General features: G+C 50.0%; 50 protein-coding genes (1 of these 50 running past the window's edge). 5 read left to right on the forward strand and 45 right to left on the reverse strand.

Annotation, left to right across the window (positions count from 1 at the left end):
* Positions 1 to 274: 274 nt before the first annotated feature.
* Genes addA through ACFYU8_RS19915 form a run of 4 tightly spaced genes read right to left on the reverse strand, consistent with a single transcriptional unit; the run spans position 275 to position 12,478 of the window.
* On the reverse strand, positions 275 to 4,108 hold the full coding sequence (addA, locus tag ACFYU8_RS19900; RefSeq protein ID WP_390303142.1) for a helicase-exonuclease AddAB subunit AddA: 3,834 nt from the start codon (positions 4,106 to 4,108) through the stop codon (positions 275 to 277).
* Positions 4,077 to 7,574: a helicase-exonuclease AddAB subunit AddB gene (gene addB / locus ACFYU8_RS19905; RefSeq protein WP_390303139.1), complete on the reverse strand. Its 3,498-nt coding sequence runs from the start codon at positions 7,572 to 7,574 to the stop codon at positions 4,077 to 4,079. The genes addA and addB overlap by 32 nt, the downstream gene beginning before the upstream one ends.
* Before the next feature lie 15 nt (positions 7,575 to 7,589).
* Positions 7,590 to 11,240 (reverse strand): AAA family ATPase, encoded by a 3,651-nt coding sequence (locus ACFYU8_RS19910; RefSeq protein WP_390303136.1) that lies wholly within the window; start codon positions 11,238 to 11,240, stop codon positions 7,590 to 7,592.
* Complete coding sequence (locus ACFYU8_RS19915) at positions 11,237 to 12,478, reverse strand: exonuclease SbcCD subunit D (RefSeq protein ID WP_390303133.1); 1,242 nt, start codon at positions 12,476 to 12,478, stop codon at positions 11,237 to 11,239. The genes ACFYU8_RS19910 and ACFYU8_RS19915 overlap by 4 nt, the downstream gene beginning before the upstream one ends.
* A 172-nt stretch (positions 12,479 to 12,650) precedes the next feature.
* On the opposite strand from ACFYU8_RS19915, the gene ACFYU8_RS19920 reads away from it, so the two are divergent.
* A complete protein-coding gene (locus ACFYU8_RS19920) occupies positions 12,651 to 13,415 on the forward strand; it encodes a hypothetical protein (protein ID WP_390303130.1) in 765 nt (254 codons plus the stop codon).
* 305 nt (positions 13,416 to 13,720) lie between these two features.
* Here the strand turns inward: ACFYU8_RS19920 and ACFYU8_RS19925 are convergent, their stop codons facing one another.
* From ACFYU8_RS19925 to coxB, 32 genes are all read right to left on the reverse strand, one after another.
* A complete protein-coding gene (locus tag ACFYU8_RS19925) occupies positions 13,721 to 14,635 on the reverse strand; it encodes a COX15/CtaA family protein (RefSeq protein ID WP_390303127.1) in 915 nt (304 codons plus the stop codon).
* Positions 14,636 to 14,757: 122 nt separating this feature from the next.
* Entirely contained in the window at positions 14,758 to 15,693 is a 936-nt protein-coding gene (cyoE, locus tag ACFYU8_RS19930; protein WP_390303124.1) for a heme o synthase, read from the reverse strand.
* A gap of 96 nt (positions 15,694 to 15,789) precedes the next feature.
* Entirely contained in the window at positions 15,790 to 16,248 is a 459-nt protein-coding gene (locus ACFYU8_RS19935; protein WP_390303121.1) for a DUF420 domain-containing protein, read from the reverse strand.
* A 43-nt stretch (positions 16,249 to 16,291) separates the two neighbouring features.
* Positions 16,292 to 17,164, reverse strand: coding sequence for a cytochrome c oxidase assembly protein (locus tag ACFYU8_RS19940; RefSeq protein WP_390303118.1), 873 nt, complete (start codon positions 17,162 to 17,164; stop codon positions 16,292 to 16,294).
* Between the two features lie 554 nt (positions 17,165 to 17,718).
* Entirely contained in the window at positions 17,719 to 19,161 is a 1,443-nt protein-coding gene (locus tag ACFYU8_RS19945; protein WP_390303115.1) for an NAD-dependent succinate-semialdehyde dehydrogenase, read from the reverse strand.
* A 24-nt stretch (positions 19,162 to 19,185) separates the two neighbouring features.
* Positions 19,186 to 19,689 (reverse strand): 1,2-phenylacetyl-CoA epoxidase subunit PaaD, encoded by a 504-nt coding sequence (paaD, locus tag ACFYU8_RS19950; protein WP_390303112.1) that lies wholly within the window; start codon positions 19,687 to 19,689, stop codon positions 19,186 to 19,188.
* A gap of 16 nt (positions 19,690 to 19,705) precedes the next feature.
* The gene (paaC, locus tag ACFYU8_RS19955; protein WP_390303109.1) at positions 19,706 to 20,539 is read right to left on the reverse strand and encodes a 1,2-phenylacetyl-CoA epoxidase subunit PaaC; all 834 of its coding nucleotides are present in this window, start codon (positions 20,537 to 20,539) and stop codon (positions 19,706 to 19,708) included.
* Between the two features lie 17 nt (positions 20,540 to 20,556).
* Positions 20,557 to 20,889: a 1,2-phenylacetyl-CoA epoxidase subunit PaaB gene (gene paaB / locus ACFYU8_RS19960; protein WP_390303106.1), complete on the reverse strand. Its 333-nt coding sequence runs from the start codon at positions 20,887 to 20,889 to the stop codon at positions 20,557 to 20,559.
* A 10-nt stretch (positions 20,890 to 20,899) separates the two neighbouring features.
* A complete protein-coding gene (gene paaA / locus ACFYU8_RS19965; protein WP_390303103.1) occupies positions 20,900 to 21,868 on the reverse strand; it encodes a 1,2-phenylacetyl-CoA epoxidase subunit PaaA in 969 nt (322 codons plus the stop codon).
* Positions 21,869 to 21,983: 115 nt separating this feature from the next.
* Positions 21,984 to 22,811 (reverse strand): methyl-accepting chemotaxis protein, encoded by an 828-nt coding sequence (locus ACFYU8_RS19970; protein ID WP_390303100.1) that lies wholly within the window; start codon positions 22,809 to 22,811, stop codon positions 21,984 to 21,986.
* An 88-nt stretch (positions 22,812 to 22,899) separates the two neighbouring features.
* The gene (locus ACFYU8_RS19975) at positions 22,900 to 24,087 is read right to left on the reverse strand and encodes an ABC transporter substrate-binding protein (protein WP_390303097.1); all 1,188 of its coding nucleotides are present in this window, start codon (positions 24,085 to 24,087) and stop codon (positions 22,900 to 22,902) included.
* A gap of 51 nt (positions 24,088 to 24,138) precedes the next feature.
* Positions 24,139 to 24,882, reverse strand: a complete 744-nt coding sequence (locus tag ACFYU8_RS19980) for an ABC transporter ATP-binding protein (protein ID WP_390303094.1) — start codon at positions 24,880 to 24,882, stop codon at positions 24,139 to 24,141.
* Positions 24,883 to 24,904: 22 nt separating this feature from the next.
* Positions 24,905 to 25,666, reverse strand: a complete 762-nt coding sequence (locus ACFYU8_RS19985; RefSeq protein ID WP_390303091.1) for an ABC transporter ATP-binding protein — start codon at positions 25,664 to 25,666, stop codon at positions 24,905 to 24,907.
* Positions 25,663 to 26,694 (reverse strand): branched-chain amino acid ABC transporter permease, encoded by a 1,032-nt coding sequence (locus ACFYU8_RS19990; protein ID WP_390303088.1) that lies wholly within the window; start codon positions 26,692 to 26,694, stop codon positions 25,663 to 25,665. Before ACFYU8_RS19990 ends, ACFYU8_RS19985 begins: the two co-directional genes overlap by 4 nt.
* The gene (locus ACFYU8_RS19995) at positions 26,691 to 27,569 is read right to left on the reverse strand and encodes a branched-chain amino acid ABC transporter permease (protein ID WP_390303084.1); all 879 of its coding nucleotides are present in this window, start codon (positions 27,567 to 27,569) and stop codon (positions 26,691 to 26,693) included. The genes ACFYU8_RS19990 and ACFYU8_RS19995 overlap by 4 nt, the downstream gene beginning before the upstream one ends.
* Positions 27,570 to 27,703: 134 nt before the next feature.
* Positions 27,704 to 28,531 carry a phenylacetic acid degradation operon negative regulatory protein PaaX gene (paaX, locus tag ACFYU8_RS20000; protein WP_390303081.1) on the reverse strand — a complete coding sequence of 276 codons (828 nt, stop codon included), beginning with the start codon at positions 28,529 to 28,531 and terminating at the stop codon, positions 27,704 to 27,706.
* A 169-nt stretch (positions 28,532 to 28,700) separates the two neighbouring features.
* Entirely contained in the window at positions 28,701 to 29,126 is a 426-nt protein-coding gene (locus ACFYU8_RS20005; RefSeq protein ID WP_390303078.1) for a thioesterase family protein, read from the reverse strand.
* Positions 29,127 to 29,153: 27 nt separating this feature from the next.
* Positions 29,154 to 30,353, reverse strand: a complete 1,200-nt coding sequence (locus tag ACFYU8_RS20010; protein ID WP_390303075.1) for a thiolase family protein — start codon at positions 30,351 to 30,353, stop codon at positions 29,154 to 29,156.
* A gap of 32 nt (positions 30,354 to 30,385) precedes the next feature.
* Entirely contained in the window at positions 30,386 to 31,585 is a 1,200-nt protein-coding gene (locus tag ACFYU8_RS20015; RefSeq protein WP_390303072.1) for a thiolase family protein, read from the reverse strand.
* Positions 31,582 to 32,337, reverse strand: a complete 756-nt coding sequence (locus tag ACFYU8_RS20020; protein WP_390303069.1) for a 3-hydroxyacyl-CoA dehydrogenase family protein — start codon at positions 32,335 to 32,337, stop codon at positions 31,582 to 31,584. Before ACFYU8_RS20020 ends, ACFYU8_RS20015 begins: the two co-directional genes overlap by 4 nt.
* Complete coding sequence (locus tag ACFYU8_RS20025) at positions 32,321 to 33,178, reverse strand: 3-hydroxyacyl-CoA dehydrogenase family protein (protein ID WP_390303066.1); 858 nt, start codon at positions 33,176 to 33,178, stop codon at positions 32,321 to 32,323. The genes ACFYU8_RS20020 and ACFYU8_RS20025 overlap by 17 nt, the downstream gene beginning before the upstream one ends.
* A gap of 22 nt (positions 33,179 to 33,200) precedes the next feature.
* Entirely contained in the window at positions 33,201 to 33,980 is a 780-nt protein-coding gene (locus tag ACFYU8_RS20030) for an enoyl-CoA hydratase-related protein (protein WP_390303063.1), read from the reverse strand.
* A 9-nt stretch (positions 33,981 to 33,989) separates the two neighbouring features.
* Positions 33,990 to 34,763, reverse strand: coding sequence for an enoyl-CoA hydratase-related protein (locus tag ACFYU8_RS20035; RefSeq protein WP_390303060.1), 774 nt, complete (start codon positions 34,761 to 34,763; stop codon positions 33,990 to 33,992).
* 32 nt (positions 34,764 to 34,795) lie between these two features.
* Positions 34,796 to 36,124: a phenylacetate--CoA ligase PaaK gene (paaK, locus tag ACFYU8_RS20040; protein WP_390303057.1), complete on the reverse strand. Its 1,329-nt coding sequence runs from the start codon at positions 36,122 to 36,124 to the stop codon at positions 34,796 to 34,798.
* 56 nt (positions 36,125 to 36,180) lie between these two features.
* The gene (locus ACFYU8_RS20045) at positions 36,181 to 36,963 is read right to left on the reverse strand and encodes an enoyl-CoA hydratase-related protein (RefSeq protein WP_390303054.1); all 783 of its coding nucleotides are present in this window, start codon (positions 36,961 to 36,963) and stop codon (positions 36,181 to 36,183) included.
* Between the two features lie 2 nt (positions 36,964 to 36,965).
* Positions 36,966 to 37,367, reverse strand: coding sequence for a PaaI family thioesterase (locus tag ACFYU8_RS20050; protein WP_390303051.1), 402 nt, complete (start codon positions 37,365 to 37,367; stop codon positions 36,966 to 36,968).
* A 93-nt stretch (positions 37,368 to 37,460) separates the two neighbouring features.
* Positions 37,461 to 37,922, reverse strand: a complete 462-nt coding sequence (locus ACFYU8_RS20055) for a PaaI family thioesterase (protein ID WP_390303048.1) — start codon at positions 37,920 to 37,922, stop codon at positions 37,461 to 37,463.
* A 2-nt stretch (positions 37,923 to 37,924) separates the two neighbouring features.
* The gene (locus tag ACFYU8_RS20060) at positions 37,925 to 38,224 is read right to left on the reverse strand and encodes an EthD family reductase (RefSeq protein WP_390303160.1); all 300 of its coding nucleotides are present in this window, start codon (positions 38,222 to 38,224) and stop codon (positions 37,925 to 37,927) included.
* 573 nt (positions 38,225 to 38,797) lie between these two features.
* Positions 38,798 to 39,115, reverse strand: a complete 318-nt coding sequence (locus tag ACFYU8_RS20065) for a cytochrome C oxidase subunit IV family protein (RefSeq protein WP_390303045.1) — start codon at positions 39,113 to 39,115, stop codon at positions 38,798 to 38,800.
* Positions 39,116 to 39,118: 3 nt separating this feature from the next.
* Positions 39,119 to 39,742 (reverse strand): cytochrome c oxidase subunit 3, encoded by a 624-nt coding sequence (locus ACFYU8_RS20070; protein ID WP_390303042.1) that lies wholly within the window; start codon positions 39,740 to 39,742, stop codon positions 39,119 to 39,121.
* Positions 39,742 to 41,586 (reverse strand): cytochrome c oxidase subunit I, encoded by a 1,845-nt coding sequence (ctaD, locus tag ACFYU8_RS20075; protein WP_390303039.1) that lies wholly within the window; start codon positions 41,584 to 41,586, stop codon positions 39,742 to 39,744. The genes ACFYU8_RS20070 and ctaD overlap by 1 nt, the downstream gene beginning before the upstream one ends.
* Positions 41,587 to 41,662: 76 nt before the next feature.
* The gene (gene coxB, locus ACFYU8_RS20080) at positions 41,663 to 42,691 is read right to left on the reverse strand and encodes a cytochrome c oxidase subunit II (RefSeq protein ID WP_390303036.1); all 1,029 of its coding nucleotides are present in this window, start codon (positions 42,689 to 42,691) and stop codon (positions 41,663 to 41,665) included.
* Between the two features lie 337 nt (positions 42,692 to 43,028).
* Here coxB and ACFYU8_RS20085 point away from each other — a divergent pair, with 337 nt between their 5' ends.
* A complete protein-coding gene (locus ACFYU8_RS20085) occupies positions 43,029 to 43,865 on the forward strand; it encodes an oxidoreductase (protein WP_390303033.1) in 837 nt (278 codons plus the stop codon).
* Between the two features lie 53 nt (positions 43,866 to 43,918).
* On the opposite strand, the gene ACFYU8_RS20090 is transcribed toward ACFYU8_RS20085, so the two are convergent.
* The 6 genes from ACFYU8_RS20090 to ACFYU8_RS20115 form a co-directional block, all read right to left on the reverse strand.
* Complete coding sequence (locus tag ACFYU8_RS20090) at positions 43,919 to 44,269, reverse strand: DUF2512 family protein (protein ID WP_017251586.1); 351 nt, start codon at positions 44,267 to 44,269, stop codon at positions 43,919 to 43,921.
* Positions 44,270 to 44,316: 47 nt separating this feature from the next.
* Positions 44,317 to 44,544, reverse strand: coding sequence for a hypothetical protein (locus ACFYU8_RS20095; RefSeq protein WP_390303030.1), 228 nt, complete (start codon positions 44,542 to 44,544; stop codon positions 44,317 to 44,319).
* 28 nt (positions 44,545 to 44,572) lie between these two features.
* Positions 44,573 to 45,754: a Ger(x)C family spore germination protein gene (locus ACFYU8_RS20100; RefSeq protein ID WP_390303027.1), complete on the reverse strand. Its 1,182-nt coding sequence runs from the start codon at positions 45,752 to 45,754 to the stop codon at positions 44,573 to 44,575.
* 35 nt (positions 45,755 to 45,789) lie between these two features.
* Complete coding sequence (locus ACFYU8_RS20105) at positions 45,790 to 47,298, reverse strand: spore germination protein (protein WP_390303024.1); 1,509 nt, start codon at positions 47,296 to 47,298, stop codon at positions 45,790 to 45,792.
* Positions 47,299 to 47,442: 144 nt separating this feature from the next.
* A complete protein-coding gene (locus ACFYU8_RS20110; protein WP_390303021.1) occupies positions 47,443 to 48,087 on the reverse strand; it encodes a SurA N-terminal domain-containing protein in 645 nt (214 codons plus the stop codon).
* Positions 48,088 to 48,196: 109 nt separating this feature from the next.
* Positions 48,197 to 48,616: a hypothetical protein gene (locus ACFYU8_RS20115; protein WP_390303018.1), complete on the reverse strand. Its 420-nt coding sequence runs from the start codon at positions 48,614 to 48,616 to the stop codon at positions 48,197 to 48,199.
* Between the two features lie 215 nt (positions 48,617 to 48,831).
* Here ACFYU8_RS20115 and ACFYU8_RS20120 point away from each other — a divergent pair, with 215 nt between their 5' ends.
* Both ACFYU8_RS20120 and ACFYU8_RS20125 read left to right on the forward strand, forming a co-directional pair.
* The gene (locus ACFYU8_RS20120; RefSeq protein WP_390303015.1) at positions 48,832 to 49,575 is read left to right on the forward strand and encodes an ABC transporter ATP-binding protein; all 744 of its coding nucleotides are present in this window, start codon (positions 48,832 to 48,834) and stop codon (positions 49,573 to 49,575) included.
* A complete protein-coding gene (locus tag ACFYU8_RS20125; RefSeq protein WP_390303013.1) occupies positions 49,572 to 50,711 on the forward strand; it encodes an ABC transporter permease in 1,140 nt (379 codons plus the stop codon). Before ACFYU8_RS20120 ends, ACFYU8_RS20125 begins: the two co-directional genes overlap by 4 nt.
* 315 nt (positions 50,712 to 51,026) lie before the next feature.
* Here ACFYU8_RS20125 and ACFYU8_RS20130 read toward each other — a convergent pair whose 3' ends face one another.
* Both ACFYU8_RS20130 and ACFYU8_RS20135 read right to left on the reverse strand, forming a co-directional pair.
* Entirely contained in the window at positions 51,027 to 52,751 is a 1,725-nt protein-coding gene (locus ACFYU8_RS20130; protein WP_390303010.1) for a methyl-accepting chemotaxis protein, read from the reverse strand.
* A gap of 209 nt (positions 52,752 to 52,960) precedes the next feature.
* Positions 52,961 to 53,725 (reverse strand): class I SAM-dependent methyltransferase, encoded by a 765-nt coding sequence (locus ACFYU8_RS20135; protein ID WP_390303007.1) that lies wholly within the window; start codon positions 53,723 to 53,725, stop codon positions 52,961 to 52,963.
* Positions 53,726 to 53,961: 236 nt separating this feature from the next.
* Between ACFYU8_RS20135 and ACFYU8_RS20140 the strand changes: the two genes are divergently transcribed.
* A complete protein-coding gene (locus ACFYU8_RS20140; RefSeq protein WP_390303004.1) occupies positions 53,962 to 56,094 on the forward strand; it encodes a multicopper oxidase family protein in 2,133 nt (710 codons plus the stop codon).
* A 56-nt stretch (positions 56,095 to 56,150) separates the two neighbouring features.
* Here the strand turns inward: ACFYU8_RS20140 and ACFYU8_RS20145 are convergent, their stop codons facing one another.
* Positions 56,151 to 57,671 carry the 3' portion of a VWA domain-containing protein gene (locus ACFYU8_RS20145; RefSeq protein ID WP_390303001.1) on the reverse strand. It continues 1,329 nt past the right edge of the window, so the window shows 1,521 of its 2,850 coding nt (coding positions 1,330–2,850); its start codon lies beyond the right edge, outside the window; the stop codon is at positions 56,151 to 56,153.

Consider the following 57,671-nt stretch of genomic DNA (forward strand, 5'->3'; position numbering starts at 1 on the left):
GCGCTCTGTACATTGGCGTACTTGCCCTTAGTGTAGCCAGAGTAACCTACGAAGTTACGAATAGGGGCTGTCCTCGTTCATGATAACTTATGGAAACCTTCATCGAAACTTCTACGTTTGAAGCGCTCCCGCCATTCATTTCCAAGCGGACAGTGAATCCCCTCTTGCGGGGCGTAGGCCGAAGCGTAGACTGGAAATGCGCTTCTTCCTCCACCACAGCAGCTGTAATAAACAAAAAGACCGCCAGAGCTATTAACCCTGACGGTCCAGCATACTAATCCATGCTTTCATCCGTAAACGAAAGAGAGAATCCACCTGAGAGTAAATAAAGATAGCTAGACACGTTCCCTTTTGGCTTGATGATTTGCTTGATCGCCCGGACGTATAGCCTGATCTGGCCTTCGTATCGTCTCTTCATCTCTTCGATGGCTTCGGCAGTCGCCTCTTTTGCCATCCAATCTGTCTTGAAATCGATCAGGACGAGGCTTCCATCCTGCTCCTCCAACAGGCAATCAATGACCCCTTGGACGACAACCTGCTCATCGCTCTCTTCCCCTAACTCCGCTTCTACTTCATAAGCAGGAAGCACGAGGGTAAATGGCAGCTCACGATGCACGACCGCCGCCGACTTCATTCGCTGCCCCAAAGGATCAGCGAAGAATCGGGCGATCTGGGGAACATCTACTGCTTGTACCTGCTCGTCAGTCAAAAAGTGGCGCGCCGCAAGTGCCGTCACCTGCTCCAAAATATCCGCTTCATCCAGCGGACGCTTCAAATCGAGATGCTGGAACACTAAGTGCGTGATTGTCCCTTTTTCTGCTGCTGTCAGTCGATTGGATTTTTGCTCAGACAAAAACTTTGGCTTTTCCGTAATGGACGGCAGCGTGAGTGGCTGTCCGCCTTTGCTGACTTTGGCATGTCGCTTTAATTCGCTGACACTCCATTTCGCAGCTACACGTGGCGCGATTGGATGCGGGTCCTGCCATCCTAATCTCTTGTCGACAATCTCTCGCAAAGTGTCATCTGATGGATGTTCCTCGATCGCCTCTCGTCTGGTCATGCGCTCCCATAGAGACGCCTCGTCGTTGGTTAACTCTCCTTGGGCACGGAGCTCATCAGCCTGATAGAAGTGAAACGACCAAACCGAATCATCCTGCACACTTTTGACTCTCACGACTTCTCCTGAGCCTTGTTGCTCTGGATATGCCCGCAGCAATCCCGCAACAGGATGTCTCAGCATCGCACGCCCCACCCAGTCCAGGTATCCCTTTGCCTGAATCAAGTCTTCGTCACTGAGCCGCTCGCTGTCATCCTGCCTGCCCCAGTCCGTCACACTTTTTGCCAGATCCTTGGATGAACCGACGAGAATGAGCTTCTCGCGTGCACGCGTCAAAGCCACATAGAGCACACGCATTTCCTCTGCCAGCATATCCCGACGTAGCTTTTGCCGGATGCCCAGCGCAGCCAGACTCGGATAGCGCAGCAGCATGGAGGGCTCAACTGCCATAGGGCCAAAGCCCAGATCTTTATGCAGCAAAAACTGGCTTTTCAAATCCATCGTATTAAACTGCTTGCCCATACCCGCCACAAAAACAACAGGGAACTCCAGTCCCTTACTTTTGTGGATCGTCATGATGCGTACGACATCCTCGTTTTCTCCGATGGTTCGTGCTTCGCCCATGTCATTGCCCGCTTCTTGCAGGCGGTCGACAAAGCGCAAAAAGCGAAACAAACCACGATAGGAGCCAGCTTCGTATTGTCTCGCACGATCATAGAGTGCACGCAAATTGGCCTGTCGCTGCTGACCGTTTTCCAGAGCGGCCACATAATCGAGATAGCCTGTCTCCCGGTACAACATCGTCAGCAGTTCCGATAATGCACCTCTGCGGGCCTGAGTCCGCCATAGATCCAATCGGACAAAAAACTGTCGCAGCCTCTTCTCCCACGACTCTTGGGCTGGGCGTTCTTCTGCATATTGAAGTACGGCTTGGTGAAACGGCCCTGTCGCGTAGTGAATGCGGATTTGAGCCAGTTGCTCCTCCCGCAAGCCAACGATGGGAGACCGCAATACAGCTGCCAATGGAATGTCTTGGAGCGGGTTGTCGATGACGCGCAACAAGGAGAGCATCGTTTCTACCTCTGTCGCCGCAAAGTAACCTGCAGTCTGCTCCGCATACACAGGAATTCCTGCCGCGTGCAGCTCCTCTTGCATCGTCTGCCCCCAGCCTGAGGTCGCCCGTAGCAAAATAACGATATCGCGATAGGCCAGCGGGCGCATTCCCCCAGCCTTTTTATCGAAAACGAGCAGTGGCTCTTCTCCCTCGCCCGGCTCCATCCAACGACGAATACGGCTGGCGATTAGTCGTGCTTCGAGCTGTGCGACACTCGCTTCCTCTGCAGACTCTCCTGCTGCCTCGGGAATACCTGCTTCGGCCTCATCTGTCGCCTCTGCAACTACCGCCTGTCCTTCTTCTGCTATCGCTGTATTCCTGTCGATCAGATGCATCTCTGCCTGCAAACGGTTCGGCTGTGCTTCTGGATAAGACGCACGATTGATCAGCTCCGCCGAAGGATCATAACCGATCTCACCTACCCCGTGAGACATGATCTGACGAAACAAAAAGTTAACGGCATCTACGACTTCCCTTCTACTGCGGAAGTTCGCAGCCAGATCGATGCGCCGACCGATACATTCTTCGTCAGCATTACCATCTTTTTGATAGGTCACATATTTTTCGAGAAACAGCTTCGGCTCTGCCAAGCGGAACCGATAAATACTCTGCTTCACATCACCCACCATGAAGCGATTCGCTGGCAGACTATTCATCCCGTCACGGGAAACCATTTGCAAGATTGTCTCCTGCACGAGGTTGATATCCTGATATTCGTCTACCAGCACTTCAGCGAACTGTTCACGCAATTGGGTCGAGATAGACGAAGGAACAGTCTCCCCGGACTCATTCGTTTCGATTAGAACGCGCAGAGCAAGGTGCTCCAAGTCGCCAAAGTCAACCAAGCCACGCGAGCGTTTCTCCAATTGAAATGCATCCGAAAAGGATGTAACGAGCCTTGCCAAAGTCTGCATGTGAGGAGCAATCCGTTGCAAATCCGCGACGTACTGTTCGGATGTCATAGAAAAGTATTGCTCGATTTGCTCTGCCAGTTCCTTCTTCACGCTATTTCGCAGATCTTGCACCTGCTCCTTCACGAGAGGATCTGTGCCTTTTACTGGAGGCAGCTTGGCAAATACAACCCCACGAACAGCTTCGGCAGTCGCTTCCCAGCCATCTCTGCAAGCCGCTCCGGCACGCTGCAGGGTAGCTGCTTCCGCCTCAAGCAAAGGCAAATAGCCAACAGGTCCTTCCGGGGAGCTCGCCAACAGAACTGCCCTGTGCATCTTCGCGGTCATTCCACCGAGTGCCAGCTCCACTGAACGCAGCACGCTTCTAGTCCACTCCAGCCCGTCCAGACCGTTTTTATCATGAACCACAAACATTCCAGCCGCTTCCCCAAGCCATTGTTCTGGTGCCGGATGACTGCGCGAAAACTCATACAGCCTAAGCAGCAGTATGGTGAGGGCATGATCGTCTTGACCGTCCAGCATCACATCAGCTAGTGCATGAAAATCCGCGTCATTTTCGTACCAGCTCTCCAGCTGTTCCTCCAAGACATCCTGCCGCAAAAGCTCCCCTTCCATCTGATCGGCAATGCGAAAATCAGGATCGAGTTCAATTAGATAGTAATACTGGCGCAAAATGCCTAAGCAAAACGAGTGAAGAGTCGTTATCGTCGCCCGCTGAAGCAGCGCCAGTTGTCGACGCAGGTGAGAGGAGTGCGGATCTTCTTTCAATGCCTTTCGCAATGCATCGCCAATCCGGTGACGCATCTCTGCCGCTGCCGCATTGGTAAAGGTCACTACCAACAGCTGATCGACTCCAACCGGATCCTTCTCGTCCATGATGCGTCGAATAATCCGCTCAACCAGGACTGAGGTTTTGCCAGAGCCTGCCGCAGCTGCCACCAGGAGATTATTCCCGCGCTGGATAATCGCTTGCCATTGCTCGTCCGTCCATTGTTCAGGCTTGGCCTGCAATTGTTGATCCGCCATCGGTCATTCCTCCTTCTCCTGCCATCTGCTGCTCTGCCAGCATGCTCCATATTTGCTTGTTGTTCCACTTGGCTAGCTGTCGGTGCTCATTCCCGCCTGCATCTCCGTCGAACTTGCATACCGGCTTGTACGAACAGTAATCGCAAGCGGTCATCGTCCCGTTTGTGTACGGTTCGATCTTGATTTCCCCGTTCGTCATGCGCGTACTGATTTGCTTCACGGTATCGCGAACATAGGAGGTCAAGGCTTGGAACTGCTCCGCCGTTGCCACGGACGAGCGCGACGAAAGCGTTCCGTCTTTTTTGATTTCAAATGGCACCAGTTCTGACGCCCCTTGCTCTACATAGCCATCCATCATTCGCGCCAGCTCTGGGTCTGCGAGCATCAAGCCTTTCATGCGCAAGCGCTTTGCCCGCTCCTTTGCCGCTTCGTCAGCCGTTAGCAAGCGTTTTGCCGTCACAAAAGGATCGGCTACTTGATAGTAGAAAACGCCTCCCATTTCGGCTTTTTTCCCTATCCATTCCTCGGCATTTGCCACGACGACATCCAAATAGACGAGCAGTTGCAAATTCAAGCCATTCCAAACGTCGGAGAGAGACAGCTGCTTGGGACTGGACTTGTAGTCAATCACGCGCAAATACGGGACCTCACTATCCAGTGATTGGTCAACGCGGTCAATCCGTCCGATTAGCTGAAGCTCCACGCCATTTTCAAGTGTTAAAGCTAATCCCGGCAAATCTGAATTCGGCCCAAACGAAACCTCCAGTCCTACTGGGGCAAAACGGCTGCGCTTCGCATGCTCGCCGAGTACGTAAATCGCGCGGCCAACTGCTCGCTTCAGCTTGCCGGACAAGTATCGATACCGTGCTGTCCGTGTCAAAATGCTGCTGCGAGTCGCAGGAACCAGTTCTTCTACTACTACGTTTGCAAGCTGCATACTATTGTCTTCCGTCAGCTTGCTCCACTCCAGATTGTCTTCGTTCATTTTTTCAACGGCTCGCTTGAGTGAAGCGTGGAACAGCTCCCCAACATCGAAACGCTCCAGCTTGTACATCGTTCTCTCCGACAATCTGAGACCGTGGGAAGAGAAATGCGAGAACGGACATGACTGGAAACGCTCCAGACGAGATACGCTCATTTTCAGTTGTTTGCCGTACAAGGTCGTGCTCGTTTCCAAATCCAGCTCCTGCGGTCGGTTGAAGTAGCGCAAGCCGGACAACAGCCACTGCTCACGTTTGACATCGGGAGAAGCGCGAATATACCAGTCGTATACCTCCCACCAGAAATCTGGCAACTCTCCTGTTTTCTTCATAGACCGCAATAGTGTCAAAAGATGGCGGAACACACGGCGCGGATGTCCGAGCAAGAATGCATCCGTTTCGAGCTGCCCTGTCGGTTCGTTGTAAAACACCTGATGCGGGATATCCGGCAGCACTTCCCGGATGCGTGTAAACACAGAGGAGGGCAACAAGGCCTTGCCTTCTTCATCCGCCAACGCACAGCTCAATATCAGCCTCTCCGACGGTCTCGTCATCGCCTGGTACAACAGGTAAGGCTCAGCCATCAGCCGTTGCTTCGCACTCGGTGCCAGAGACATGCCCATTTCAGCCAGTCGCTCACGCTCCGCCTCATCCAGAATCCCTTCTTCTTTTGGTCGCAACGGAATAATGCCCTCGTTTACGCCAAGTAAAAACAGAGCTTTGACATCCGGTTGACGTGAGCGCTCCATGGCCCCGATTAGTACCTGATCCAGCGCCGGAGGAACGAGTCCCAATTCAATCGTCTCCAGACCACTGTCGAGCACACGAGCAAATGTTGCAAGATCCATAGTTTCGTCGCCCATGACCTCCACGACCTGATCCATCAGCTCAATCAATCCCATCCATACTTGTCCATGCACCTGAGCTGCATCAAGATCGCCGTCATTTTCTGCCTTTCGCTGCCAAGTCTCCAGCTTGTTAGGCACATCCAGTGCCATCAGAAGATTGTACAGGGCAAGGGTCATATCCTGTACGTTCTTACCCGTTGCTTGCTTCATCTCTCTTTCAAAGGACAGGAGCGGCGCTGCGTATTTGCGTCTCAGCTCATCGATTTTCGCGTCTTCCTCAGCGCCTGCCTGCCCGCGGAAATGCCAAGCGGACTCCTCTGCCCATTGATAGCCAAAGACACCATGGGCCAGCACGTAGTTTTCCAGTCGGTCGATTTCCTTCCGGGCTGTATGCTCATCGGTGATACCCAGCAAGAGCAAGTCTGTTTTCAAGCAACGGAAAACAGTGTCGTACCGCCACCTCGTAACAATGACCTCCAATGCCGAGCGCACCAGCTCCACCAAGGGATGGTGCATGACAGAGCGCTTCTGGTCCAAGAAGTGCGGGATGCCGTATTCGGTAAACACAGCGGAAATCTCATCGGCGTACGTCCCGATTTCCCGAAGCAAAATCGCCATGTCCTTCCAGCGATACCCCTCTTCTCTCGACAGAGTCAGGAGCTTCAGCGCCACAGCCTCTACCTCCGCACGCCTGTTCACGGCTGAGAGCATCGTCACTTCGTCCGCACGACCAGGCTGATCCGGGATCGGCGGGTCTCCCCATTGGAAATACACTTGTTCGACCTGACGCAGCCACGGACTGCTCTTGAATCGCTGTGCCTCAGTCAATAAAAGCGGCTTGGCGATTGATACACCCGATTCACGCGCCATCAGTGTCAAGGCTTGGTATGTTCGCAGTGTAGGGTGGAACAGACCCAGTTCATCCACAGAGGCATCACGTTCATTCGGGTCAAGCGTCAGCGCAATCGTCACCTGCTTGGCGTGCTGCATCAACTGCTCGATCAAACGCAGCTCTTGATTTGTAAACCCGGTAAAGCCATCGATAAATATTTCAGCCTGCTTGATGTACATGGAATCACGCACCATCGTGGCCACTCGGTTCAGGATGTCGTCCGCATCACAATACCCCTCTGACAAATAAGCCTCGTACGCATTCATAATCAAGCGAAGGTCATTTATTTTTTGATTAAGATTGGCCCCTCCCCATTCCAGATTCTCGGAATGGGTGAAGGATACCCCATACGACTTGCACTCGCTAATCAAGCGACCGAGCTGAGAAGCAAACCCAGGCAGTGTCGCGGAGCGCCCGAATACGTTCAGCTCTTCCTTGTGCCGCTCCAAAAGCATGCGCAAAACCATATGCTTACCCAGATCGTCAACAGGCACGGTTGTCAGATCGCCCAGCTCCTGCATGAGCCTGTGAGCTAATCGACCGAAGCTGAGCACCTGTGTCCCCATCACACCACCGAGCTCTGGCAGTGTCGCGAGCGCATACTCTTCCTGAAAGCTGGCCTGCTCCGGCACGAGCAGAATCATAGGCGAACCCAACGGCTTTTCCCGCAGCCGGGCTTGCATCTGCCGATGGATCGATTCTGTCTTCCCCGTTCCTGCCCGTCCCAGAATAAATTGGACTGCCATGATTTTTCCCCTTCCCTACTCCATTTCCAGATGCAGCATGCTACCTTTTCCCATCGGTTCTGCGGGTGTCACGACCAGACGACGCGGCATGCGTACCCGTATTTCCGGGACGTGGCTAATGACCCCGATGGTAAAATCGTCCATGCGCAGTCGCTCAAGCGCATCCATAACGACTTCCAAAAGCTCCGGATCGAGTGTCCCAAAGCCTTCGTCCAGGAAGAAAAATTCCAGGCGTCCGCCACGCATTTGAATCTCCATCGACAGGGCAAGAGCCAACGACAAGGAGGTCAGGAATGTTTCCCCGCCAGACAATGTGCTCACTGGACGGCGCATTCCTCCAGCTCCCTCATCCCGCAAAACAAATTCGCCCTCGTCGCCGATTTCCAGCCCGTACCGGTTGGCGGTCATCCGCTTCAGGTGATACGAAGCGTCTCTGGCGATTGATACCAGTTTTTCCTCCGCAATGAACTGGACAAACGCTTTGGCTTCGAACAACTTTTTCAACTCTTCCAAGCGGCTCTGCTCATCCTGTTGCTGTACCATCTCTTTATGAAGCTCTTGCCATTTGTCATGGTTTTTTTCCATGCGATCCACGTGCTCTTTGGCGACAGCGACTTGCTTTTGCGCCTCCTGGAAGGCTTGCTCCCATTGATCCCACGCCTCTTTTGCAGTGGTGAGTTCCTCCGGCGAGAACGAACGGCCTGCTACTGCTTGCTGTAGCCTTTCCTCCTCGTAACGAAGCTGCCCTGCGATTCGCGTGTAAGCCTCGACTTGTTCCTGTGCCCTTGGCAATTGCTCACGCTCTGCGTACCGTTCCCGTACGTACTCGACCGTACCGAGACCTGTTTCCTGCAAGCCTTGGTACAATGTCTCGTGAGCTTCGGTGCGTTGCCGGGTGAGGATGGCCAGCGTCTCCGAATACTTGACCAGATTGTTTTGCACCGTTTCCCGCGCCTCGGCTGTCTCTTTGCGCTTTGTCTCTGCCAGCGTGACTGCCTGACGCAAACCGAGGAGAGAATCCTCTACCTGCATCAAACACTCCTGCGCAGTAAGTCCCCCCGTGCGTTCCAGCCATTGGGCATGCTTTTGTTCCCACATGCGCTTTCGATCCTCAAGCTTTTCCTTCAGCGCCGCTTCCCGTGATTTGCCCTCTACCTTGCGCGACTTGGCGGCTTCTACCTGCATCATCAGCTTTCCGCGCAACGTTTCTTGCTCTGATCGTACCTGCTGCAGTTCTGCCAAACGGCGATCTGATTTTCCGATCTCTTCGTACCGCTGTTCAATTTCCTCGATGGGAAGTTCATTGCGCTTCGCGTCCAGCTCTTCTCTGGATTGCTTTTCTTGCATGGATGCAGCGTCCAGGCGAGCTTTATTCTCATGGATTGCCTTCTGTGCCTGCTCGAGCAACAGCGCACTCCGCTCCATCAAGCGTTTCTTTTCCGCTTCTTCCTCACGCAAGGTCTCCAGCTGCTGCTGCAATAGCTCACGCGCTGCTTTTAGCCGCTCTCTTTCCGCTTGCTTGGCGATCAGTTCCTTTTCCTCGCGCTGATAGACGACAAGTAGCTCTTCAAAAGAATCCACGATCCAAGACTGTCCGTACCCGCGGCACTCTGCCTTGATCACTTCCAAGCGCGCTTCTAACTGTTCCTGTTCAGCTTTTACGCTTGCTAGGCGCTCATCAAAAGCAGCAATCGCTCCCTTTGCTGACAACCAGGCTTCCTTGGTTTTGCCTGCTTCTTGTTCAGCCGCACGCAAAGCCTCTTCTGACGCTTTGATTCGAGCACGCAGGGCCTCACCCTCCGTCCCTGCTTCAGACGCTTTTGTATGGTTCTGGTGGTCGTGTGGGTGGTGTTCGGAACCACATACGGGACACTCCTTGCCTTCCTCTAAACGTTCACGCAAAAATCGCGCCATATTTTCCTGCTGCCATCGTTCCCATTCCTGGCGCAGCTCATCCCTTTGGGCCAGTTGACTCTTCACAAGTGCTTCGCCTGCCTCCACTGACCGAGTCAGCTCCTGATATCGGTCATCCACCTGCTTACGTTCCTGGACGATGTGCTGCGACTTCTCCTGCCAGGATGAGAACGCCTGCATTACTTCCCGCCACTGGCGACCTACCTGCTTCATGTCTGCCAGTACATTTCTTGCTTGCTCCCATTCTACTTCGCTCATCGTAGCCGAATCCGCTGGTGCTGCCAGCTCTTCTCTTTTTTGTGCCAAACGATTCGCACACGCTTCCCAGTTGCGCTTGTGCTCATCGGCAGTTTGGGTTGCCGCCTCAGTGTGCTGCTTTGCTGCGAGTTGTTCTTTTTCTAGCTCACGTACCTTGGCATGGTCCCGCTCCCACTGCTGCTTCGCTTCTCTGGCTGCCGCTATTTGTCCTCGCCATTCAGGAGAGATCGTGACCTGCTTCATCTGTTCTTGCAGATCCGCCCACGCAAGCTCCCAGTTTTTTAAGTCGGCTTCATCCTTTTCCAGCTGTTGTTCTGTGTTGGTTAAGGCGACTGACACTTCGTTCCACTCGCGCTCTAGGCCTGTCCACTCTTCCCGAATCGCCTTTAGCTCCTCTTCCCACTCCTGTGCCTGCACCAGCCTGCCCTTTTGCTGAATCAGTAACGGCTCCTGTACAGCCAGCTCGACATGGACCTTCTGATACGCCTGCTCTGCCTCATCTACGGCCAAGCGAGCACTCTCCTGTTGTTCGCGGCTGCGTTCCAATGCCGCACCGGTCGCATGCCATTCCTGATCCAAACGCTCGTACTGCTGGAGTAATGGCCACAGTCGAATACTCGACTCCCATTCGCGAATCTTCGCCGTTAACGACGCCATTTCCGCTTTATTTGCTTCCTGCTGCTGTAGCTGCGCCTGGACTTGCAATAGCTCCTGATGCCACTGGTTTAGCTGCTCCAGCTCCTTGAGCTTCCCGGCCAGCTCCTGTTTTTGCTGGGTGAATTCCTGCTCTTTTTGCGCTGCTTCCTCCCACGTTTGTCTCGCCAACTCCAAGGCTTCCGGCCCTGCGTCCCCCAGAGCTGCACTCGCCAGTTGCAAACGATGCATCTGTTCCTTGACCTGCTCCAACGCGTGCCGTACGCGCTCGCTCAGCTTTTCCCCATAAATATGTAGGCGGAACATCCGTTGCAGCATTTCATTTCGCTCACTGCCCTTCAGCGTCAAGAAGCGGGAAAATTGCCCCTGTGGCAAAACGACCGCCCGGGTAAAGTCCTGCAAAGTGAGACCAATCAGTGCCTCAATCGCGGCTGTCGCGGAGGTGGCTTTGGATTCCAATACGACATCTGGCTCTCCGGTCAAGGCCCCAGATTGAATCAGCCTGACTTCCGGCTGTCGCTTGTTCCCCTTTTTATCCAGACCAAATTCCCGTTCCACCGTGTATTGTTTGCGTTCATCGCCAGTCCCGAGCTCAAAGGTAAAGGACACGAAAACGCGCTGCTCCAGCTGATTCAGCACTTCTTTCGGGTGATTTCCTCCGCCCAACCGGACGACCTGCCCGTACAACGAAAGCGTGATTGCGTCCAAGATCGTCGATTTCCCGCTTCCAGTCGGGCCGAAAATCCCAAACAGTCCCGCCTGACAAAGCATTTCGAAATCGACCTCTTGCATTTCCCTGTAGCTGTGCATCCCTGCCAGCTTCAATCGTATCGGTCTCACTCTTCTTCCCCCTCTCCTCCGGTTTCTGCCAATAGACGCTGGAACAAGGCCACCAGCTGCTCATCCGGCTCTGCTCCTCGTCTCCGTTCATAGAAGCGTTTGAACAATTGATCGGACGTCAGCTCTGTCAGCTCGACCCGCTGTTCATCTTCCTCTTCTCGTTCTTCTCTCACTACAACACGCTGTATTTTCAAGAAATCATCCGAAAGCTTGCGGACACGTTGAAATTCTGCCGGGTCGATCACGCCAGACACATGCAGCTCCAAGTCAATCCACGCCCCTGCATCGCGTCCCTCCGCCAGCCAACGTTCGACCTGCTCGATCCCCTCCGTCGCTTTCCAACGTGCGAGTGGTCGTGCGCTCGTCAAATAAATGATTTCCTCACGAACTTCTTGCCCTGGCTCCACCTCGACCAGTACAACTGCCTTGCTCTGACCAGCTTCGGAAAAGCTGTAGGAAATCGGCGAGCCGCTGTAACGCACCAACGGCTTGTCACTGAGCTTTTGCAGTCGATGGAGATGGCCGAGCGCCACATAATCGGCATTCTTCGGAAAAGCCTGCGGCGATACAGTCAGAGCTCCCCCAATTTGAATCGGTCGCTCCGAATCTGTTTCCTTACCGCCCATGACAAACAAATGGCTCGTAACCAAGTTGACTGTATCCTCGCGAAAATGAACAGACAGGTCGCCAAGCAATTGCGAGATGCGTTCGGAAAAAGCAAGCTGCATTTGCTCTTGGGTAAAGCTTTCACTCAACAGTTCCTTTAATCGCGATTCAGAAGGATACGGCAAGGCCAAAATCACCGCATTCGCGGCGCAACCAGGAATCTTCATTTCCAGCCAAGAAGGGCCTCCCTGCACGATTTGCACACGATCAGACGATGCTTCCTGTGTGAGCAGTGGTGCTTCCTTCGGCAATCCCAACAAAACGATCCCATGCTTTGTCGCTAGCGGAGCTGCTGCTCGTACCCGCTCGGGCTGGTCATGGTTCCCCGCGATCACGACAACACCTCGCCTACCTTCCGAAGACAAACGTTCCAAAGCATCATAAAACAGTTCTTCCGCCCAAGCAGGCGGATTGACCGAATCGTACACATCCCCAGCAATGAGCACCAAATCTACTGCTCGCTCATCAGCTATGTGACAAAGCTCGTCCACAAAAGCCGCTTGCTCAACCCGTCTGTCCCGCCCTTCCAGCTGCCTTCCGAAATGCCAGTCGGCTGTATGTAATATCCGCATGACTTCTATCACTCTCCACGATCATGTGTTTGCTTTTCATTGTAACAAAAGACAGCGCTGTTCGCGGTTGAAATTTACTCCACTTCCCCGTAACTTTTGCTCTTAACTGCTCGTCTTCCAACTGAAAAGGTCGCGATTGATCGATCTCATCCCGGAAAGGAGCTCGTTACCATTGCGTATTTCCTCGCTGTTGCTCTGCTTATCAGCTATTCTTGCCGCCCCTTACCTCGTCCAAGCTACCTCTGTGCCCCTTGTCTCCAAGGAGCCTACCAAGTCACAAGTGATGGAATGGATTAACAAGCAGGCCAAAAATCCAATTGTGACCGATAACTTTGATTTTCAGCTCGTCCATCTGGATGATGACCCGGAACTAGAAATTGTCGCCAAGCATAATGGCAGCGTACATATCGGAAACTTTTACATTTTGGATCAAAAACCAGATCGTACGTATGCCCTCATCGCGGAAGAGGAATGGAATCCACCGCGCCTGCAATTGGATCATTGGGACTATACACGTGAAGAGAATTACCCCGGGATCGACAAGAACGCTGAAGATGAACCGCGTCTGCTCGCAGGAAAACGGGCTTTTGAAACAGTCCAGCACACTGGCGGATCAGGCATATCAATCTACGAGGCGAATCTGTGGTATTTGGACAAAGGGCGTCTGGTCAAAGCATGGGATGGGCTGCTGCGGGAAACCGTTTCCGTGCCGGGTGGTCAGCTTTTCCGGACTGTAGGCAGTTATCAAATCCTTCATGACGGCACTGAAAAACCTTTGCTCTACCACTGGCAAACGCGGCAGGAGCTAAACCCGGATACAGGTGAACCACTTTCGGGCAAACTCGAGACTTCTTTGCAAATTTATCGTTGGGAAAATGGTGTTTTTGTTCCTTTGAATGCAGGAAAACCGCCAGGGCAATTGCCTGACGGTTCGTAAATTCGCTGTCCTCAATCGGTTGGGGTGTGGGCGAAGCCCTGCCACCTGTTCTCCAGTCGCCTTTTTCCCCTCTGCGTTCGGGCGGTCTCCTTCCGAACATGTGACAGGGCTTCCCAACAGCTTTGTATCTGCTCCGCTTCATTTACACCATCGTGAAAGTAGGACATGAAGCATCTTTGAATCCACTCGCAAATGGTTTTATCGAAAGTCGCGTTGGAAGAAATGCATTTCTTCCCTCACCACGGCCACATCATATAAAACAAAGCTGCCCTCCCACGAATCAGGAGCACAGCTTTTTCTCATTACTATCTTCTCAGCTTTTCATTTGTCGGTGACTTCAACGTCTGCAAACACATGTAGCAGATGATCCCGAACAAAATCGTAATAATCATGGAATGAGTCAGCGTAGCGTACAGGTGAAGCTTGTAAATAATGACGAATCCACCGCTGAATACCTGAGCAATGCAAAGAATAAAACTCAGGATACTTGCACCGTACAGGTCACGCCGTTTTTCCTTGAAATGACGCATACAGTAAAGCATTGTCCCTAACAACAAGAATCCTAACACCATCGCAGCGATTCTGTGGGCAAAATGAATACCGGTCAGCCCGTACAACTCTGGGATGATCTGACCTTGACACAGTGGCCAGTCACTGCATGCCATACTCGAACCTGTATGTCTGACATACGCCCCGAGATAAACGACAGCGTACGTATAAGTTGCGACGAACCACATCCAGTTGCGGAAGCCTTTTGAAACGGTCGTTTTCACCAGGCTTTGCGTTTTTTCTCGCTGATAAACGAACACACTCAACAAGAACACGCCTGAATAAGCAAGCAAGGAGAATCCGAAGTGCAGGGCCAAAACAGATGAGGACTGTGGCCAAATAACGGCAGAAGCGCCGAGAATGGACTCCACTACGATGAAAAACAAACCAAAAATAGCGAGATTGCGTACTTCTTGGTTGCCTTTGTAATAGCGCCAGCAAAGTACGGAGAAAATCACGACAACAATACCGGCAATTCCTGTAATCAGGCGGTGTGAATATTCAATAATGGATGCCAACGTATATTCCGGAACCCATTTTCCGTTGCACAGCGGCCAGTCATTTCCGCAGCCGAGTGCTGAATCTGTCTTGGTAACAAGCGAACCGGCTACCATCACGATAAACATGATCAAAGTAGCAAGAAAAGCTAACGGCTTCAGCCATTTTCCCATAGTAATTCACCCTGTTTCTTGTGAGGATCAAACAACACCTCGTTCTATGTCCTCTTTTACGATAATGAAACATCCCCTGCTAAGCAAGGGATGTTCCGTGAACATTTAGTGAGTGTTTCGTGTCAATAATAGTTGACCATGGTACTAATGACGATCGCTGCACAGAACACAGTCAAATAAAGGATGGAATAGCCGAACAATTTGCGTGCCCAAGTGAGATCATCCTTGGTCTTGAATCCTTGGAAAAGCAAAACCATGTACACAATTCCCATCAAGCCCATGACGAGCAAATACACGTAGCCTAGGCTAGCGTGGACAAACAGCAGCAAAGAAGCCGGGAACAACACCGAACCCCACAGCACCATTTGCCGCTTGGTCTCGGCAAAGCCTTTTACTACCGGTAGCATCGGCAGATTACCTGCACGGTATTCGTCTGTTTTCAGCATCGCCAACGCTAAAAAATGGGGAGGCTGCCACAAGAACAAGACCAGGAACAGCAGCCAAGCAGTCATATCCATGGTGCCTGTTACCGCTACCCATCCAATCACTGGAGGAGCTGCACCTGAAATACCACCAATCACCGTATTGAGTGTTGTCACTCGTTTCAGCGGCGTATAAATCAACACGTAAAAAATATGACCGATCAATCCCCAAACCGCCGCCAAGGGATTCGCATATACAGCCAACACAGTAACCCCTGCCAACAGCAAGCCAATCCCTAAGAGGATCGCGTTACGGGCAGAAATTCTTCCAGTCGCTACCGCACGATTTTGCGTCCGCTTCATTTTTTTGTCTAGATCACGGTCGTAGAAATTATTTAATGCCGCACCCGACATAATGACCAAAGCGGTTCCTAGCATGGTGAAAAGAGCCAGTTTCCAGTTCGGATAACCATAGGACGCTAACCATAAAGCAGCAAAAGTGGTCATCAAGTTTGACAGGGTAATACCGGGCTTCGTCAGTTGTACGTAATCCTGAAAGGTAGCAGGCCCTACCGGCTGTGTCTGCAAAGAAGCCTCGGTATCAAGCGATTCCTGCACGGTCATTTGCTGGTCCACGTTTTGTACCTCCTGTTTCCTTCTATCTGAACATCCGAATCATGACTGGATAAACTACCTACATTGTATCCAATGCCCCAAAAACTACTAAAACGATTACTTACCAAAAATTACATCCAGCACCCCAGACGTCTCGCCACCAGGATAAATCCAGTACAGCAGCATATAAACCGCAGCTCCTGTAATCGAGGTGATAAACCAAACAATAGACGTCCAAGGACCGATCTTACGATGAGAAGCATAGTTTTTCTTGTAAGCGAATCTGAGTGTAATCAAGCCCATCACACCACCGACTGTTGCCAGGACGATGTGGAAAAACAAGAATGTCTGATAGATTGGCTTGATGCTGTCCGGTCCGCCAAAATGCGTATTTCCGACGAATGCCGTTCTGGAAACATAAGTGATAAAGAAGATCGTGGCACAGATCGCAGCCCATTTCATAATCTTCATATGCTTTTCTACTTGTTTTTTCGCAATGAAGTACCAGCCAATCGCAACGAGAATTCCGCTAATGACGATAAAAGCCGTACTAATCGTAGGCAATAAGAGTCCCATTTTTTCACCTCATTTAACAAACATAACTGCTGTTCGCGCGTATTTAAAAAGTCGGCTTTTCAGCACCGAAAGATTGATCCATCGGCAAGTCGTCCTGCTTCTCTGCCTTGTACCAATGGTAGAAGACGTAGGCCAGCACACAGCCGTAAACAAGCTCCTGTACCAGCTTCATAATGATTCCGCCAAGACGCTGATCGTTAAACGCATCGAGGCTCTGGAATAGCTGTGGAGCAGCTATATAAGTAGCGTACAGCGGTTCCGAGGCAAAAATAATCAGCGCACAGGCTGGCGTAATCAAGACACCGTTTGCAAAAACGTACGACAGTTTTTTCAATCCAGCCAGTTGGCGCTTGTTATCAGACAACGGACTCACAATTGGCCACCACATCGCAAATGCAGCAATCACGAGAATGATATGATAAAACGTCATCCACTCATGATTGATCGCGATGGCATCAAAAATAAACGGAACATGGTAAAACGAAAACAGTGAGTTGAACAACAGCGCTGCCACTAACGGATGTGTCAACGAGTTTAGGATGAACTTCATCGCTTTCGGATGGAAGATTTTGGCCAAAAGCCATTCAGGCATTGCCAGAAGCATTAGCGGTGGCAGGGCAAAGTACAAAATCGATTGTTGGAGCATGTGCAAACTAAACATGTAATGATGGCCGTAATAACTGATAGGGCTCCCTTGTGCGGCGTAAAACAACACGATTGCCAACACAAAAAGCAATCTTTGCTTGCTAGTCGCCGGTGTAGCGTTTTCAAAACGCTTATGCATAGGACCTGTTACGAGAAAGTAGACAGTTGTCACGAGCAACGACAAAAGCATCACATCCGGACTCCATAAATCCGAAAAGGTTCCTGTTCCGGTAGCCGGTGACATCTCGTGCATTTGATGTGCATTTCCCATGTATTTATCCTCCCTTCCAAATACAAAATTTTGGACTACGCCACACTCGCTGGGCGTCGTCATATGTACGTTTTGTGACAATATGAAATACCAATTTTTATCTATTAAATGTTGCCCTTGATCCAATCTCCATTATACCGTTGATTCCCTTTTTCTTTGTAGACAAAAATGAACAAAGTGTTGAACAATACAATTCACAAAATTTACACAAAAAAAACCCTTATGATTTGAGTCAACATAGTGGAGGAGAAGAAAAAGCACAGTTCTCTTCGACTCTGACACGCCAGCAGGGGTGATTCACTGGCCGTCTCCACTTCAAAAAGGGGACCGTCGAGCCAAAGCCACCCTACGGACGGAAGTTTCTCAGAGAAGAAGTGTTCGACAATCTGGTCCCCTTTTTGAAGTTCCGACTGGGTTGGCGATGTCAAGGTCTACGAGCCCTGTGCTTTTTCTTCTCACCAGCTTTATTGGTTCATCGGTACCTTTTAAAACCTTTCCTATATGAAAATAAAGAAGAGTCCAGATCTTGTCTGAACTCTTCTTCTCTTCTTATCTTACAATCCAAAGGAAACGAACTTGGTCTCCAAATACTCATCCATTCCGTAGCGGCCACCTTCACGGCCGATTCCGCTTTCTTTGAAACCGCCAAACGGCGCTTGCGTCTGGGTTGGCGATCCGTCATTGATTCCAACGATTCCGTATTCGAGGAGCTCAGCCATACGGAAGCAACGCTGATTATCGCGGGTGTACACATAAGCAGCCAAGCCGTAACGTGTGTCGTTTGCCATCTGTACGACATCCGCTTCCTCTGTAAAACGCACGAGTGGAACGACAGGACCGAATGTTTCCTCAAAGGAGATTTTCATATCCGTTGTAACGCCAGCAATCAAGGTCGGTTCGCAATAGAAGCCTTTCGCGTAATCACCATCAACCAAACGATTTCCGCCGTATACCACTTGCCCGCCTTTGTCCTTGGCGTCCTCGATATGCTCGAGCACTTTGTTCAAGGCACGCTCGTTCACCAGTGGACCGATCTCCGTCTCTTTCTGGCGACCATCCCCTACCTTCGCACGTTTCAGACGCTCTACCAGCTTTTCCGTGAACGCATCTGCGACATCCTCGTGAACGTACAAACGGTTGGTGCAAATGCACATTTGACCGGAGTTACGGAACTTGCTCTCAAACAGACCTTTTACAGCTGCATCCAGGTCAGCATCAGGGAATACGATGAATGGTGCATGCCCACCCAGCTCCATACTTACGCGCTTCACATGCTTCGCTGCGCCTTCCATCAGCAGCTTGCCGACACGAGTGGAGCCTGTAAATCCGATTTTGGAGAGCTTCGGATTGTCGATGAACTCTTTCCCGATCGATTCAGGGTTTCCAATGACGAGGTTTACGACCCCTTTTGGAAAGCCCGCCTGCTCAATCAGCTCAAACATGCGAATTGCAGACAAGGGTGTGCTTTCTGCTGGCTTTAAAACCACCGTGCAGCCCGCAGCCAAAGCCGGAGCGATCTTGCGTGCAACCATATTCACCGGGAAGTTCCATGGGGTAATCGCCCCTACCACCCCTACAGGCTGACGCAGCACCATGATGCGCTTGTTCGCAACAGAGGATGGGATCGTTTCTCCGTTAACACGCTTGGCTTCTTCTGCGTACCAGACAAAGTTATCAGCAGCACCCAGCACCTCGCCTTTTGCCTCGCCCAAAGGCTTGCCCATTTCAGCAGAGATGATCCCAGCCAGCTCATCACGATTGTTTTTCACCAACTCGGACAAGTTGTACAAATATTTGGCGCGCTCGCGAGCAGTCAGTCGAGACCAGCTAGCAAATGCCTGATGAGCAGCGTCGATTGCCTTGTTGGCATCGCGACCATCGCCAAAGGTTACTGCTCCAACTGTTTCGCCTGTAGCGGGATTCGTAATCTGAATGGACTCGCCACTCTCGGCAGTTACCCATTCTCCATTAATAAACATTTGCTTGTACTCTCCCATGACATTCGCTCCTCTCAATCTCTCTCAATAGATTGGTTTTAGGGCCTCAAACGGATTTTTGCAGTGCCGGCAATACAAAATACTTCGACAAGCAGCAGGGCCAAACAAATTCTCCATTTGTGTATGCGGGGAATCACAGTAGGGACAGGCCACTTCCCATGTATCTCCCGGTTTGAAGTCAAGCGATGGTGGCGCGATACCGAAGCTTTTCAGCTTATCGCGAGCATCCAAAGCGATACGATCAGATGTCCAGGCTGGATCATAGACGAACTCTACCTGAACCTGATTGATTCCTTCTGCCTCCACCAGCTTTTCTGTGATGTTCTTCTTCATGATCTCGAGTGCCGGACAGCCGACAAAGGTAGGGAGCACCTCGACGTGTACGATGTCTCCATCGACGCGCACTCTGTGAATCATCCCCATCTCCACCATGCTGATCACCGGAATTTCGGGATCTGTTACTTGCTGCAGCAGTTCCCAGCATGTCGCTTCGAGCCCTTCATGCAGTTGCAGTTCTTCTTGCGCCATGAGAGAATCACTCCTTTTACCAGCCCGCAGCCGGATCAATGCGATACACTTCAGACAAGGTAGCCAAAGCTTTCACCAAATCAGCAGTATGATCACCGTGACGGCCGCGCTCTTGTGACATTCCTGGCTCACCCGGCCAATCAAGGCCAGCTTTATCGAAAATATCTTTGGTCAGCGTCAGCCATTTCTGTTTCAGTTGCTCTTCGTCTGCAATCAGACCGAATTGAACGATATCGACCTGGTTTGGTCCCAGATGAGGGAGCTCCCCGGCATCCTTCCAAACTTTTGCAATCGCTGCCTCCAGCCTCTGACGCGCATCAGCGGTACTGTTCGCCAACTGCTTCAACCAAACTTGCCAGTGCATCAGATGATAACGATGCTCCGTCATCATTTTGCGACTGACCAGTGCGAGTGGTGCGTATGACGACTGCGTGAGAGCCTCCAAGCGAACCTGCTTGTATAAGCCGTACACATAACTGCGAACAATCGCATAAGCCCAATCGTAATGAGGATGATCGTTGTATTCGCCATCGCCGTTTTTACGCTCTACCAAGATCGCATTGGAAAACGCCTTCGCCTCGCGCAGCTGTGCGAGATCGTCTGCTTTGCCTACCCCTAGTTGCTCAAGCATTTCATAAAACATTACGGCATGGCCCATCATGTCCTGAGACATCGAGGAAAAAGCCACATCTTCTTCAATATGCGGAGCCAGCCCAAGCCATTCCGATCCGCGATACGCCAATATAAAATCGTCATCAGCAAGCTGGAACAACAGACTGGTCAAAGCTTTTGCGAATGCCGGATTTTGTTTTGCTGCTTTCACTGTTTCTACATGTAAACGGTCGCCCATGATTGTCTCCCTCCTGCTTAGCTGCCGTTGCCTGCATGCTTCTGTTTTTCTTCGTACTGATCGCGATGGTGGCGCCATCTCGACTGCAAGTCGCCGTATCCTTTGGTCTCCCGATAGCTCTTGTTGTCGAGTCTTTCTAAGAAAGGACGCTCCTCTGGCGGCAGTCCAAAAATGTCGTCGCGCTTGACTACCCACAAATTAAAACAAGGTTCGCGGCGCAGGAAGTTCTCCCTCGCCATGCTCAATGCGACTTCTTTATTGGGTGCCAACAAACTGAACTGTTGAACGAACGGAGCATTTACACTTTTTTGACTGAATACCTCATATATGAAAAAGTTTTCGTTGCTCATCCAAATTCACCTACCCTACTTGTCGGCCGTACGACATAATCGCGTCGCGCACCCATTTGGTTTCCTCATAAGACATTACCCGAAGATTCAGACGGTGAGCGGAGCGTGGTCCGTTACCCTTGACGATTTGCTTGAACTCTTCCCAGTCAGGCTGTTGGTAGACCCATTTGTCTCCTGCCTCGTCGAAGTAAATCGTATCGTCTGGAACTGTGAAGCCAAGGTGGAAAATGCGCGGCAAATACTTTTTCAGGAATATTTGGCGCAATTCTTCATTGGTCTGTGTGCGAATCTTATAGCGCATGTTGGCTTCCTGATTGCTTGTAATGTTGCCGTTTTCCGGCGGTCCGAAAAACATCAAGAGCGCAGGCCACCAACGATGAATGGCATCTTGCAGCATTTGGCGCTGTTCATCGGTGCCTTCTGCCAGCTCCAAGACGATGCTCTCCCCGTGTTGAGCGTGGAACTTTTCTTCGGCACAGATCCGATGCAGAGCGCGTGCGTAAGGTGCATAAGATGTATCGAGGGACATCGATTGCGTAATGATAGCCGCTCCGTCAACTAGCCAGCCAATGACACCAGCATCTGCCCACGTAGGCGCTTCCATGTGAAATACATTGTGAAATTTCAGTCTTTTCGAAAACAAATCATTCATGATATCCTCGCGCGTCTTGCCCAATGGCTCAAGTAAGTCTTCGGCAACGCGAAGCAGCAGTTGACCATGCCCCATCTCGTCCTGGACCTTTGCCATAATCGCCAGCTTTCTGCGCAGTGTCGGCGCCTTTGGAACCCATTCTTTTTCCGGCAAGGCACCCATGATCTCACTGATGCCATGCATCGAAATCAGCTTGATCAACTGGTTGCGATAGTCATCTGGCATCCAATCGTCTGCCTCTATTTTTTCCCCGCGGTCGATTTTCGCTAAAAACGCTTCCAACTTTTCGTTTTCAGTCAGATCGGCCTGTTCGATCCTCGTTTGCATGGAGAAAGCCCTCCTTTTATCAGATATGCATTATGTTAAAATTATAATACGTTTTTATAACGCAATAATAACATAACGTCATACGTTTTTGCAATACGCTTACATAGGGAGTCACCTATTCTCCGCGCCCAGTTATCTCTGCTGCCTTTTTCAATTGCTCAGCCATATGCCGCAGCTCTTGCATGACTGCATCCAGCTCCTGTATTCGCGTCGACTGCTGCACGCTGTGATTCATCGTCTTGTCCATTTCGCCAGTTACCGTCCCCACGAGTGCATACATTTCATCTAATAGACGGAAAATGCCCTTCGCTGAAGTAGCAGTCGTCTGGGAAAGCTGACGGATTTCCTCTGCGACCACGGAAAAGCCGCGACCGGCAGCACCTGCACGTGCCGCTTCGAGGACGGCATTCAAGCCGAGTACATTGGAGCGCGTCGAGATATTGCGGATCAATTCGTTGATCTGGGTCGTCTCTGTAATTTTCAGCCCTAATTGACCCGCTGCATCACTAAGCGTGTGGCTAGCTTGCGCCAAATTATCCGCGTCCTTTGCCAGACTTTCTGTATGCTGTGCGATATTTTCCAGAGCGTCCGTCAAGTTTTGGGCCAAACCGTGCAAGCGATCCTCTTGATCGGTCGTCACACCTGTCGCCAAGCAACCGACCACTTGCCCGTTTTCCACGAGCGGATAACCGACTGCAATATACGGAATGCCGTAGAGCTCTTTGGAAATCTTCTTCACGACCCTTTTGCCCTCTTTTACCGCCGTCGCATTGATACTCCCTGGGCGCAAATCGTCTCCTACTCGAATTCCCAGGTTCAAGCCTTGTGCTGGATAATAGGCGAGAAACTTCTCCTTGTCGGTAACTCCCACCATACATTCGGACAAAAATGCCTTTTGTAAAATCGGTGCAACCATTAAGACGCTATTCAGCAATTGAGACATCTCTTATCCTCCTACCTTTGTGATGAAAACAACGATTCCCCCCGCGTTCTTCTTCACGACGCGGAGGGAACAGCCTTACTGCTTTTCCTTATTGAACGAGCTGGAATTTGCCATCCTTCACTTCAACCATGATCATACTGTCTTCTGTCAGACCGTTATGATCATCTGCCGTGAACTTGAATTCTCCGGTTACCCCTACATATTTCACCTTGTCCAATACTTCGCCCAGTTTGGATGCATCGCCGCCTGCTTGCTTCAAGCCTTCCACGAGCAAATTCAATCCGTCGTATCCGTATCCCGCGAAACCGTCTGGCTGTGTATTGAAGGCAGCTTGATAGCCATCCACGAATTTTTTGATGATGGCAGATTGCGGATCGTCTGCAGCTACTTGTTCAGGGATGAGCAGTTTTCCAGCTACCATCAGGACACCCTCGCCAGAATCTCCAATCAGTTCGAGGAATTTGCTGTTCGCAGAGCCATGGCTGCTAATGATCGGAATGGTAAGGTTCAGTTGCTTGGCTTCCTTCACAATCGTTGCAGGTCCAGGATTCGTACCTGCCACAATCAATGCCTGCGCATCAGTCCCTTTGATCTTGGTCAGTTGCGAGCTCATGGACGGGTCTTTTGTGCCGTATTTTTCTTCAGCTACAATCGTAATGCCGTATTCAGGCGCATATTTTTGTAATTGCGTCGTCCAGCCACTTCCGTATGGATTGCTGTCATTGAGCGTAGCAATTTTCGTAATGCCTTTTTCCTTCAAATATTTGAAGATGCGCTTCGTTCCGTGTACATCTGTGTGCGGTGTTTTGTAAATGCCCGCACGAACCGGGTTGGTGATTTGGTCTGCGGCTGCCATCGAGATCAGCGGGAGCTTTTCTGCTGCGGCATACTCAGCCATCCCGAGAGATGGACCACTACCCGAGGAGCCGAGTACAGCTACGACCTTTTCTTTCGAAGCGAGCTTTTTGATCGCTTTTACCGCTTCTGTATTGTCAGACTTGTCGTCTTCAAAAATGACTTCTACCGGTCGGCCATCCACTCCGCCTGCACCGTTGATTTCTTTTACCAACAGCTCTACCGCTTGCTTCTCCGGTACGCCGAGCGGGCTGTTCGGACCCGTCAGCGAGAAAATAGCGCCGACCTTGATCGGTTCCTTGCTGGCGCCACCAGTGCCTGACTCTGCTGCTGGCGTAGCGCCGCCTCCACAGGCGCTCAAAAACACGAGTGAAGCGACTGCTGCTGGAAATAGCCATTTTTTGAATGTTTGTTTTTTCATGGGTGTACCCCCTCATGTATGTGGTTGGTCTTGATCAAACTGCTATGTTGGCTACACTGCTTCGTGGGAGCTTCCCAAATAAGCAGATTGCACACGCGGGTCATTGCTAATCTCGTCTGCCTTCCCTTCCAGCATGACAGTTCCCGTACTGAGTACGTATGCCCGGTCGGAAATCGCGAGCGCTGCGCGAGCATTTTGCTCGACCAATAGAACCGTGGTGCCCCACTCCGAGCGAATCTCCTGCACAATCGTCAGGATTTCTTTGGCAATCAGTGGAGCCAATCCTAGTGAAGGCTCGTCCAACAAGAGAAGCTGCGGTCGAGACAAGAGCGCCCTGCCGATAGCGAGCATCTGCTGCTGTCCTCCGGAAAGCGTTCCTCCGAGCTGCCATTTCCGCTCTGCCAAAATCGGAAAGCGTTCGTACACCGTCTCCATTTCTTTGGCAATTTCCTTTTTGCTCGTCTTGGGCATCCGATGCGATGCACCCAGCCACAGATTGTCCTCGACTGTCAACGTGGAAAAAATCTGTCTACGCTCCGGTACATGTGCCATGCCTCGAGGTACCACCAGCTCCGCAGGAACACGCGTAATATCCGTATCACGAAACCAAATCTTGCCTTCCTTGTCGCCGTGCAAACCACAGATACAGTTCAAAAGCGTCGTTTTTCCTGCTCCATTTGCACCTAACAGGGAGACGATTTCGCCTTCGTTCACTTGCAGAGTAATGCCGTGCAGCACCTCCACCGGACCGTAGCGAGCCGTGATGTTGTCTACTGTAAGGACTGCCTTCCCCATGTTTGTCCACCTCTTTCGCGCTTCATTCTGCACCCAGATACGCCGCAATCACTCGCGGGTTCTCCTGAATCTCACGCGGGGTTCCTTCTGCGATTTTTGATCCTTGATCCAATACAACGATGCGGTCCGCAATCGTCATGATCATGTCCATGTCATGCTCCACCAGTAAAATAGCCGTTCCGTTGTCGCGAATCTCGCAAAACATGCGGCTCATCTCCGCCGTCTCGGTATGGTTCAGACCCGCAGCAGGCTCATCCAACAAAAGCAGCCGCGGCTTGGCTACCATCGCGCGGGCAATTTCCATCAGCCGCAGCTTCCCGTATGACAGACTACCAGCTAGCGAGGATGCTACCTCTGCCAGTCCTACATTCGCTATCCACGTCTGCGCCTGCTCCTGCATCAGCTTCTCTTCCTTACGGGACTTTGCTAGATTCATGCCACAGGAAAAGAGACTCGCGCTTGTTTTGGTATGCATGCCTACCATGACGTTTTCCAAGACAGTCATATCGTCAAACGTTTGGAGGTTTTGAAAGGTTCGTGTGATGCCTAATCCGGCATATTCGTAGCCTTGCACAAGTGTCAACGGCTGGCTGCTGAAGCGAATCTCTCCTTCCGAAGGCGGAATCACACCCGACACCATGTTGAGCACGGTGCTTTTTCCAGCGCCGTTCGGACCGATCAGCGCGAGAATCTCTCCTTCCCGCACCTGAAAATCTACTTGATTTACTGCCCGTACGCCGCCAAAATCGCGAGAGAGCTTTTGCACATCCAAAAGTGTTGTCATGTGGCAGCCTTCCTTTCCACCTGCTGCTTTCGCTGTGCTTCATCAGCCATGGCCTTCGCCTTTTTCGCCTGCCCTTTTTCAAAAGCAGCCCGGATGCGCGGAACCAATCCTTCCGGCATGAACATGATGATCAGCACGAGAATCGCACCGAATACAATCGTGTCCACATCCCCCTGCAAGCCCGGCACTACTTCACTCAAGAGATTCAGCCCTTCACTGATAAAACCGATCAGGATCGTCCCGATCAAAGCGCCCCAGATGCTTGTCATCCCTCCGATGACGACCATCGTCAGAAACTTGATCGACTCGTGCAGTCCGAACGGCTGCGGGTCGAGAATTCCCATGTAATGTGCGTACAAGCCACCGGAAATACCCGCGAACATGCCGCTTACCACAAAGGCATTCAGCTTAAACTTGCGGACATCAATTCCCATCGAGGTCGCGGCAATCTCACTTTTGTGAATCGCCCGAAACGCTCTGCCGACGCGTGAATTCAACAGATTAAGCGAGAAAAGCAGCACACAGGTGACAACTCCCCAGATCAGAAAGTACATGGACAGCTCGCTATCACCGAAGAACGTCATCTGCGGAATGCTGATCATCCCGTTTGCTCCACCCGTAACCGGCTCCCATTCCGTAATCCCGATCTGGACGATGTAGCCAAATGCAAGTGTCGCCATCGCGAGGTAGTAGCCTTGCAGCCCCGCTATCGCCCGCCCGAGGATAAAGGCGAATAACCCTGGAACAATCGCAGCTGCGATGAGGCCGATAAATGGCGACAGACCGTACTTCGTCGTCAATACTGCCGACGTGTAGGCACCGATCCCCCAAAACGCTGCTTGTCCCAGCGAAATTTGTCCCGCCAGCCCCATCACAAGGCATAGCCCGATCGTTACGATTGCTTGAAGACCGATAATAATTCCGACAGAACGATAGTATTCATCTGGCATAACGAATGGGAAAAGAATCATCAAAAACAGGTAGATCCCAATGCTTTTTCCCCACTTATCGATAATCTGCTTCATCATAGCCCTCCTTTTCCAACGCTGCGTTCTCCAAAGATGCCGGATGGCTTAATTAATAGCATACCGATCAACACCAGAAAGGCGATCGCGTCCTTCATACCGGAACTGATGTAACCAGCTCCCAGCGATTCCACGATCCCGAGTAAAAAGGCGGCTACGGCTGCCCCCAATGGATTTCCCAGTCCGCCAAGAATGGCCGCGGAAAAACCTTTGATTCCGAGCAGCACGCCGATATCGTAGGACGTTACGGAAAGCGGAGCGATCACGATTCCTGCAATCGCTCCCGTTGCTCCACTGATGGCAAAGGCCAGCATACTCATCTTTGTCGGGCTGATCCCCATCAGGCGAGCTGCCATCGGGTTGATTGAACAGGCGTTAATTTTTTTGCCGAGAATCGTCTTGTCCATCAAATACCAAAGTAAAAAAAGAATGATGAGAACAGCAGCCAAAATCCAGACACTTTGTTGCGCGATCATGACGCCGCCGATGGAAATCGGCTCATTGCTCGTAATCGGTTCAAGTGCAAACGCATCTTTTCCCCAAATAAAGCTGGCAATGCCGCGAATCAATGTGGAAATCCCTATCGTCAAAATAATCAAACTAATTGGATTAGCTTTTTTGACGTAAGCGATTACATATTTCTGCATCAAGACCCCAATCAAGGTGACCAGGAGGATTGCAAGCAATGCCGCCAATCCATATGGAAGCTTCATGCCAATCAAGGCGACTGTGACCATTCCACCCAGCATCAAAAATTCACCCTGTGCCAGATTAATTACCTTGCTTACGTTGTAAATCGTGATGAAACCAATCGCTACGATCGCGTAAATCCCGCCACTGACGAGGCCGTTTGCAACGTACTGCAGCAATTCCGTCATATTCGTGCTGTACCCCCTTTGTTTCTCGTTCACCAGACTACGCCCAAGTAAAACGCTTACATTTTAAATAATGGAAAATCATGAGTTAAAAAAGGACCCTAGACGTGCTAGGGCCTTTCCTTCGCAGCTATCGCCTATGCGGATGGCGCAGCTTCATACACGGTCTCGAAGAATCGTACTGCCCCTGGATTCAATAACTGGTAGTAGTTTTGGAACAACTGATCCGCCTCTTTGCCCAACCACAGCTCTGGCAACAATTCCTGCGGCAAATCAGGATCGATGAACAAAAACTTGCGGTATTGGTGGACAAGCTTTGTCTTTTCCACAAAGCAATGGCTGTCTGGAACTTCTTCCCCACTGCTGAGTTTTGCAGAAAGCTGCTCGTATTCTTCTCGGTAGGCATCGATGAACGCCTTGTATTTTTCATTGATTTCATCGATATCCCAGCATTTCTGCACGAGCTGCTTCGGATTGCTCCAGCCCATGTGCTCTGATGTGAAAATCTCGACATACTCTGTAATCTCGTGCGCTTCCGTCAGGTCCTTCACGCGATCACTGAGGTTATTCGGGCTGATCCATGTGCTGGTCGTCAGCATCCCGAAGCCCATCCAGCCCAGCTCCTTGCGCAGTTGATCCCTCAGCGCTCGACGCTCCTCTGGGATATTGTAGCTGGCAATGCACCACTTGCCATCCCACACATCTGTCTCGACCTTATAAATACGCGCCGCTGCCTCTTCCAGCCGCTTTTTGCCGCGCTCGGATACCGAGTAGAAGCTGCGGTTCCCTACTTTTCGCGATTCCAGCCAGCCTTGGCGAAGCATCCGGGAGATCGCTGCACGAACAGCCGGCTCCGACAGTCCGAATTCCCCCATCAGCTTGGTCAGACTACCAATCCAGATTTCGCTTCCATAATGGCGGACGTATTCACCGTAAATTGTAAAAAGCATGGATTGTGGCTTCACGTTTCTTCTACCCCCAAATCGATTCATACCTATATGCTGTGTGAAATTGTACCATATTCTTTAGGAAGTGCGTGAATCGATCGAGAGTATATGACGATAAAATCGTATAACGTAATTTAAACGTAATTATAGTAAAACATTTTAAAAGAGTCAATTTATTCTGTTAGATTTATTTTTGCCCATTTACTTGCTGATTGATCTCAGATTGCAAGTCCTCAAAACGACGTTTGATCTCGTCCTTTTTGAAGATGGCCTGGACAAACGTGCCGAGCCCTACACGATTACGCGTAGTGTCCGCCGTAACCTCGCACACTACGCGTTTTTCGGTAACCTGCACACAGATGGCCCGGAACGTGACCTCCTGACCAATTACTGCCGGGCCGACATGTTTGATGTCTACAGCAAATCCCGAGCCCTCTTCATCGGCTTCCAGGTACGGTAAAATGACGCGTCTTCCCGCCCATTCCATGTAATAAATCATACTGACTGTCGACATCACGGGATGCACGACTTGCCCCTCAAAAACAGGCAGCATGTCCTTTGTCACTGTCACAGTAAATTCTTCCGTCGTACCCGGCTGCAGTCTATCTATCAAGAGTATCTGCCTCCCTATCTGCCCAAGCTACACACGTTCGATAATCGTCGCAATTCCTTGTCCAACTCCAATGCACATCGCTGCCAACCCGTAACGGGCATCACGACGCTCCATTTCATACAGGAGAGTAGTAAGGATGCGCGCACCGCTACATCCGAGCGGATGTCCCAAAGCAATCGCGCCACCATTTACGTTGACCAGATCAGGGTTGACCCCCAGCTCGCGTACACTCGCTACTGCCTGCGCCGCAAAAGCCTCATTGAATTCGAACAGATCAATCTGCGTAAGTGACAAGCCTGCCTGCTTCAGTACTTTGCGCGTAGCAGGTACAGGGCCAATTCCCATCACGGAAGGATCTACCCCTGCCACTGCGGAAGCGACGATCCTTGCACGAGGCTTCAAGCCGGCCGCAAGAGCCGCTTCCTGTTCCATGATGAGCAACGCGCATGCTCCATCGTTTAGACCGCTAGAATTGCCTGCTGTTACGCTGCCATCCACTTGGAATGCTGGTTTCAGCTTTTGCAGCTGTTCGAGGGTCGTCTCAGGACGTGCATGCTCATCGTGTTCAAACAACGTACTCTCGCCTTTGCGCCCTTTCAGCTCTACGGGAACGATCTCTGCATTCCACTTTCCTTCTGTCAAAGCGCGTGCGTAATTTTGCTGACTGCGCATAGCAAACTCATCCTGCGCTTCGCGACTGATTCCGTATTGCTCTGCTACCTTCTCCGCCGTTTCCCCCAAGCTGATCGGTGGATACATCTCGTTCATTTTTTCGTTAACCAATCGCCAGCCCAACGTCGTATCGACCAACTGCTGATTGCCGCGCTGAAAAGCCGTGCCAGGCTTCATCATCACCAGCGGAGAGCGCGTCATGCTCTCTGTCCCGCCCGCGATATACACGTGACCTGCTCCGGCTTTGATTGCATTCGCACTTTGGTTCACAGCCTCCAGACCTGAGCCGCACAGGCGGTTCACTGTCACTCCCGGCACCTCGACAGGCAGTCCCGCCAACAGAAGTGACATACGCGCGACATTGCGGTTGTCTTCCCCAGCCTGATTGGCACAACCCATGATGACATCATCAATCGTCTTCGGATCGATGGAGTTGCGTTCCAGCAGCTTTTGAATCACCAATGCACCCAGGTCATCCGGGCGCACATCCTTCAACGCACCACCAATACGGCCGATTGGTGTGCGCACAGCATCTATGATGACAGGTGTACTCATTCTTCCACTCCTCCCTTGCACTAGGGCTTTTTCTATAACGCTTCTACTAACGTGGCCAATCCCTGACCGCCGCCTATGCACAACGAAACGATTCCGTATTTCTTTTGGCGACGTCTCAGCTCGAATAGAATCGTTCCTGCCAGACGGGCACCGCTCATTCCGAGTGGATGACCCATCGCGATTGCCCCACCGTTTACATTGGTTTTCAGAGGGTCTAGTCCCAGTTCGCGCATGCAGGCGAGTGACTGGGAAGCAAAAGCTTCATTTAACTCAAACAGATCGATCTGCTCTACGGTCATGTTCGTTTCTGCAAGCAGCTTGCGGATCGCAGCGACCGGACCAATGCCCATAATGCGTGGATCAACACCAGCACTGACGAAATGAACAATGCGTCCTAAAGGAGCGACGCCTGTCTTTTGCAGCATTTCTTCATTCATCAAGAGCAAGGCCGCTGCGCCATCGTTTATACCAGAGGAGTTGCCTGCTGTGACACTACCATCTTTTTGGAAGGCAGGTCGCAACTTGGACAATGACTCCACACTGGAATCTCTTCTTGGGAATTCATCCGTATCAAACAGTGTTTCTTCCCCTTTTTTCCCTTTCAACGTGATCGGAATGATCTCGTCGCGGAACAGACCTGCATCTATAGCGTTAATGGCCCGAGCTTGGCTCTCTGCTGCAAAACGATCTTGATCCTCGCGACTGATGCCGAATTGCTCCGCCACGTTTTCCGCTGTATCTCCCATGGTCAGATCGCCATATAGCGAGACAGGCGCAGAACGAGGTCCGCCAAAGGACTCGATCAGCATCTGTCCCCCACGTTGATACGGCTGCTCGAATTTTTCCATGATGTACGGTGAACGAGTCAAATTCTCTACACCGCCTGCCAGCATGACCTGACTATGTCCTGCCTGGATGGACTGCGCAGCCAAATTGACTGCCTCTAGCCCGGATGCACACACCCGATTCACAGTCAGTCCAGGTATGGTGTCAGGAAGCCCTGCTTTCAGCAGACCGACGCGTGCTATGTTAATAAACGGCCCGGCCGATATGACGTTTCCCATGATGACCCCATCAACAATCTCACCGGATTGTCCTGCCTTCGCAAGCGCTCCATTCAAGACAATGGCTGTCAGGTCGTCGATGGGGGTGTTCTTTAGACTTCCGCCCAGCTTACCTATTGGTGTTCGTACTGCTGCTGCTACGTACACATCCTTGTTAGTCAAGCTCATTCCTCTACACCCACTTTGTCCTCGTACGAGTAAAAGCCTTGCCCGCTGCGTATGCCGACACGCCCTGCCAGCACCAGCTTTCGCAAGAGTGGCGCTGTGCGATAACGCTCCTCGGCCAGATCACGTTGCAAGCCTCTCGATATCGCAAAAATCTCATCCAAGCCGATGCGATCTGCCCATTCAAGAGGTCCGAATGGGTAGCTGGTGCCTTTTTTCATCGCGATATCGATATCCGCCGCTGTTGCTGCTTTTTCCATCAAGGTAAAGGCGGCCTCGTTGATAATGAGCGTTAAAATACGCGGGAACACGAGACCTACCTCGTCGTTTACAGTTTCCGTCTCTTTCCCGAGCGATTGAAAAAAGCCTTCGGTTGCCTGAATCGTATCCAGCTCCGTTTGCAGGGCAGGGGCAATCTCGATCAGCTCACGATCAACCAAAGGCACGAGCGTTCCAAACCCGCAAACGCGTTCAGGATGCTGTGTCCAAGACGCTACCTCTGTCGCTGTAATCGCCAGCGAAGTCGTGATAATCGGGACGGTTGGTGGCAACAGGTCATCCAGCTCGCGTACCTGCCTTTTTTTCGCCTGCATATCGACGCTGTTCACTTCCACAGCCAACTCAACCTGCTCCGGTTCTGCCATCGCCTCTGCAAGCGTAAGCACCTGATAGCCTCTTTCCACCATCAAATGATTCAACTCTGCGAACAGCGGGCTGGTGCCCACGAGCAATACAGCCTTATTTGTTATAGTCATAGAAGCCTTCCCCCGTCTTTCTGCCCAAGCTGCCGGACTGAACCATTTGTTGCTGAATCCGGCTAGGCTTAAATCGTCCTTCATGGAAGAAGTCGGTATAGACCGATTTGGTGGTGGCAAAATTGATGTCGATGCCAATCATGTCTTGCAGCTCGAACGGTCCCATTTTGAATCCGCCAGCCAGCTTCATGATGCGGTCAATCTGCTCCACACCTGCCACATGATCGCCCAGGATGCGCAATGCTTCGTTATAGTAAGGCCGTGCGATTCGATTGACGATAAAGCCAGGGGTATCCGTTACCAGGACAGGCACCTTGCCCAACTCTTGCGCAAATCGATACGCCACCTCCACATTTTCCTCGCTCGATTTTTTCCCGCGTATGACCTCAACCAAGGGCATGACGGGTGCCGGATTGAAAAAATGAAGCCCGAGAATGCGCTCGGGATGCGATAGCCCCCCTGCAATCTCCGTAATCGAGATGGAGGAAGTATTCGTTAATAAAAGGGCATCCTCTCTGCAAATCCCGCAAAGCTGGCTGAAAATGCTTTTTTTCAAATCCAGGCGCTCTGGCACTGCTTCGATGACGATATCGCAGTCTGCCAACTGCTCCATTTCCGAAACGAGATGGACCAGCTCTAGCGTCTCTGTCATTTCTTGTTCACTGATTTTGTTTTTCTCCACGTCTTTTGTCAGGAACGATTGCAAATAGACAAGCGCTTTGTCCAACACTGCCTGATTCGCATCCAGCAGCACGACCTGATGTCCTTTGCGAGCGCAGACGAGAGCGATCCCCGCTCCCATCGTTCCCGCCCCGATGACGCCTACTGTTTTCATACTCACTTGGGCTTGCCTCCCTTCGCCTCTAACGGCCTGTAAAACGAGGCGCACGTTTTTCCATGAAAGCGGTGACCCCTTCCTTATGATCCTCTGTACTGCCAGCCGCTTCTTGTGCAAAAGCTTCATATTCCAGGGTCTCTTCCAACCCCATCTCAAGCCCTTTGTACATCGTGCGCTTGATCAAACCAATCCCCTTTGTCGGCAGTGACGCCAGCTTGTGCGCATAGGCCAACGCATCCTCCATGAAGCTCTCCGCAGGATACACCTGATTGACCAGTCCGATTCGCAGTGCTTCCTCAGCGGATACCTTTTCTCCCGTCATCGCCAGCTCCAACGCCTTGCCGATCCCGACGATGCGCGGCAAGAAGTAGCAGCCTCCTGAATCAGGAACGAGCCCGATGTTGACAAAAGCATTGACGAAGGATGCCTTTTCCGATGCCAGGCGAATATCGCACGCCAGCGCAACACTCATACCTGCACCTGCTGCTACACCGTTTACCGCTGCGATAATCGGCTTCTCTGTTTTCTGAAACTGGAGGATCATTGGATTGTAACGATCCCGCAAGAAACCACCGTAATCCACATCTCCTCCTCCAGAAACGTCACTGAGATCCTGACCCGCATTGAAAGCTCGCCCGGCTCCAGTAAGAACGATGCAACGCACATCCGCATCCTTTTGAGCTTGCTTCAACGCATCCGTGATTTCCTTGTTCATGACGGCTGTAAACGCATTGAATTTGTCCGGACGGTTCAAGGTCAACACTGCTACGCCTTCTGACACTTCATAAAGAATCGTTTCGTACATGGCCGCCTCCTAATTTCCCGTAAAACGGGGTTTGCGCTTCTCCAGAAAAGCTTGCATGCCTTCTTTCCGATCTTCGCTTGCCAAAAGAAGATAAAAGCTGTTTCGCTCGTAATCCATTCCCTCTTGAAGGGGGAGATCACCAGCTTTGTACACGGCTTTTTTGATTACCTGTACCGCGAGTGGCGGCTGCTGGGCGATTTGCTTCGCCAGCTTGAGCGCTTCCTGATAGTACGCCTCCACTGGCACTACCCGATTGACCAATCCGTATTTCAACGCTTCTTTGGCCGAAATCGGTTCACCCGTGAGCAGCATCTCCAGTGCTTTTCGCTCACCTACCACACGCGTCAGACGCTGTGTACCACCAGCCCCAGGCATGACTCCCAGCTTGATTTCCGGTTGCCCAATGACGGCTGTCTCCGAAGCGATTACAATATCGCAGTTCATCATTAATTCACAGCCACCACCGAGCACAAAGCCGCTGACGGCACCAATGATCGGTTTGGAGATGAGTGAGATGCGATCCCAAACCGCAAACTGATTACGCTTCATGATGTCGATAGCTGATGCTTCCGCCATTTCATTAATGTCGGCACCCGCTGCGAACGCCCTCGCGTTGCCAGTTAAGATGATCACCCGAATATCCGGGTCACGGTCCATTTGCTCCAGTTGGTCAACCAATTCGTTGACGAGCTGCAAATTCAGTGCGTTTAGAATCTTCGGTCGATTCAGTGTAATGATACCGACACCATCTTCACTGGCTACGCTAATATATTCATAGGCCATGAACTGTCACACCCTTTTTTACAGGAGTTGTTTTAGATAGCTGCCTGTGATTTGTTCCGGTTATCTACGACACGAATCGCTTTTCCTTCACTTCGCGTCAAGGAATTTGGTGGTTGCACCCGCAGCACCACAGACACACCCAACGTATTTTTAATGTGATGGCAAATTTCTTTCACCAATGGGGAGAGAGCAGAGCTGTCATTTCCACTGATCTGATTTGCATATGCTGGTGTCAGCTCACAATGCACCTCAAAACGATCAAGGGCACCGTCGCGTTCAATGACGACCTGGTAGTGTGGAGCCAATTGGTTGAACGTAAGCAGGACGGATTCGATCTCTGTCGGGAACACATTAACTCCGCGAATAATGAGCATGTCATCTACGCGCCCCTTGATGCGCGACATCCGCATGGTTGTCCGTCCGCACTTACAGGGCTCAGGGTTGAGGGAAGCGATATCACCCGTACGGTAACGCACAACCGGGAATGCTTCTTTCGTCAGCGACGTGAATACGAGCTCGCCCTCTTGTCCGTATGGGAGCACTTCTCCGGTATTCGGATCGATAATTTCTGCGTAGAAATGGTCTTCTGCGATATGCAGGCCATCTTGTACGTCATGACATTCAATGGAAACACCTGGCCCCATCACTTCGCTCAGCCCGTAAATATCCACCGCTTTAATGTCGAGCTCATGCTCCAGCTGTACGCGCATTTCTTCCGACCACGGCTCTGCACCAAAAATTCCGTATTTGACACTCGTCTCGCGTGGATCGATTCCTTGCTTTTTCATCTCTTCCACAATGTTGAGGACATAGGATGGTGTCGCTGCAATGCCACGCGGCTTGAAGTCCTCGATCAACGTAATTTGACGAGAGGTATTACCACCTGATACTGGTACTGCTACTGCGCCCATGTGCTCGATACCATTGTGCAGACCCAAACCGCCTGTAAAAAGGCCGTAGCCATACGCGTTGTGGAAAATGTCTCCCGGCTCTCCGCCCGCACAGCAGATGGCGCGCGCCACGATCTCCGCCCAATTCTCCAGGTCTTTTTTGGTGTAGCCGACAACAGTCGGTTTTCCTTTTGTCCCGGATGAACCGTGAATACGTGCTACTTCCTTCATTTCTACTGCAAACAGATTGAATGGATAATTTTCTCGCAAATCTGTCTTTTTCATAAATGGAAGCTTCTGAATGTCTTCGATCGATTGGATATCTTCTGGTTTCACACCAGCCTCATTGAATGCATTTGTGTGGAAAGGGACTCGCTCATATACGCGTTTGACCGTTTCTTTCAAGCGTGCCAGTTGCAGTTCCGTCATTTTCTCTCTTGGTAGCGTTTCCATTTCTGTATTAAAGATCATGTCGCTTCCCTCATTCCCTTGCGTTATGACTCGGTAGGAGTACTTAATTGAAAATGTTACTCGCCCTTAAAAACTGGTTTTCGCTTTTCGCGAAAGGCTTCCAATGCTTCCAGACGATCTGTCGTGGGAATAATCACTTCATAGCACATTGTTTCGATATCTAGTCCTGTCTGCAAATCGACACTGCTTCCGCGATCAATGGCTGACTTTGCCTGATAAACCGCCAGCGGAGCATTCGCCAAAATCTCGTTCGCCAGCCCCATTGCCAGCTCACGTAGCTCCTCTGTATCTTTTGCAACAGCATTTACAAAACCGATTTGATGCGCTTCCTGCGCTTGGATGCGCCTGGCAGTCAGGATCAGCTCCTTTGCCTTGGAAGGTCCGATCAAGCGAGACAACCGCTGTGTACCACCCGCACCAGGAATGATGCCCAGGCTCACCTCTGTCAGACCCATTTTGGCATCAGCGACTGCATAGCGGAAATCACAAGCCAGCGCCAGCTCAAAGCCTCCGCCAAAAGCAAATCCGTTGATCATGGCAATGGTCGGCTGCTGAAGCCTCTCCAACGCAGTAAATACATCGCGGATTTTGCGTACATTGCGGCGTACCTGCTGTTCCGACAATGTACGGCGCTCCTTCAAATCTGCCCCTGCGCTAAATGCTCTCCCTTCTGCCTTCACGATCACGACGCGAATCTCTTTTGCATCCAGACGCACCTGTTCGATCAAGTTTCCCAAGCGCTCCAATGTATCGTAGTTCAGCGCATTCAGTTCTTCTGGACGATTCAGCGTGATCAGTCCTATATGTCCTTCACGTTCAAAGCGAACGCTCTCTTCCATTTTCAACGTCCTCCTTGTGCAGCCGGGTTGACCCGCGCATACGTGCCGGTGGCAAAAGCCACGAGCTTACCATCACAAGTCACGCGTGCTTCCATCACGATCAAGCTTTTTCCTTGTTTCAATACGTGGGATTTTGCCTCGAGTACCTCACCGCGAGCAGGGTGCAGGTATTGAATCTTGCTCTCCACCGTCACACATTGCTGTACACCATCCACATGAGGTGCTGCCCCATGCCCCATTGCCACATCGGCCAAAGTCGCCGTAACGCCTCCGTGTACGACACCTTCGATGCTATTAAACAGCTCGGGGCGAATTTTCAGTGCTACCTTACAGCCCTGTTCATCTCGGTGCACGACTTCTATGCCCAGGTAGTGGTTGAATCGATTGCGGATCTCCACTGACATCTTTGCCCCCTTTCTCGTATCGTCTTGAAACAGTGAAAGGAGCCTAAGCACGTGGCATTCGGCATCCTTTCTCCGTTTTATTTTCGCAGTCAGTTATTCGTTTTCGTCGATTTCAACGAAGTAATCACTTTTCCGGTAAGCCAGTGCATCCAGTGTCGCTACCAAGCCATGCTCCGTTTCTACACGGATGCGATACCAGGCTGTGCGATTGTTTTTCTTCTCTTCGGTCGCGATTGCCACCAAGCGATTCCCTTTCATGGCAGCAGCCAAAAATCCGATGTTCATCGACAGTGCTACAGACGTTTTGCCATAGGAGTTACAGGCCGCTGCAAAAACAAAGTCTGCCAGGGAGAAGATGATTGCGCCATGAGCGGTGCCGTGCGCATTCAGCATATGCTCGGCAACTGTGACTTCCGCAGTCGCCGTTCCTTCTCCCAGCTCAATCAGCTTGATACCCAAAAATTGTGCAAATGGATCTTGCTTTAGCTTCTCGCAAATCTCTGCGTAATGTTTCTGATGGAGCGCTTGTTCGTCTATCAATCTTTGCGTGGACATGATTAAACTACTTCTGCGAAATGCATGGACACAATTGGCCCAGCGAAGCCACGGAGGTCTTTTCCTGCTGCGCGACCTTCTGGGGATGACAACGCTTCCATCAATGCTCCTTTCGATTCAAAGTACATTTCTGCCATCAGATGCAGGTCGGATTCTCCCATTGGCGTTCCGTAGATTTTGCTTACTTCCATTTTGATCAAGCCAGGCATTTTTTCTGCCAATGGGCCATGTACCTCGAAATAATGCTTGTCAAAAGCATCGATATCTTCGGGCTTGCGATAAATTGCTACCAATTTCACCATCATGATCCCTGCTTTCCTTAGATTATCGTTACAATGTGTGACGACTAATTTGTATAACGTTATTTTAACGCATGTTAATATTTTTATTATATAAAGCCTTTGTGACAGGTGCAAGTATTTTTCAAAAAGTAAGAAAACTACGTCTGATTCATCTCGCTCTTCTCTTCATGTTTATGACTGGGAAAAGGCTGACAGAATATGCTTTGATGGGGTGAATTCCATCAATTCCATCTTTTGTGGTCGGGGGAAGCCCTGCCACATGTTTTCCAGTCGCCTGTATCCTCTCTTCGTTCGGGCGGTCTCCTTCCAAACATGTGACAGGGCTTTCTAACATCTGCGGCTGCATTCGATTTTTTTTAAAACATTTGTTGGTGGATTTCAGTGAAGCAGCGTGGGAAGAAGCGGATTTCCAGTCCAAGGCCTCCGGAGCGGACAGTCAATCTTTCCTTGAGGGGCGTAGGCCGAAACGTAGACTGGAAATTCGCTTCTTCCCCTCCCCCACAGCCACTCATAAAACCAAAACGCAAAAAAAGAGGACAGACCAATGTCTGTCCTCCCGCATCGCTCCACTTTCTAGATCCACACCCAGAAAATAAAGACGAAAATCGCTAACAGGATTACGAACAATCCTGCGAAAATACTGATCCGTGCAAACTCATGACCTTTTTGATCCATGTGCATCCAGACATACAGCTGGAAGAACGCTTGAACAAAGGCCAGTGCTACGATGAATGGTACGGTAAAACCTACTGGAATCGCTTCATACGCCACTGCAATAAATGCCAGTGCAGTCAATACGAGAGATCCGATGAAAGCAACGAGATGTCTTTTCGGACCATCGTGTTTGACTTTCGGCTTGCGTACCTCTTCATTATGAGCATGTGCTCCCATAGATTATCCCACCTTTCCACCGATCATACCCATGAGATATACCACGGTGAAGATGAATACCCATACTACGTCGATAAAGTGCCAGTACAGACATGCCAGATAGAACTTTGGTGCAGTTACTACCGTCAGACCCTTTTTCGTCGCAGAAACTTGCAAAAGGATGATCCAGCTAATCCCGAACGCTACGTGAGCACCGTGGAATCCAACCAATGTGTAGAAGGCAGATGAAAATGCACTCGTTGACATTTTCAGTCCTTCATGCACATAGTGCACGAACTCGTAAATCTCCAAAGCAAGGAATCCAAGACCGAGCAATACGGTGATTGTCAGCCATAGCTGAATCTTCTTCAGGTCTTTCTTGTGCAGAGCCAGCGTAGCCATAACACTTGTCATCGAGCTGGTGAGCAAGAGAAGTGTTGCCACAGCAACGAGATTCATGTCAAACAACGCTTGGGACGTTGGTCCACCATTTGCCTGATCACGAAGAGCGATAAATGTTGCAAACAAGGAACCGAAGAGAACTGTCTCTCCACCGAGGAAGAGCCAGAAGCCAAGAACCTTATTCTTGCCTTCAAGGGTGGCTTTTTCCGGTTCGTCAGGCAATACTGCATGATGATTGGTAGCCATTAAGCCTTAACCCCTTTCTCTTCAAGTTCATCCTCGTGAATGTGATAACCTGGATCGTCTTTCACAGAACGGGTAAACATGCAACCCAGTGTAAGGAGTATTCCAATGGCGACTACCACGTAGTTGTGGTAGATAAAGCCATAGCCTGCCACGAACAAACCGAGAGACATCAGGAATGGCAAGAACGATGGTGATGGCATGTGAATATCGCCAATAGGTTCCGCAGGCGTCATGCCTTTGTTACCAGCCATTTTCTCCACCCACAATGCATCCAAACCGCGAACGAGAGGGGTTTGAACAAAGTTGTATTCTGGCGGCGGCGAAGGAATTGCCCACTCCAATGAACGTCCATCCCATGGATCTGCTGGAGCTCGCTTGGAGCTTTTCGCTGCAACGACTACGTTGATCAAGAATAGGATGGTACCGATCGTCATTCCAAATGCACCAATCGTACTGATAAAGTTCCCCATATCCAGGTTCTGATCTTTGAGGTATGTAAAGACGCGGCGCGGCATCCCCATCAGACCCAGGAAGTGTTGCGGGAAGAAGGTAAGATGGAAACCAATGAAGAACGTCCAGAAGTTCCATTTACCGATTGTTTCGTTCAGCATTTTACCGAACATTTTCGGCCACCAGTAGTAAAGACCTGAGAAGAGACCGAATACGAGACCCCCTACGATAACGTAGTGGAAGTGAGCAACTACGAAATAACTGTCATGGTATTGGTAGTCTGCTGGCGGAACCGCAAGCATAACCCCTGTCATACCACCGATTGTAAAGGTTGGGATGAAGCCTACTGCAAACAGGTTTGCGGTAGGGAAGCGGATTTGACCGCCCCACATTGTCAACAGCCAGTTAAAGATTTTGATACCTGTAGGAACCGCAATCAACATGGTTGCAAGTCCAAACAGCGTGTTGGCGATAGCACCGAGACCTGTTGTGAACATGTGGTGAGCCCACACCATGAAGCCCAAGAAACCGATCAGCGCAGTTGCAAATACCATGGAGCTGTAACCGAACAGACGCTTTCTTGAGAAGGTAGAAACCACTTCAGAAATGATACCGAATGCTGGGAGAATCAAAATGTATACTTCGGGGTGACCGAAGATCCAGAACAAGTGCTCCCAAATGACAACGTTACCACCCGCGTCAGGATTGAAGAAGTTTCCGCCGAACAAACGGTCAAACATCAGCAGAACCAGACCAACCGTAATCGCGGGGAATGCGAAGAGGATCAAACCGGATGTAATAAAGGACGACCAGGTGAACATTGGCATACGCATGAATGTCATACCTGGAGCACGCATGTTGATGATGGTAACCAGGAAGTTAATACCACCAATCAGCGTTCCGAGACCGGCAATTTGCAAACCGAGTACGTAGAAGTCTACGCCGCTTCCACTGTATTGATTTAAAGCCAAGGTTGTATACGAAGTCCAACCTGCATCAGGTGCGCCACCCAAGAACCAGCTTGTGTTCAGTAGCACTCCCCCGAAGAAGAATAGCCAGAATCCGAGTGCGTTAACAAACGGGAATGCTACGTCGCGTGCACCAATTTGAAGTGGAACAATCGCGTTCATCAAAGCAAAAATGATCGGCATAACCGCCAAGAAAATCATCGTGGTGCCGTGCATCGTAATTAATTCGTTAAACGTCTTGGCACCAATCAGTTGTAGCTCTGGGTACATCAACTGCAAACGAATCAGCAGGGCTTCCAAACCACCGGCCAAGAAGAAAATTCCACCAGCAATTAAATACAGGATCGCAATTTTCTTATGGTCCACTGTCGTAAGATAATCCCACAGCCCCGAGCGATTTGGTGCATGAGAAGCATGTGCAGACACGGGTTTACCTCCTTTTTAAGCGTCACTGCCTATGACGATTGTCAATGCAACAAGTTTTATGAGGTTTTACTTTACTTTACTTTTTCTCGCTTACGCTCAATGTCTCCATGTACTCTACAAGCGCTTTCACTTGGTTTTCTTCGAGATTGAGGTTAGGCATTTTGTTGCCCGGCTTCATTTTTTGCGGGTCTTTCAGCCACTCTGCAATGTTTTCAGGCGTATGTGCTTTGATACCTGCTACACGTTCGCGATCTGCAAAGTTAGTCAGGTTTGGACCCATCTTACCGCCTTTACCTGCCACAGCGTGACATCCCAAACAGCTCTTATCGAAGATTTGTTGACCTTCTGCAGCCAGTGGAGAAGTTGCCGTTACAGGTTCTTTTGCCTGAACGCCCTTCATGTTAGCTACCCAAGTGTCAAAATCTGCTTGTTCCTTTACTTCTACCTTGAAGTCCATCAAGGCATGGGACGCTCCACAGAGCTCCGCACATTTACCGTAGTAAATGCCTGTTTTGTCTGCTTGCAGCCACAATTTGTTTTCTTGCCCTGGGTTCGTATCGATTTTACCGCCCAATGCAGGAATCCAGAATGCGTGCTTAACATCAGACGCTGATAATACGAATTGAACCTTTTTGCCAACTGGCAATACTAAGTCTTGTGCAGTTGCTACGCCAAGATCAGGATACTCGAATTCCCACCAGAATTGGTGAGCCGTAACCTTTACTTGAACTGCTTCCTCTTTTGGATACTCCTTGTGCAGAGCGAAACCGGTAGTAACGGTTGGAATCGCCATGATGATAAGGAGCAAGAAAGGAATTACCGTCCAAAGAATTTCAAGTGCATGATTTCCTTCGACCTGCTTAGGAATACCTTGCTGTCCGGGACGCTTACGATAACGGATAAGGACGTACGTAAAGATCAGCATAACGACAATGAAGACGCCGATCATGATAGCGGAGGACAGCTTCATCAAGTCAAACTGCATCGCAGCTACCGGACCAGAGGGCTTGAGCGCTGAGAGCTCATCTTTGCCACACCCGGTTAACACTAGCGCTAGCAAACCAAACAAGGAAAGCTGACGCCAATACTGTTGCCAACCCTTCATACCAATGAACCCCTCTTTCTTCGTGTTGGTAACGTTCTAGCCACGCCTACAACTAGAAGTTCTCGTACTCTTCTATTTGCCATTAAGAAATCGCCTTCAATACTTTCCACATTTATAATACCCAAACCGGAAAAGTATTAGCAGCCGTTCCAAAAACAAACAGGAAAGTAAGGGGCAGTATTGCACACTTATCCCCAAGCGTGGTAACCATTTAAGTATACATAAATTTTCCTTAATACAAAGTCTATTTGTTATGATTTTGTTAACAAATTTATGAACAAATTTGTGAACTTTCAAGTTAATGATTACCTAAGAACCCATATTATAGGAGAATTCTATGAAAAAAAGACCAATTGCACTAGTCACTGGTACCTCAAGTGGCTTTGGTAAGCACGCATCAGTCGCTTTAGTCAAGGCTGGTTTTCAGGTAATTGCTTCTATGCGTGATCTAGCAAAAAGAGACCCCCTTGACAAATTTGCAAGCTTGCAAATAGATCCTGAACATCTGGAAGTCATTTCCCTTGATGTTACGCAGCCGGAACAAATTCATGAAGCGATTGCCTCTATCATGGCACGGCATGGACGTATCGATCTTTTGCTGAACAATGCTGGCTACGCGTTAGGCGGCTTTGCTGAGGAAGTCTCTTCTGAGGAATGGCGAGAGCAGTTTGATGTCAATGTGTTCGGACTGATCGATGTCACTCGAGCAGTCTTGCCTTATATGCGGCAGCAACAATCTGGACGAATTATTAACGTAAGTAGCATCAGTGGACGATTTGGTTTCCCCGGTCTCTCGCCATATGCTGCGTCTAAGCATGCAGTCGAAGGCTTCAGTGAATCGCTTCGCCTTGAAATGCTACCCTTTCAGGTCAAAGTTGTCCTTGTTGAGCCTGGCTCCTTTCGTACAGCAATCTGGGAGAAAGGAATGCAAGAACAACAGCTTGATGAAACCTCTCCTTACGCATCCCAAATGAAGCAACTGATGCGTCACATAGAAGCGATCATAGAAAAGGCACCTGCACCCGACGCAGTCATCTCGACGATTGTCCATGCAGCTACCACTCCCAAGCCGCGATTCCGCTACCCGGTTGGCCGAGGCGTGGCACTCACAATCGCCGCAAAAAATTGGCTTCCGTGGGCATGGATCGAGCGAATCATCACAAAGCGATCGTGACGTTTTTTACATAAAAAACACACCCCCTAAGGAGTGTGTTTTCACGTTGAACACTATACACTTTCCGTCCGTCCTGTGCGTATCAGCCAAACATGTTGGATATATTCAGCTACGCCAAAAAATATCGCAACAAAACCTGCCCCGATTGCAGCGATTTGAGCCGTCGGCAAAAACACAATGCTTCCATAAACGATCAAAAAGCCGATAATCAAGTCAAACATGGTTGTCAGCCAAAGACTCCCGGATGTAAGAATCGCCCTATCCAAAAAATATCCGGCGACTGCCAAGACAAATCCGACTCCGACAGACTGATATAGATTTGCGAAATTCACTTCTGGGAAGAGAGCATCTGCCAAAACGACCAGCACCGGACTAACGAGCAGCTTCATCAAAAGACCGTCCACGTCTATTTACTCTCCTTTACTGGGGGTGTACTCAGTATGCCCCTCGTTTACTTCAGCCATGTCATGACGCCGTCGTATACCGGCTTGTAAACCATTTCCATCCAATAAACAGGATTGGGGACAACCCCTTTTTCGGCTCCTGCGTACAAGCCCACACTGATGACAAGCAACCCGAGAAAGACAGCGACCTCTTTGCGCTGCCGCTTCCGAATCAATCGGGGCAGCTCGTATGCACAAACGATTATGGATATAACGATGACAGCAAACGTTGACATACAAACTCCCCCTGATCCTGTTACACATTCACTTTTCTTCAACCGCATTATTGATGGTTCCTAAACGTCTGATTTTCACATCCGCTATGACATGTACAGGCAGCTTGGTAAATTCCTTTTCCCAATTGCTCCCTATCTTCTTCCATACTTTCGGGTATTTTCGGTGGATCGCTTCGCCGAATCCATAGATGTCTACGCCATTTTTCTTGGCATTGGCAATTGCTTTTGTCGCCAATGCTTCCATTGATTTTTCCGACTCTTTTTCCAGCTCCTTGATCGTATCCATATCAGTCAGATCGAGTTTGCATTGCACTTCCCCAATATCATTTTCCAAATCGATGCGAACGATGACTTCAGGGGTGCCATTATTCATAGTGGCCTCAATTTTGGCGTCGGCGTTCATGACTTCCATCGTCAAGCGTCCTCCCCCCTTGCAAGGCATACTTCCAACCGTGCTTTTTACTTTGCCTGTAATGTAACTATACGCTTTGCTGTCCGCTTCACTCAGCCAGGTGATCAGCCTATCCCCCCGGAACGAAGCCAATGTCGTGTATTGAAGTAGGACAGGTGTATCTATTTCTTCGACATTTTTTCGTTCGTCTCCCTCAGTTCCTGGCCCAGCCGTGCGGATACCTGTCAATACTGCTTGCTTTCCCTTGCTGGTAAAGTCGGTAATCAATTGATCCATCGTAACTGCTGCGGTAGGCGCCCATACTTTGGAAGATGTCTCCAAAGAAGCAAACATTTCTGTGGAAGGAATTTGTTCAAGCGGTGTGATCACTTTCAAGATATTGCGGGCCGTTGTTCCTCTAGCTACGGCGATATAAAAATCAGTTCGAAACTCATGGTCGCGTGAGACAAAATCAGTGATTGGAGAGATCCCTTCCCTGGCCACTTCCTCGCCAAATATGAGCATCCTTGTGTGCGCCATGTATATTTTACGCGGAGATACCGTAGTCATTTTACGCACAGCCTCAAAGATGGTCGGAGCGTTCATGGTAAAGAGCGTAACGGGCGAACGTCCAGGCTTCCCTTTGTTGGCTGCGACCTCTGCCGGGTCTACAACTTGAACGGAAACTTGATAGCCCCCTTGCACTTTATCAATACCGATCCCGACACCAATCGCCAAATCGTTCAGCTCTTTGCGATCCCAACAACCAGCTAGGATGATGACGAGCACGATGCAGAGAAGAACTTTTATCCCTTTCACTGGTGCCCACTCCTTTACATGCTGTGAAAAGCCTCTTACTTTTGGGGTGGTAATGGCTTTATCCCTTTTGATTGGCGGCGCAAATTGTTTTTGGTAATCGATTCAGGTCGTTTATCCAAGGCCCAGCGAGGCAAGCGAAGGATCGTGTCTTTTTGCTCTTTCAAGGAAAACGGAGCAAACGATTCCATATACGGTACGCCAAACGAGCGAAGACTGCATAGATGCAGTACTAGCGCAAGCATCCCTACAATGATCCCGTATATGCCAAAGGAAGCAGCCAGAACCATCAGGGGGAAACGAAGAATCCTCACGGTAATCGACATGTTGCTCGCTGGGAAAATAAAACTGGATATTGCGGTAATCGAAACCACAATGACCATTGCTGCCGAAACAATTCCCGCTTCCACCGCTGCTTGTCCTATAACCAGTGTTCCCACGATGGAAATGGCTTGACCTACTGCGCGCGGCATACGGATTCCAGCCTCTCGCAATATCTCAAAAGCCACTTCCATCATAATCGCCTCGATAAAGGCTGGAAATGGCACTCCTTCCCGTTGTGCCGCCAAGCTGATCAGCAGCTGCGTCGGGAGCATCTCTTGGTGGAAGGTCGTAATGGCGATATAGAGGGAGGGAGCAAGCAACGCTATTAGAAAACAGGCGAATCGCAGCAGGCGAATCAACGTACTAAAATCAAAGCGTTGATAATAGTCTTCCGCTGAGTGGAAAAACTCCACAAAGAGAGAGGGCACTGTCAAAACAAAGGGAGTCCCATCTACAAGAATCGCTACGCGTCCCTCTAATAGATTCGCAGCCACCACATCCGGGCGCTCCGAGTTAGCGATGGTGGGGAATGGTGTGTAGGCTTCGTCCTGGATCAGCTCCTCAATCATTCCGCTTTCCATGATGCCATCGATGCATATTCGATCCAGTCTATTGCGTACTTCTTCTACAACACCCTCCTCTACAATCCCTTTCATATACACAACTGCGACTTCTGTCTTGGTTTCCTCGCCGATTCTGTTGATTTCAATCCACAGCTTTTCACTGGAAATACGTCTCCGCAGCATCGTAATATTCGTGCGAAGGGTCTCTGTGAAGCTTTCCCGGGGTCCACGAATGACTGTTTGCGATGATGGCTCAGTGACTCCTCTGTCCTTCCACTCCTGCAAACCGACGTGAATCCCTTGCGAGGAGCCATCCACGAGAATGATGACACAGCCAGACAGTAATGCAGTAAACAATGTGGGAAAATCAAATAAATCTCCCATATCCCCTACGGTCAGGACCGACTCTTTTAAAAAGGGGATGAACTCGGCCTCGTGTATCCTTTCCCAGTCCTTCAAACGCGCCTTGTATAGAAGACTATCAATTAATACGGCTTGTACCAGGTACGAATCAACCATGCCATCCGCATAAAGGACAGCTGCGCGAACAGGTTCTAGGCTATTTATGACTACCTCTCGAATCACAATGTCATCGCTATATCCGAGCGATTCTTTTACATGGTGAACGTTGTCGTCTAAGCTGCAACCTATCTGAGCCATTCGGATTGCTCCTCACATCGGCAATTATGAACACAGTTTCTCCGTTTGCTCCCAATACTAAACAAAACCGTCATGACCATTTTCACAGAAAAAAGACCTCGTACTCATTTTAAGAGGACAAGGTCTTTCTATATATGTTCTACACTATGGAGCAGGTATTTGTGCATCACCTGGCACTTCTGCATCGTCAAAGGAAGGGTCTAACCATTCTACTTTGTGTTTTTCCTGAATCGTATTTAACCAGGTACCGTAGTTCTGACTGCGATTTTGGTCAGTCAGCATCATCTTGATCTGATCTTTTACTTTATCAAACTCAGGTGCCGGTGACCCCAGCTGTTCTTTATTTGTATCGTAATAGGTTTTGACTTGCTCCTCGGTGACCGGGAATGCTTTATCCAGCAATTTATCCCGTGTCATGAGCACGCTCAGCTTATCCCGCAGCTGGGCTTCGGTCATTCCCATGCTTTTTAAGTAGTTTTGGAATGCCTCAGGTGAACCTACCTGTTGTTTCATCGAATCAATCTCTTTATCCATATCTTCTTGCGTTACCGCGGCGTTTTGCGCCTTGGCTTCCTGCTTGATTAACGCTTCCGCAACAAGTTCATGTATCATTGGTTTTCCATACATTTTCTTCATTTCACTGTAAAGCTGATTTTGTGTAATGGAGGTATCGCCGGCGGTTACCAATACAGGGTCATTGCCTTTTGCCCATGATTGATAAAACCCTAAAACAGCTAACCCCGTTAATAATATGGCAACCGAAAGCATGGAAATATCAAACTTCTTCACTTGGATATCCTCTCTTTCTATAATCTGCCCTCCAAGTATAGAAAGAAGTTACGGTAGAAAAATGGAAAGCGTATTACACAACTTTTCCACATTTTAAACATATTATGCGCTACATAAAAAATCGGGTGAAAAAAGAGGAGAGAACGGAGGCGATGACAGGACCTAAAACTGCCCAAACCTGTAAAAAGCGTTCTTGCTTCCTGTCTTTTTCTATTTCCATGAACTGAGCGAGTGCTTCCTTGTCCCGGTTATCGTTATTCAGTAATTGCAAGATGATATCTTTGTCTTTTTCCGTTTTCTCTACCTTCATTTCAAACTCAGTCTGCAGCTTGTTCAAAACTTGCAGTACATCATAACGCACATCCTCCATGCGTCCCAATCGATGTTCAATTCGTTCCAACCATTTCGTGACTACAATCATTTGTCCTTCAAGCTGATCGATTCGTTCTTCGAATTTGTCTAATTTCAAATAGATGCGTTGTATATGCTGATCTATATCTTTCTGATTTTCATATGGTCCCGCTGTCATAGATTCCACCTCCCCCGTCCGTCCTTTATACTACTTGTTTATGTTGCAAGGAGGAGCCTTGCTTGTATGGTTATCCCTTTTGTTCAGTCTCGTGTAAAAAAAGGCGGTAAACAAATGTATTTCCAAATCCTGAATTCAGCTAAAATAGATGGTAGACTATCTAGCTTTTCTCGCAAATAAACGGTCATGACCATTTATTCAAAAAGGAGGATACCATGACAACCTTGTTGGAGGTAAAAGGGGTAACGGGTGGGTACTCTTACAACCACGCTGTAATTAAAGACGTCTCCTTTCACATACGCGAAAAAGAAATTGTTGCGTTAATCGGGCTGAATGGCGCAGGCAAAAGCACGACAATCAAGCATATTTTAGGACTCATGGAACCAATTGCAGGCGAAATCAGCATTGCGGGGAAGACCTTTCAATCAGACCCCGAAAACTATCGTTTGTCTTACGGGTATATCCCCGAGTCTCCCATTTATTACGAAGAGCTTACGCTGTGGGAGCATATCGAGTTAATGGCCATGAGCCATGGGCTGGACCAGGAAGTTTTTTATGAACGAGCACGTCCTCTCTTAAAAGAATTCCGCATGGAAGAAATGAAGGACCGCTTTCCCCAGCAGTTTTCCAAAGGTATGCGACAAAAGCTCATGATCATGATGGCGTTGCTCGTACAACCGCCTCTGTACATCGTGGATGAACCGATCCTGGGGCTGGACCCTCTGGGGATTCGTTCCCTGCTCACGTGGTTGAACCGTTGCAAGGAGCAAGGGGCTGGCATTCTGATGTCCACACATATTTTGGCGACCGCCGAGAAGCATTGCGACCGATTCATCATCTTGCACAAAGGCGAGATTAGAGCCCAAGGAACGCTAGAGGAGCTTCGGAGTATTACAGGGCTCCCAGATAGCTCCTTGGACGACATATACTTGCATATCGTAGAGGATGACGGAAAGTGAAAATAGACGTAGATCAATTATTTCGCAAACGGTTCCATGCCTTTTCAGTAGAATTCATTCGGTATGCCCAGTACATGGCCAATGGCGGTTTGATGTTCGTCGCGATCTTTTTGATGGGCTTGCTCGCTTTCTACTACCGCAGCATCATCGCGATGATCCCACCCTGGTTCCCTTTGCCTTATGCCATGGCTCTCGTGATTGCAATCGTCGTCGTGAGAAGCCCCCTGCGCACGTTTTTGCTGGAAGCGGATTTGCTTTTTTTGACTCCGCACGAAGTAAGACTGGATCGCTATTTTCGGAAGGCGCTCGTCTACAATTTTGCCATTCAGAGCATGGTGGTGTTTATCGTCCTGCTTCTGCTGATGCCTATGTATACAGGGGTCGTAGGCGCACAAGGCGTGCAGCTGTGGGTTTATTGGGGCATTCCCCTGCTCTTGAAGGGGTGGAATGTTTACAGCAGTTGGGTACTGTTGCGATTGCCGGATCAGAAGAAGATCGGATTATATACGCTCGCTAGATTTGTCTTTTCGTACCTCCTTCTCGCTTGGGTATTGAGTGAAGGGCAATTCTTACGCTTGGGTCCTATCCCATTTGGCGTTCTGATCTGCGTAGCGCTCTTGATCTGGCTCCATTCGCGAATGTTGACCTATAAGAAAAATCATTCCATACAATGGTATCGCCTGCTGGCAATCGAGAGCGGCCTGCGCCACCGCTTTTATCAGTTCGTGAACAACTTCAGGGATGTCCCTGCCATGCAACACCAGGTGAAGTCACGCTCGTGGCTCATTTCCCTGACGAAATGGCTGCCTTACGGTCAATCAACCGCAGGACGTCAATTGTTTGCCAAAAAATTTATTCGCTCTGGCGACTTCGCAGGCATGTACTTCCGACTCATCCTACTGTCAGGCTTCGTCGTTCTCATATTGCCCGGTCCATATGCAAAAATCATAGCTGGCCTGCTCTTTATCTTCATGACAGCCAGCCAGATCGGCAGTCTCTGGCGCCATCAACAAATGCGCAACGGATATGCGATCTTTCCGATTCGGAATGGTCAGATGAGACAGGCTTTTAGCTGGCTGCGTATGGTTCTGTTGGGTTTGCACGGTGTAGTGCTTGTGCTCATTGGGTTAGTATAGATAAAGAATGCTTTTTATCAAAAGTTGCGTGGAAGAAGCGCATTTCCAGTCCAAGCGCCTCTGGAGCCCGACAAAGCGGAGGACTGAATGGAGGGAGCGGTTTTAGCTTCAACTCTGCGAATACCTCATCGAAACTACTACTTTTGAAGCGGCTCCCGCCATTCAGCCCGGAGCGGACAGTCCCAACCCACAAGGCCGAAGCGTAGACTGGAAATGCGCTTCTTCCCTCCACTACAGCCACAAAAAAAACAGCTCTTCTCGGCACCATTCTGCCAATAGAAGAGCTGTTTTTTATTGATAGATAAAGGAATCAGTTTACAGTCGGAACGTATCGACCTTGCTACGTAGCTCCTGAATGCTGTCTGTCACCTGCTCGGTCTCAGACACGAACTGATCAACGTTTCCACTGACCTCATGCATCGTAGCAGATACTTCTTCGGTCGCTGCTGCTGTTTGTTCCGAGATTGCAGTAACCGTCAACACGGATTCATTCACCTTGTTCTGACCTTGCTTCATCGTCTCTACGCTTGCCATGACATTCGCAAGCGAAGTCTTCAAGGTATGCGTCATGTCAGACAGAGCCGTAATACCTTGTGTGACGGAATCCAAACGTTCTGTACCCGCGTTGTAGCGATCCAGCGTCGCATTTGTCTTTTCCGTAGCTTGTCTTACCTGATCTTGAATGTCTTTGATGCTCTCCTGGATAACGTGTGTTGCCGCTCCTGTCTGTTCAGCCAGCTTCCGAACTTCCCCCGCTACCACAGCGAAGCCTCTGCCCGCTTCACCAGCACGCGCACTCTCGATAGCTGCATTCAACGCCAACAGATTGGTTTGTCCAGCGATTTGCTGAATCGTTTCAATCACGTCGTTGATTCGGCTCGATTTTTCTTCGAGGATCGCCATTGTATTTTGCACTTCATGAAATTGTTTGTTCGTCTCTGTTCCATCTGCCAAAAACTCTTGCAATACTTTGTAGCTACTCTCTCCGATATCGGACACGTGATTGGATACCGTATCCATTTCGTCAATCGCCTTATTCAATTCAGACAGCTCGCTCAGGAATTCTTGAACAGTTTGCACCGTCATCTCCATCGCAGTTGCAGTCTGTTCATTCCCCTGGGCAATCTCCTGGCTGGTGACTACGATATTTTTGTTTTGTTCACGAACGGAAGTGGCCCCTTCCCGAATGGAATTCGCCATGCTGTCAATCTGCTCGGTTGTCTCCTTTACTCCGCCAATGATTTGACGAAGCTGAGTCGTCATCTCACCAAAAGCAACGACAATTCGGCCAATCTCGTCTTTTTTGTTGGAAACAGAAATATTTGTAGACGTGAGATCACCAGAAGCGATACGCATAGACGCCTCTTGTACAACTTGCAGTGGACGCAGCATCTTTTTGATCAAGAAGAATACAGCAGCCAAAGCAATGATGGTTACGACAATCATCGCGATAATGATGCGTGGCATCGTTTCATCCAAAACCTGATCATTAATCAGCTCAACTTTGTCTGCCGCCGTATCCACACCAAGCACGGCAATCACTTGACCAGATGAATCTTCAATTGGGGCGAATGCACTTAGGTAGTCCCCGTACACAGGGTCTTTGACGATTGGCGTGCTATTTGAGCCACCTTCAAGAGCAGGAGCAATTTCAGCCATGCCGGTAGAGGTCGTCTCTTGACCGATTGTAGATGCTCCCTCTGCTCCTTTCGCCGTTCCATCGACCATAATCTTTACCTTTTCACCGTCTGCATGAAGAATATAAACATAAAGGGCACCTGTCTTTTCGGTGTAATCAAGCAAATTATTGCGGATCTTCCAGTAATCATCACTTTCTTGTGGTTGAGAGATAAATTTCGCTACCAATTCAGAATCAAGCCCTTGAGAGATATGCAATGCTGTGTTGATGCTTGAGCGTGAGAGTGTCTTTTCAACAGTGGTTACGCTATTTTGGTAAATCATGACAATATTGATTGCCAACATGACGGCTATGATCACCGCTACAAGAGCAACGACCCGTGTTGCCAAGCTCTTACTCATCCTGTTTCACTTCTCCTTCGCCGGTTACGATATGTGTACTGTGGACCACCCACAGGGGGCGGACGCATTGTTGCGGGAGGTTTTGCCTTTTCGTAAAAGGATCAGCATTGCTGTTCTCACACGGTGCCACTCGATAAAAAAAGCACCCAAAAAGGGTGCTTTTCCTAAACACTCCCTACCAGTCTTATCGACAATCGGTAGTGATTTAATTAGGACTTTTGTTGGGCAATCATGAGAAATCGATGGGTAGGAATATCGATATAACCCACCTCTTCGATTTTCTGATGCAGATCGAGCAAGGCATGGGCGTACTTTTCTACAGTAAAGTCACGAATCTGCCATTCGATTGCCTTCAAGTAGTAAACAATGGCACCTATGTCGTAGAACCGTGAAAAGCTCATTTCCTCTTTTTGCTCCACAACCGTAAGACCGGCTTCCTCCAGTTCACTCACTGCATAGGCAAGATTCCAGTGCAAGTAGTCTTGCGGGATCGGAGCGCCCAGTAATCGATTCAACTCGAGATTGTCTTGGCCGCCTACTTGCTGGGTAATAAATGTGCCCCCTGGTTTCAACAGGCGCTTCATTTCTGATGCCAAATAAGCTTCGTGTCGATTGATGATCAAGTCGAGTGACTGATCCTCAAAAGGCAATATTTCTTCCCCATCTACGGCAAACACACGAACACCCAAAGGCTCCAGATTGGCTTTTGACACGGCTACATTCGGCTCATAGCCTTCTGTTGCATACGTCTCCAAAGGGAACGGCGCCAGCGTAGAAAACAGTTCTCCACCACCTGTCCCCATATCCAGCATAGAGCAAATACCGTCCATGTGGTTTTTCACGATATTTACGTAGTTCCAGCCCAGTGGTGCATCCTGCATCCTGCCCGTCGCAGTCAATCTGGCAAAATCCCACCCAGCGAATGGTGCTTCGATTTCTTCTTGAAAGCTTTTGATCCAATCCTTTTTCTCCATATCTGCTTCTCCTCTCGTTTATACCAGTCTGTTCGCGTCCATTCCAGACGAGGCAGGAGGAGCTCGAGCGCGTTGTTATGTTTGTACAAAATCAAAGGACATGAATAAAAGTCTCCTTTCCAAGCAAGTGCACTTCTCCGACTTAAGGCGGAGTGAAAATACTGCCTCGGTACGTTTGGTCTTCAACCGTTTCTCTATATCATTAGTATCGAACTGGTAAACAGGAGGAACTGATCATGGCTGATTTTGAAGTGCTTGCCGGGATTCATCAAGGATTGTTTCTGGTCCTTCTCATCGTCATGCTGCTCCCGACAATGATGGCAAACCAGCTCGTTTTCCGTCCAACGAAACGGGCTTTCATAAGCAGTGCTCGCATTACTTTATGTTTTTCATGGTCTGCCCTTTTTGTATTTGCGGGGCATTTGGTGATGACGTGGGTTTTGTTTGAATCCTTTGGTTGGCTTTACATAAAGGATAATCTGCTTGGCTTTTTACCTTTTATTTTTGTTCCATTGCTCTGCTGCCTGCTCTCTACTTTTCCACGACTGTGGGAGTTGGCCGGGAAAGGAGGCAGAGAGTCGAGGCAGTCACAAGTAGATACGGAATATACACGAATTTTGTTACACGAGAAGAATTTTAGGCCTGCAAAAGCCAACATATCGGATCTAGACGACACGTTAGACGCCGAGTGGCGAGGAGACGCATCTTGCCCCGAATTGCTCGTTCCGCTCCAAGCAAGTGTCTTGGGCTGTCTAATTGCACTCTTCCTTCAAGTCTTCTTTCCGGCTATTACGCTGGAGCCGTCCATCTTGTTTCTCGCTTGGGGTGTTTTTTTAGCTGGGGTCTCCCTGATCTGGATTCGGCAATCGTGGAAGCATCAATACCACTCCACTGCGGAAAATTGGGTAAAACCACGTCGTCTGTTCCGCTTTATCCGTTTTGCCGCGTTTCTCTTGGTGACTGCTTTTATTGCGACGATGTGGGGAAATCAAGCGATGATAGCGAGTCGCCTTTCCGATCATTCACCTTTGCGAGGTCAGAATCAAAACGATCACGCTCTCCCCGATTTCGTTTTCCCTGTAACGGCAAGTGCCCATTCGATGCCGTCCACAGGGATACTTAGAAGTGTCAATGAACCAACAGAACCAAACAAAGGAAAGCCTGATCGAACGTTTTCGCTGAGCGCACAGAAAACAAGCATCCTTCAAGCATCAGGCAAAACCGTAGAAGCATGGACCCTAAATGGTCAATATCCCGGACCTGAGCTGCGTATGAAGCAAGGTGAGCTCGTTGAAATCACCCTTATGAACAAGGATATTTCCGAAGGGATAGACATCCACTGGCATGGTATGCAAACTCCTGCTAGCGATAATCGCATTGCAAAAGGAGATAAATCTGTTTATCGTTTTCGCGCAGAACAATCAGGAACGTATTGGTATCATTCTCATCAGCAAATTCCTGGGCAAGTAGTGAATGGGCTGTTCGGTGCCCTTGTGATCGAGCCAGCGGAAGCTACAGCTACGGGAGCCCCTATCCGCGATATCGCCATGATTCATCACAAGGACGAAAAGGCAGGCGCGACGTTAAACGGCTCACATACGCGAATAAACGAAACGATTGCTCCTGGGACAACGGTTCGTCTTCGATTTATAAACGCCGAAAATGCTCCTGTTAGCTATTTACTGCAAGGAACTCCTTTTCAGGTAGTAGCGATTGACGGAACCGAGGTAAACGAACCGAATTTGATTGCCAATCAAGCCTTGCAGCCGGGGGCAGGCGGTCGATACGACATTCAGTTTACGATGCCCAATCGTCCCGTGCTATTTGCTCCTGCTGCAAACCAGCATGACAAAGGGCTACTGCTAAGTCCAGATGGGTCCGAAGATGCTGTGCCCTTCATCGATGCAGAGCTTTCTGTCTTTGACCCTGCACGCTACGGCAGTCCGAATGCCCTTCCCTTTGATCTCTCTTCCCATTTTGATCGGGAATATCAACTGCTCATCGATGGGCAGTACGGGTTTTATAACGGTCAGTTCGAGCATTTGTCGACCGTAAATGGCGACTTGCTTCCTGTTACACGCATGATAATTGAAGAGGGCGAGCTCATAAAGCTGACCTTCGTCAACCGCAGCTTCAAGGATCAATCGATTTATCTGCACGGCCATCACATGCTCATTTTGAGCCGGGACGGCAAAAAAGTAACAGGAAGTCCATGGTGGACGGACACTCTCCAGATAGCGCCGGGTGAAACCTATAAAGTTGCTTTCCGCGCGAATAATCCTGGTGCATCGATGGAAGAGAGCCTGCCTAAAGGTGAGACCGTTTTTGGCATGGCAATCCCGCTGGTGTATAAAGAGCAGCACCAATAAGAAAACAGCAGCCCGTAGCGATTTTCGCCAGGCTGCTGTTTTCTTTTATTCTCTGGTTACTGAGACTTTTTCCGGTTCTTGGCCGCCAATAATCTGTTTAGCGTTTCGTCAGGCTGCGTCTGTGTTTGCTTCTCCGGTTTCTCTTTTGCCTGCTCATTCTTGACAGCCGCTGGCTTCACCCGATTTCCAGGCGTCCCTACCGGATGAATAGGGGGAGCAGATACGACTTTCTGGTCATCTGTCCGGTCTTCACGTGTCCGTCTTGTCGTGGAGTGCTTCTCGCCGAGGCGAGTCAATACTGCCTGCTGTTCAGCATCGGCAGACGTGGACTTGCGCTGTCTCCACAGATTAGAAAGCCTTGCCCACCACTGATCCGGCAACTGCAGACGGCGAACGGCGATATCGATTGGCAGCAGCAAAGCCGCCAACATCAGCAACCACTCACTGATCGACTGTGTGTCCCATTTATCGGGAAGCGTGCCGCCAAAAGCCTCTTCCGGTTTGGTGATCTGATTCCCTCCACCGGCACTTAACCATTCTTGAAGCTCTTTCTCTCCATCGGCAGGCATTCCATATTCGGGTGAATAAGAAACCGTCAATCCTGTCGTTTGGCTCGCCGTGACTCGGCCTTGATTTTTTTGTGAGATCTGAATCATGTAAGTTCCCGGATCAGCCGTCTCGAATTCACCCTCCATGACGCCTGGCGCAACCGGCTTAAGCTTGATGACCTCGCGCTTCATCTCATGATTGAGAACAACTGCCTCCATCTCTTGAGGCAGGCTTCCACCGGCTGGCATCGTAACCGTCACATTGCCTTTTGCACCATTCACACTCGTGTTCGTCTTCCAAGTGCCTTCCGTAATTTGTGGGAAAGTCCATGCCGTGATTTCGTTCCACAGACGGCTGTTTCCTCCCCAAGCTACCCAGTCCGGTGACCACTTACCTTCCAGATCACTCGTCCAGGCGACAGAACGCCCCAGACCGTATTGCCAACGGGTGAGAATCGGATCATCGTCAGCGCTCATCAAGGATGATTCTGCTGTCTGCTTCGGCGTCGTCGCTATATACGCACGCACCGGTGGCAATGACTGCTTCAGCGTAGGCCATGCTCCCACCCCTGTAAAGCCAGGTACTTGGGGCTTCTCCACAATAAACGTGCGACTGGCTAAGGCTGTTTCTTTACTGAAGATTTTCGGGATCGATTCGGCATCGTTTGCAAAGTAAAATCTGCCCTTCCCGAACTCGGCAATCATCTCCAGCAGCGATCTATCCGAATCTTCACCCAGCGCCACAGTTGAAACGGTAATATTTTCAGCCGTCATTTGTTGTAACAGACCCTCGTAATCGTCGTCGAGCGCAGACTGCCCATCTGTGAGCAAGATAACGTGCTTACGCTGCGTGTTCATCGCCTTTACACGTTCATAGCCCAGCTCTAAGGCAGGGAAAATATCGGTCCCGCCATCCGCTTGGATTCTGCTGATCTGCTGTTGGATTTCATCCAGCTTCGTGACGGACTGTGGAGCTACGACATCCCATGGCGCATCGTCAAAGGCGATCACCCCAATGTAGTCCTGTGC

The sequence above is a fragment of the Brevibacillus sp. NPDC003359 genome, from assembly GCF_042878995.1.
GTDB lineage: Bacteria > Bacillota > Bacilli > Brevibacillales > Brevibacillaceae > Brevibacillus.

Excerpts from the sequence above, each read along its gene's own strand:
- ACFYU8_RS19940 (WP_390303118.1), bottom strand. The coding sequence starts at position 17,164 with ATGGGAAATGCACATCAAATGCACGAGATGTCACCGGCTACCGGAACA.
- ACFYU8_RS19975 (WP_390303097.1), bottom strand. The coding sequence starts at position 24,087 with ATGAAAAAACAAACATTCAAAAAATGGCTATTTCCAGCAGCAGTCGCT.
- ACFYU8_RS20085 (WP_390303033.1), top strand. The coding sequence starts at position 43,029 with ATGAAAAAAAGACCAATTGCACTAGTCACTGGTACCTCAAGTGGCTTT.
- ACFYU8_RS20135 (WP_390303007.1), bottom strand. The coding sequence starts at position 53,725 with ATGGAGAAAAAGGATTGGATCAAAAGCTTTCAAGAAGAAATCGAAGCA.
- paaD (WP_390303112.1), bottom strand. The coding sequence starts at position 19,689 with ATGGCGCAAGAAGAACTGCAACTGCATGAAGGGCTCGAAGCGACATGC.
- ACFYU8_RS20140 (WP_390303004.1), top strand. The coding sequence starts at position 53,962 with ATGGCTGATTTTGAAGTGCTTGCCGGGATTCATCAAGGATTGTTTCTG.
- ACFYU8_RS20050 (WP_390303051.1), bottom strand. The coding sequence starts at position 37,367 with ATGTCAGTGGAGATCCGCAATCGATTCAACCACTACCTGGGCATAGAA.
- ACFYU8_RS19925 (WP_390303127.1), bottom strand. The coding sequence starts at position 14,635 with ATGGGAAAATGGCTGAAGCCGTTAGCTTTTCTTGCTACTTTGATCATG.
- ACFYU8_RS20015 (WP_390303072.1), bottom strand. The coding sequence starts at position 31,585 with ATGAGCTTGACTAACAAGGATGTGTACGTAGCAGCAGCAGTACGAACA.
- ACFYU8_RS20045 (WP_390303054.1), bottom strand. The coding sequence starts at position 36,963 with ATGGAAGAGAGCGTTCGCTTTGAACGTGAAGGACATATAGGACTGATC.
- ACFYU8_RS20030 (WP_390303063.1), bottom strand. The coding sequence starts at position 33,980 with ATGTACGAAACGATTCTTTATGAAGTGTCAGAAGGCGTAGCAGTGTTG.
- ACFYU8_RS19935 (WP_390303121.1), bottom strand. The coding sequence starts at position 16,248 with ATGGGACTCTTATTGCCTACGATTAGTACGGCTTTTATCGTCATTAGC.
- ACFYU8_RS20130 (WP_390303010.1), bottom strand. The coding sequence starts at position 52,751 with ATGAGTAAGAGCTTGGCAACACGGGTCGTTGCTCTTGTAGCGGTGATC.
- paaC (WP_390303109.1), bottom strand. The coding sequence starts at position 20,539 with ATGGGCGACCGTTTACATGTAGAAACAGTGAAAGCAGCAAAACAAAAT.
- ACFYU8_RS20095 (WP_390303030.1), bottom strand. The coding sequence starts at position 44,544 with ATGTCAACGTTTGCTGTCATCGTTATATCCATAATCGTTTGTGCATAC.
- ACFYU8_RS19915 (WP_390303133.1), bottom strand. The coding sequence starts at position 12,478 with ATGCGGATATTACATACAGCCGACTGGCATTTCGGAAGGCAGCTGGAA.
- ACFYU8_RS20060 (WP_390303160.1), bottom strand. The coding sequence starts at position 38,224 with ATGGTGAAATTGGTAGCAATTTATCGCAAGCCCGAAGATATCGATGCT.
- addA (WP_390303142.1), bottom strand. The coding sequence starts at position 4,108 with ATGGCGGATCAACAATTGCAGGCCAAGCCTGAACAATGGACGGACGAG.
- ACFYU8_RS20120 (WP_390303015.1), top strand. The coding sequence starts at position 48,832 with ATGACAACCTTGTTGGAGGTAAAAGGGGTAACGGGTGGGTACTCTTAC.
- ACFYU8_RS19945 (WP_390303115.1), bottom strand. The coding sequence starts at position 19,161 with ATGGGAGAGTACAAGCAAATGTTTATTAATGGAGAATGGGTAACTGCC.
- ACFYU8_RS20065 (WP_390303045.1), bottom strand. The coding sequence starts at position 39,115 with ATGGGAGCACATGCTCATAATGAAGAGGTACGCAAGCCGAAAGTCAAA.
- ACFYU8_RS20070 (WP_390303042.1), bottom strand. The coding sequence starts at position 39,742 with ATGGCTACCAATCATCATGCAGTATTGCCTGACGAACCGGAAAAAGCC.
- coxB (WP_390303036.1), bottom strand. The coding sequence starts at position 42,691 with ATGAAGGGTTGGCAACAGTATTGGCGTCAGCTTTCCTTGTTTGGTTTG.
- paaA (WP_390303103.1), bottom strand. The coding sequence starts at position 21,868 with ATGCAAACGAGGATCGAACAGGCCGATCTGACTGAAAACGAAAAGTTG.
- ACFYU8_RS19990 (WP_390303088.1), bottom strand. The coding sequence starts at position 26,694 with ATGATGAAGCAGATTATCGATAAGTGGGGAAAAAGCATTGGGATCTAC.
- ACFYU8_RS19995 (WP_390303084.1), bottom strand. The coding sequence starts at position 27,569 with ATGACGGAATTGCTGCAGTACGTTGCAAACGGCCTCGTCAGTGGCGGG.
- ACFYU8_RS20035 (WP_390303060.1), bottom strand. The coding sequence starts at position 34,763 with ATGGCCTATGAATATATTAGCGTAGCCAGTGAAGATGGTGTCGGTATC.
- ACFYU8_RS20115 (WP_390303018.1), bottom strand. The coding sequence starts at position 48,616 with ATGACAGCGGGACCATATGAAAATCAGAAAGATATAGATCAGCATATA.
- ACFYU8_RS19980 (WP_390303094.1), bottom strand. The coding sequence starts at position 24,882 with ATGGGGAAGGCAGTCCTTACAGTAGACAACATCACGGCTCGCTACGGT.
- paaK (WP_390303057.1), bottom strand. The coding sequence starts at position 36,124 with ATGATCTTTAATACAGAAATGGAAACGCTACCAAGAGAGAAAATGACG.
- ACFYU8_RS20020 (WP_390303069.1), bottom strand. The coding sequence starts at position 32,337 with ATGACTATAACAAATAAGGCTGTATTGCTCGTGGGCACCAGCCCGCTG.
- ACFYU8_RS19970 (WP_390303100.1), bottom strand. The coding sequence starts at position 22,811 with ATGTCTCAATTGCTGAATAGCGTCTTAATGGTTGCACCGATTTTACAA.
- addB (WP_390303139.1), bottom strand. The coding sequence starts at position 7,574 with ATGGCAGTCCAATTTATTCTGGGACGGGCAGGAACGGGGAAGACAGAA.
- ACFYU8_RS19985 (WP_390303091.1), bottom strand. The coding sequence starts at position 25,666 with ATGACAACACTTTTGGATGTGCAAAAGCTCTCTCGCGATTTTGGCGGC.
- ACFYU8_RS20105 (WP_390303024.1), bottom strand. The coding sequence starts at position 47,298 with ATGGCTCAGATAGGTTGCAGCTTAGACGACAACGTTCACCATGTAAAA.
- ACFYU8_RS20010 (WP_390303075.1), bottom strand. The coding sequence starts at position 30,353 with ATGAGTACACCTGTCATCATAGATGCTGTGCGCACACCAATCGGCCGT.
- paaB (WP_390303106.1), bottom strand. The coding sequence starts at position 20,889 with ATGAGCAACGAAAACTTTTTCATATATGAGGTATTCAGTCAAAAAAGT.
- ACFYU8_RS20055 (WP_390303048.1), bottom strand. The coding sequence starts at position 37,922 with ATGTCCACGCAAAGATTGATAGACGAACAAGCGCTCCATCAGAAACAT.